Origin of the sequence: Rahnella woolbedingensis, from assembly GCF_003602095.1 — a bacterium.
Lineage (GTDB): Bacteria > Pseudomonadota > Gammaproteobacteria > Enterobacterales > Enterobacteriaceae > Rahnella > Rahnella woolbedingensis.
The window spans coordinates 1-46,325 of sequence record NZ_RAHH01000037.1; the positions used below are offsets into that span (position 1 = coordinate 1).

Genomic DNA, 46,325 nt, shown 5'->3' on the forward strand with positions numbered 1-46,325 from the left:
TCTTTCTGACATTGTCAGACATAAAGGTGACATTTTAACTTTGGAACTGAGGGTGACATTTTAAACTGGGATAGACATAGCATGTGAATCCCATTTGATAATGTCACTTTTTAGCTAGTTTATAATGTCACCCAGATACGGCGCATTTTCCACCTTTCTGGAAGATCTCTTCTGATGCTGGTAACCCTGTCCAATAAAGAACTTCACCGCTTGCCGGTGATCCAGGCCGTTGTTGAAAAGCGCCTGCGTCGCCGTGATGCCGCCTCTCAGTTGGATCTCACAGAACGTCATTTTGTTGAACTAGGTACTTTGGGACGAAATTCCATTTATAAATAAAAGTCCTCGCTTCAATCAAGCTCTCAAAAGATGTGTGGAACTAAAACGGGTGTGCTTACAAACTAAGGCAATTATATATATTTAATACTGATTTATTAGCGGCAATATATTTGAGTTTATTATGTAGTTAAAAAAATGGTAAATATTATAGGTCAGGGTGTTTTTTTTGATTAATTAATGTAGTAGTATTTTTTTCAGATAGTAGGATCAGAAGCAATATAACATGAAGTGATTATCTGATTTTATGGCGCAATACATCATTTAAAATGATGTGACTTATGAATATTATTCATGGAGAAAATTGACTCTAAATTTATTAATCCAATAGATGGTATCAAGCGAAATCAACTCCCTGCATCGTCTGGCCTTACTGCAACTTGCAATAGTGACTGTTAGCTATTTACACCTCTGGATATAACCCCCTGCTATTCTGGCATTAAAACTGATATCAGAAGGTTGCCGTGCGCGAATGGCGAACTTCTATCGCTTAGCTATGGAGTAGCTGGCTTAATTTTATTTTAGTAAGAGTGAAAACATGAGCAACACACAGCATAAATTAGACAAAGCAAGGCCTCCCCGCGTGCAGATTACCTATGACATTGACATTGGCAATGCACAAACTATCAAAGAATTACCATTAGTGATGGGGGTAATGGGGGACTTTGCTGATAGTGACAACGTTCTGCGTGAGCGTAAATTCCTTAATATTGATAAAGATAATTTCGGTGAAATCATGACATCCATGAGGCCGAATTCAGAGTTTTTAGTAAAAAGTGTTTTGCCTGAACAGGTTGGTAATCTCGCCGTTTCGCTTACATTCAAAAACATGGACGACTTTTCTCCGGACAGCATTGCCCGCCAGGTTGACCCTTTGCGCAAACTCATTGAATTGCGGGAGCAGCTTTGTGATTTACGTAACCGTGCAGCGAGCAATGAGCGTTTGAAAGAACAGCTTTCCGAGTTGCTTCAACAGCAAGGACTCTATACGTCCTCCTCTGATATAACGAAGGATGATGAAGAATGAGCATCGAGCAGAGCTTAAGCGCAACAGCGCCGCAGACTTCAGGCCAGGATTATCTTGATCAGATCATTGATAACACTAAGGCTATTCGCCGTGAATCCGACCGCGGACGCATGAAAAATCAACTGAATAATTTCCTCGCAGAAGTGACCTCAGGTGCTGTCATGATATCCAGTGATCTCATTGGGAGTATTGAGCAGCGTATTTCAGCCATTGATGAATTACTTTCTGCTCAGATCAGTTTGATCATGCATGCACCTGAGTTTCAAAAGAAAGAGTCCTCCTGGCGCGGTCTGCACAAACTTGTCCAGACCAGTGTGACTGAAAATACCCAGGTCCGCCTGTTGCAATGCACTAAGCAAGATTTAATCAAAGATTTCAAATCTGCTTCAGACTTTGACCAATCAATGTTGTTTAAATGTGTTTACGAAAGTGAATATGGAACCTTTGGTGGGGTACCTTTCTCAGCCTTCGTGGGTGACTTCCAGTTTGATAACACACCGCAAGATATTGAACTGCTGGAGCAAATATCTCATGTTGCCGCCGCCGCTCACGCTCCTTTTCTGAGTGCTATCGCCCCCGGTATGTTGTCAATGAGCGCTTTTTCGGAGATGCCGCGTCCACGTGACCTGGCAAAAATGTTTGACACCACTGACTACTCTCGCTGGCGCTCCTTCCGCCAGACTGATGATAGTCGTTATATCGGTTTAACTCTTCCGCGAGTGCTGGGCCGCATGCCCTACGGCGCCAAAACCATGCCTGTCGAAACTTTCGGTTTCGAAGAGCAGGTGCGCGAAAACGACATTGGCTCGGATTATCTATGGATCAACTCCGCCTTTGAATTAGCGGGGCGAGTCGTTGATTCCTTTGAAGAGTATGGCTGGTGCGCGTCTATTCGTGGCGTCGAAGGTGGCGGACTGGTTAATGCTTTACCTGCTTACAACTACATATCGGAAAGTGGTGAACGCGTCATGCAATGTCCCACTCAGGTCGCCATCTCCGATCGCCGCGAAAAAGAGTTGTCTGATCTTGGCTTTATTCCGTTAGTTCATTGCAAGGGCACCGATTACGCCGCATTTTTTGCCGTGCAATCCGTCAATCGCCCTCGCCTCTACAACTCAGATCAGGCGAACGCGAATGCACGGCTTTCCAGCCAATTGCAATACGTTCTTGCTACATCACGTTTCGCCCATTATTTAAAATCAATTGTACGCGACAAAGTCGGCAGCTTCATGTCACGCAATGAGTGTCAGGAGTACTTGCAAAAATGGATCATGCAATACGTCGTAGCCTCTGATAATGCAGGACCAGAGACCAAGGCACGCTATCCACTTCGTGAAGCAAGCGTTGAAGTCGTTGAAGTTCCAGGATCCCCTGGAACTTTCCGGGCTATTGCCTATTTAAAACCCCACTTCCAACTGGAAGGATTAACCATGTCGTTGCGCTTAGTTGCAGATTTACCTGCTGCAACGGCTTCATAAATAACCGCCATTGCAAAAAGGAAACACCACTATGGCAAAGTTACAAGACTGTCAGTTTATTCAAATCAACATTGATGGAAAAATAGTTGATGGTTCTTCTGAAGAAAAAACATACTTGAAATGGATGGAGGGTTTTTCACCTGCAGGATTATCCACTTATGCAGGTCCTGACGGCACTTACTTTGAAAGCTGTCACGCATCTATTCTGGTCACCAAAGAAACCAGTGGTCTTTATGAGCAATATTTAAAGCGCGGCTACAAAAGAATCATTATTACCATTGTTCATCGTGGGTCTGACCATTTAGACCAGAATTATGAAATTCAGCGCACCGTTTACAATGATTGCAAAATCAACAGCCTGAATTTTGCCATGCAAGATAAGTTATTCATGCATATCTCTTTCACTTTTGAAGGCATGGTAGAACTGACCTTAAATGTACCGAATGCCACAGATGAAGCGCTGGATAAGATTGGGCCAATAAAATACGACATCCCTAAAAAAGCCCTCGTATAACGAGATCAACATAGGCAGTGCGTGAGCACTGCTTTACTCACCATAATATGAGATCTTGACATGCCTTCATTATTGCTTCGACTGAGTGATAACCATCCGCGCATTGAAAAAGATAGTTATCGGACTGAAGACAAAAGCACCTGGCTCATCGATGAGCTAAAGATGCTTTTGTCTTCACGTTCACGTTTTTCATATATAGAAAATATTCCACAGGTGAATGCTTCAATTCTAAATTATGGCATCGACGAATCTGTCTCTCAAATCAGTGAACTGGATGAGCGAAAACAGATTATTGAAATGCGGATTAAAAAATCCTTACAACGTTTCGAACCTCGGCTAACCGAAGTGAGCATTATTACCAAAACGGATAGCCCTGAGCATGTCATATTCGAAATAACTGGGCTCTGTCATCTAATGCCAGTGAAAATTGAACTGGTTTGGGATGATTGCACGGGTAGATTTTACTTTCATGGATAGATTGTTGCCGTATTACCAGAAAGAACTGGCCTTTCTAAAACAGCATGGAAAAGCTTTTGCCAGCCGTTTCCCTAAGATTGCCAGGCGCTTGGGGATGATTGACGGTGAGTCTGAAGACCCACACGTTGAAAGAATCATTGAGTCCTTCGCCCTGCTTACTTCGCGTATTCATCAACGTTTAGACGATGACATGCCCGAAGTTACAGAAGCACTGCTAACCACGCTTGCTCCGCAGTTTTTGAGAGCCATGCCTTCAACTTGTATCGTTTCAATTGCGCCAAACCATCAGACCACCGGTATGACCTGTAAAAATACCCTTGCAGCAGGAACTCAACTCTTCTCCCGACATATTGATGAAGGAGTCTGTCAGTTTCAGACTGTTTATCCGATCGAACTTTTACCCCTGACGGTAAAAAATGCCAGCCTGAATTTTGAAAAAAATGACCTTAACTGGCATCTGGACCTCAGCTTTCAAGTTTGGTCGGGTGCGGCGATGGCTGGCGGACCACTCAGGCTGTTTCTGCACGGTCCAAATAATGCAGTGAATATCCTCTATACCTTGTTGTGTTCAGCGGTGGAGACTTTGACGCTATACCACGAGGATAGGGTTTATACGCTCAACAAGGGGGCGGTAAAATCGGTGGGTTTCCAGCAGCAAGAGAGTTTGATTAAGCAGGATCCGCGCGTCCTGCCGATCCATGTACTGTTACAAGATTATTTTTTCTTCCCGCAAAAATTCCATTTTCTGGATATCCAATTACCGGATGAATTCAATGGCAAATCCAACGACACATTCCGGTTGGCGTTTGTGTTTAGCCGTTCACACCTCAATCATTCACTTGAAAAGTTGGCAGGGATTATTGATGCCGATTTTTTTCAGCTCCACTGCTCACCGGCCATTAACCTGTTCACGCAGCGTGCAGAACCCATAACGTTGACGGAAAATACAGCGGAATACCCTGTTATTCCGGACATTCGTTATCAACAACAAGTTGACGTCTGGGCTATCAACCACGTCTTCGTCCAATGCAAACAAGACAACGATATCGCCGTATATCCTGTTCACCCACTGTTTGGTATCGATCACTCGAGACTTGAAGGAAGTGCGGAAATTTACTGGCAAAGCTTTGTGCGCGAAACCCTGACATCTAAAGGGACTGACAGCAAAGCTTTTATTGCTTTTGCCAACCGGAATATGAAACCGAGCACGCCCCAGGCCGATATCATCACTATCAGCCTGACCTGCACCAATCATAACATCCCCAACCAAATGAAAAACGGGCATCCTGAAGGGGATTTTGACTCAGACTTACCTCTGGCCGGATTAAAAATCAATGCGCTAAGCCGTCCGACACGGCCAGTGCCACCCCCGGCTAAAAGTGCTTTACGCTGGCAACTGATCTCCCAATTATCCCTCAATCATATGCTGTTAAGTGGTAGTCAGGGGGTGGATGTCCTGCGTGAAACATTGATGCTGTACAACTTTCACAATCAACCCGCTATCACTCACATTATCAATATGATCCTGCAACTTGAGGTTGAGCCCATAGTTGCCAGATTGGTGGCCCATGATCCATGTTCTTTGGCACGTGGTATCGCACTGACCCTGACTTTCAGCCATGAAGCGTTGAATGAACCAGAATATTATTTGTTGTGCTGTTTTCTGGAGCAATTCCTCGGGCTGTATAGTCCGGTGAACAGCTTCACTCGCGTGACAACCCTGATTGAGCACGAAGAACATACCCGCCATGTCTGGCCGATACGTGCGGGGAAGCTCTCATGGATCTAACGCGCATCACCAGCCGTTTTAATTTTTACCAACAGCTAAGAACCTTACTTCGCAAACTCAGGCGGAGCGAAACGTCTGCGGCGGAAACACTCAACAGTAAATTAAAGCTTATCTCCTCACTGTCGATGGAAACGACGAATGGCCAAATTGTCAGTATCCGGCAGGACACGCCTGAAGCGCCACTCAGCGTAACGCTGTCGCATAATGGGCTAACGGGAGCGATGGGCGCATTACCCACGGCTTACAGCGAATGGATGATCGAACGGCACTATCGTTACGGCGACCACGGTGCAAAAGATTTTCTGGATATATTTGGTCATCGCCTCTATTGCCTCGACTATCTTGCGTGGCAAAAAAACCATCTTTATGCGTATGCCGAGTCATCCAGGCAACTACCGTTGCAGCAGGCTACGCTGGCCATCAGCGGTCTGCTGACTTCCCCCTCAATGTTGGGTGGGGAAACTTACGCACATCTGTTTGCCGCCCCCGTTCGCTCTCTCGTCAATCTTGAAGTCTGGCTGAGCCATTATTACGGAGTGCCTGCACGCATCACTCCTTTTACCGGTTGCTGGAAAAGTATTGATGCCACCGAAATCTGCCAGTTGGGTCAAAGTAAACAAACGCTGGACACTGCGCCGATGATAGGCCTGACCCGCTGGGAAGTTCAGTCACACTTTGACGTGATCTTTGGTCCTGTGGAACAGGTCATGTCTCACCACTTTATCCCCGGTGGGAAGTTCTACCAAAGTATCTGGGCACGTATACGTGAATATGTTGGTCCAGGATTGGATTTCACGATTCATCTTGATATCAGCAACCGGAGTCACGCATTGGTAGCGCTCGGTACAGGACAGTTAGGATTGAATATGTGCATTGGCTATAACGACCCGACACAGATGCATCAAATCTGCTTGCCGATGTGCACCTCATACCAAGGAAGATAAGTATGTCATACGCATTTCAAAAAGATCACTTCTTGCACTGGAACGGCTCCGTAGCCGCTGATTTGTTACTCATGTCGCTGCAAGGCAATGAGTCTGTTTCTATGCCCTACTGCTATCAATTACGTTCTTTAACCGCATTGAAAGAAAAAGAGATCACCGCGCTACACGGTAAAGCGTTTTCTTGTCAGATAGGCGACGGGTTACACAACCGTCCACAGCGCTATCTGCATGGTATCGTTACCCATATCCAGTGTAGCCGGATGTCGGATGGCAACGCCATGTGTACATTCACACTGGAACCTGCTTTTGCCTTGCTGCGTATGGGGCGGTCGATGCGGGTTTGGCAAAATATCAGCGTACCCGATTTGGTAAAAAAACTGCTGGGCGAACACCATATCAATCAGCTCGATATCCAACTGCACAAAACTTATCAAAAACGCGAGTATTGCGTGCAATATCGCGAATCGGACTTTCATTTTCTCAGCCGCCTGCTTGAAGAAGAAGGCATATATTACTTCTTTAAGCACGAGGAAAATCTGCACACAATGGTGCTTGCAGATTCTTCTGCAGCGCATCCGATGGCGAAAGACTGCAACCTGCTCTGGCACCATCAGGGCGAGAATTTGACACCCGGTAACATTGATAACTGGTCCTCTTGCTCGAGTCTGATCCCTGGTGAAGCCGCTTTCTCCGGATTTAATTCTCAACAGGCGGCGGCCGTCGCCGACCAATACACTTCAAAGTCAGAACATAATAGTCTCGATCAGGTGAGCTTCACCGATGTAACCCCCTTCGAAGATCGCACCATGCTGGCCAGCAGAGCGAAAATCACCATGGAAGCCTGGGAAGCCAACACTCTGGGCTATGAAGCAGGCATTAATGCCTACTGGTTAAGCTGTGGTGAAGTCTTCACTCTCAAAGATCATCCGACAGATAGCGATAGCTATCGCATTCAGGCTCTGTCCCTGGAGGCCAGCAATAATGTTGAAGACGGTGTCGGAGACTACCACTGTAAAGTCAAGTCGCTGCGAAACAATGTCACCTGGCATCCTGTTGCTACTCTCGCGCCTGCGAATATTGCAGGTGTATTGATAGCTCAGGTTGTCGGTCCCTCATCTGAAGAGATTCATACCGACGAGTCAGGCCGAATCAAGATTCAATTCCCGTGGGATAAAGAAAACAAAAACGATGGCACCAGCTCCTGTTGGGTACGTGTCTCTCAACCCTGGACCGGCAGCCAATTTGGTGGGCAGTTTATTCCCCGTATCGGTAGTGAAGTGTTGGTCAGTTTTATTCAGGGGAATCCCGACTTTCCGATGGTCATAGGTTCAGTTTACAACGGGAAAAATAAGCTGCCGTTCCCGCTGCCAGATGAAAAAACCGAATCCGGTTTCGCATCCCGTAGTACCAGTAATGGTGGGATGGATGAAGGCCATCGCCTGAGTTTCAACGACAAAAAAGGCGAAGAAAAGCTAACCATCAGCGCACAGAAAGACCTTCTGCTTACAGTTAATCACGACGTGACAAGTGATATTAAACACGAAGTGAAAAGCAAAATTGGTGCAAACAGGGATACCGAAATTACTAAGGGCAACGACACTCTGGTGCTCAAGCAAGGCAGCCTGTACCTGACGCTCGATAAAGGTGACCTTGAAAATAAAGTCACGGGGAATATCAGCACAAGTCTGAGCAATGGTAACTATACCCTTACTGCCTCCGGGGGGAGTGGGAAAATTAAGACGGATAAAGCCTGTGTTATTGAATCCATTCAGTCCATCGAGCTGAAAGTGGGTTCCAATAAAATATCCCTCTCACCGAGCGGTATTACCATCAGCGGTACGATGATAAAAATCGAAGGTTCGGGTACCACTGAGATAAAAGGGGCTATGACCACGTTGCAGGGAAGCGGTATGACGCAGATTAAAGGCGGCATCATCAATATCGGTTAAGGAGTCATCATGTCTGATTCAAATTATCGCCTGGATGTACCGGAGTGGCAGCGTAATGCACTTCAGCTTGCTTCCACTGAACAATGGGAAAAATCACTCACGCTCTGGGTCGAGCATGTTAAATCCCACGAACTGAGCCTTTGGCTGCTCAAACGCATTGTCGCATTACAGCACGAAGGCAGCACATCGCTACTCGGCGAGATGCAACGCTGGTACGTCGAGCCTGAAGAGAAACTGCGTTGGAAAGTTTTTTATCACGCGGAAAAACTGGGATTTGATACACCGGCGGGGGCACTTGCTCTCTCTTTGTTCTGGTCACAAGGCAGCATGAGCCCGGAAGGGCTGGAGCCTGTTTATCCCGAACCCCATCTCAGCGGACTTATGCTTCGGTGCGTATTAGTCATGCTGGCCGCGCTGGACACTGACTCTCCTGCCAGGGGAGCTGCTGGTTTGCTGACGCAGTGGTTTCATCAGGAGATCGCTTAATGGCACAGCCTGCTGCACGAGTTTCAGATATGCACGTCTGCCCTATGGTGACGCCTGGCCTGCCCCCGATCCCACACGTGGGAGGGCCAATCTTGCCACCCGGAGTCCCTACCGTGCTGATAACGGGTTTACCCGCTGCCACAGTTGGCTCAATGGCGGTTTGCATTGGTCCGCCAGACAGCATTGTCATGGGCAGTGTTAAGGTTTTAATCGGCAATAAACCGGCAGCCAGGATGGGCGATAGCTGTGCCCACGGTGGCACTATTGTCGCCGGCTGCCCTAAAGTACTTATTGGATAATAATATGCAGGAAATTCAGCTAGATATATCATCGCTGTTGATGCCCATCAGCCCGGAGCATCCGGCCGGTATCAACCTTGAATATGAACAAATTTATGACGAGATACGCGAAGCTCGTGAAAGTGACCCGGATTATTTGCCGCAGGATGAGTGGATCATTTCTGAACCACGTAAGGCCGACTGGCACAAGGTACGTACTTTGTGTGAAAACGCGCTTAAACAGCAAAGCAAAGACTTGCAGTTGGTCTGCTGGCTGACCGAGGCCCTTACTCATTTACAGGGCCTTACCGGAACCCAAAATGGCCTTCAGTTGCTCTGTGAATTCATGACGCATTTTTGGTTGCAGTGCTGGCCCGCATTGGATGATGAAGGCACGACTTATCGCTATGGAAAACTTAACCGCCTCGATCGTGATATCAGTCGGGCGCTCTATTCATCCCCGCTCCTCAGTCAACCTGAGTCGGCGCTAGCCCACTGGCGCAAGGTTTTAGCATTCGAGCATAAAATTTGTACCTGGCCAGACTCCCGTAGCGACTTAATCCTCAAAGAGGGGGATATGACTATGGAGAGTTTTGACCGACTAGCTGCGAAATTTTCTTCGATTGAAATCAGCCGACAGGCAGCCACGCTGGAAAGACTGCAGGAACGGCTCGACAGCCTTGAAGCGACATATTTCTCACTGAGTCAGGAAGAACCGCACGCTCTGTTCGACCAGACACGGCAGACGCTAAGCGATACCGCTGACTTTCTGCAACGTCTTGCTGAGCGAGCCATCCCTGACGGCAACGACATGATGAGCCTGAGTTTTGCGGGCGGCCTGACAGAAGCGACTGATAGCGGGGCTGATGATATCCCGGTAAGAAATCAGGCAATGTCGCGGGATGTGGCGATTAGTCAAATGTTGGCCATTGCTCATTTTTTTCGTCAAACCGAACCCTCTTCCCCTGTGCCTTTTTTGATGGATCGTGCCGCAAGCTGGGCAACCATGACGCTTACAGAATGGTTGGAAGAAATGCTGAGTGATAGCGGTAGCTTGCGTGAAATAAACAACGTCCTTAAAGGACAGCATAAAGAATGAAAAATCTCATCATTTCTTCAATGCTGCTCATCATGAGTATGACGCTGTACGGCTGTTCATCCGGTAAGGCTGATAATTCATCCCGGCAAGCAGCAAGGGAACAGGTGACTGCGCCGTTTGCGCCAGGAGCAATCACGCTCAATTTGACCGCAGAACCGGGCCTGAACGCATGGAATGATATCGCTAATAGCTGCACGGTACTGATCATCCAGGCTCAGAACGCCAGCACACTCAACAAACTCATGTCCAGCCCTTTACAGCTGAAAAATCTGTTTAGCGGAGCCGGTACCGAGGATGGCATCTTAAAAGTCGATCGCTATCCCGCTATGCCGGGGCAACAGACCACTCTGCATATTGACCGCAGCGAAAATACACGTCAGATAGCCATCGTCGCGGGGTACTACCCCTTCCCCAAAAAACAGCACATGGCGTTGATTGCGATCCCTGTCTCTACACGTAGTGAAGGATGGTTAACAAAAGAATGGTTTGCAGAGCTGACACCGCTGTCACTAGACATCAAGCTTGGCAGTCAAAGTATCACTCAAATTGAAGGCGCACCTTCCGAACCCGTTGTTCTGGCACAAACGGAACTTGCTGCAAATCCTGCGCAATCAACGTCCTCACAATCGCCATCAGGTTTCCCTTCAGTGCCATCCAATATCTCATCAATACAGCCCGATATCTCGTCAATGGTGAAAGAGAAATAGTATGTATTCTGAACAGCAACAGATTTATTGGTACTCAGGGCTTTACCTGCAGCCTCAACATTTTCAGTCATTGGATCTGCATCATAGCCATATGCTGGCACAGCATCGCCAACGAGCGCAGCCGTGGAATTTCGGCGTGATCCAGTGTGAGATCCACCATGAGATTCTGGTCGATTTTTCTTTAAAAATCGGCCAGTTGCGCATGATCCTGCCTTCGGGGTACTACCTTGAATTCCCAGGAAATTGTCTGATAGAAACCTATCAGTTCCGTGACACCTGGAAGCAGCGTGAAAAACCATTGACGCTGTGGTTGGCATTACGCCGTTTTGACCCAAACCACGCGAATGTCAGTAAAGATACCGGGAGTCGGTGGATCAATCATATCGACGACGAAATGATGAACGATGTCTATCACAACGGACCCGCAAGTGCCGTACCGCGCATTGCCTACAATGTCCGCATCCTAAGCGAGGAAGAGAAAGAAACGGCAGTCGATTGCGAATGCCTGCCTCTTGTGCGGCTGCGTTACGAAAATGACCGAGTGATCCTGGATCCACACTTCAGCCCCCCGGCTATTACGCTTACAGGCTCACCTTCGTTAAATAACTTGCTCAACGGCGTGTACGCAGAACTCAGCAGCCGTGCTCATAAATTTGAAGAGTACAAACGTCCTGAGCATATGTCTCAGGAGGGGAAAAACGGGGAGGATATGACGTTACTGCTGACCATGCGGTCTCTAAATCGCACGCTGCCGCTGCTCAATCACTACTGTAAGACCCCGGATATCCACCCCTGGATTATCTACGGTTTGCTGGTGCAACTGGCCGGGGATCTTTCTTCATTTAATGATATGTGCTCGTTTACCGGCGAATGGCTGGACGGGGGCGCATCGTTAATGCCTTACGATCACTATCGTTTAATTGACTGCTTTATTAGCCTGAAAAGCCATTTGATTGCCTTACTAAACGGTTTGGTACTGGAAGATAGCACCTGGATACCCCTTAAACCCGATGAGCAGGGAGTTTATCTGGGTGACCTGCACCTCATGCAAACTCAGCAGCCTGGCACCATTCTTTTGTTACTACGTTCGGAAAAACTTGATGTATGGAGAAATCACGCACCGGACAGCACCGAGTTCAAAATTGCTACGCGTGAAGCCATAACCGGTTTGATCCAACACGCATTACCGGGGATTAACGCCAGGCTGGAGAACCCTTCTCCACGCGGTGTGCCTAACCGAAAAGACTCTTTCTACTTTTCGATAAATCAACATGAAGACTTGTGGAAAAACGTCGAGAAGCAGCAAAACGTGGCTTTCTACTGGGCCGGTGCACCGGATGACCTCCAGGTACAACTGGTTCTGATGGTGCCTTCATGATGCGACTTATCGATTGTTACTTGCCGGTATTCAAATTGGTAGCAGACTTCACGCACCATCAAGAAGATTTTGAAAATTATGATGATTTTCGCCAAAAATGTATCGTTTGTCTGCAACAGGCCAGGCACGAGGCTGAACATAAAGACATCAGTGACTACGAAAGGGAAATGGCGTTTCTTGCCACAGTCGTCTGGCTGGATGAAACCATTCTGTGCTCGACAAAACAATACCGGCAGCGCTGGCGGCTTGACCTGCTGCAACGCAGTTATTTTCAGACTTCCGTCGGCGGAGAACTTTTTTTTACTCATTTGAATGAGTTGAAAGAAGAGCATCAGCAGGCACGACAAGTGTTTCTTTTCTGCCTTCAAAGCGGGTTTCACGGAAAGTACAGCACACAACAGGATCGCCCTGCATTAGCTCAACTTATTGAGCAACAGCGTCGGCTCTGTTTGCCTGAAAACTGGCAAACATGGCCAAACAATGCCGAGATAACACCGGTTTACATAACAAAGCGTTTACTCAATGTATCGGTAAAAAGTCGATTCTGTCTGGCTTTGTTCGGTATTGCTTCACTCTACGGCTCACTACTATTTCTTCAGGCCTTCTATTTTTTATAAGACATTATGCTAAAAAAATTATTCGTTTTTTCAGGATGGCTGCTGCTTCTCTGCCTGGTGCTGATGTTTTCATTGACCATTGGGCTGTCTCTGGGCTGGGGCACGATCACTATTTTTGGTGTCTGGCTTGGGATCCTTGTGACGGCTGTCTTGCTGCGAACCCTATTATTATGGTTAACGGGATTTGTTAAAGAGAAGAATATTAAGCGTTTTTTCCAGAAATTTCGCCTTTCCCGTCATGAATATGTGCTGTTTGAACACTGGAAATCCGGAGCGGCAATAGTGAAGCGCCTTAAGCGCAACCGACCGGCAATCCCCTGGTACATTTTACTGGGCGATCGCTGTGGCAAAACGTCATTATTGGCAGGATCGGATCTGCCGATGTATTCAAACAATGTCGATGACCGGGATGTCGTGCCGACACAAACACTACGTTGGTGGTTCTTCCGTAATGTGTGCATCCTTGATGTCTCCAGTCATTTCCTCAACGGTAAAGCTATTTATCACCGGGCATGGGGTAAGTTGGTGGGTTGGATCGCGCGGACACCCGCCCCTTCAGGCATTGTCATTGCCATTTCCGTTGCTGACTTCCTGAATGAAGATTTCAGTATGCTGCATGATAAAGCGCGCAAAATTCGCGTGCAGCTTGAACCGCTCACGCGCAAGCTTAAACGCCGGCTTCCCCTTTATCTGATAGTCACACAGTGCGATCAGTTTCCGACATTTAGTCTGTGGCGACAGCAACTATCAGCGGATCAGCAGCAGCAGGCACTCGGCTATTACTGGCAAACCCCACCCGACGTCGATGGCAAAGATGCCTCCACATTATTGCCGTTATTTGCAGCACTGAAAAACGGACTGGATCTGTCGCGCATCAGCATGGGCGGTACTCCCATAGCAAATCATCCTGCCCTGCTGGAGTTTCCGGAGTCCTTTGCTTGCCTGCAAAATTCACTTCGGGTGTTTTTGGCATCACTTTGTGAACCCAACGCTTATTTCACGCCAGTAACACTCGGCGGAGTGTGGTTCACTGCCAGTGAAAAACTAGAAACAAACAAAAGCCGTCGCACCTCTTACTTTATTCATGATTTACTCACGCATCATCTGCCGGTATTCAGCACCTCGCGTGAAGTCGTGTGGCATCGCAATAATAGAGTGCAAGCCACTCTGGGCTACATGTTGCTGGTGGGGTGTGTATTGGGATTGGGTTACAGTGCGATAAAAAATGCGGCAGTGATGCAGCGTGACATTACACGCCTGCGTCCGGCGCAATTAGCACAATTGCTGGTAAGCAATGAAAGTCTTAGTCACACCCCGCTGACTTATTTGCCTTTTTCTCCAATATCTGACCGTCAACACCAGCAGGTTGAGCGGAAACTGGTGGCTGAACTTCCTCCTCGCCAGGTAACCGCAAGCCTTGTACTCACTGAGTTTCAAAACCAGTTCAATGTTGCCTCTGCACAAATGCAGCGTCAGATGATACTCGACCTTGCACAAACTATTCTCACCCATCAAAGCATGCGCGATGGTGCGACGCTCAAAGCGTTAAGTCAGCGGCCTGTGACACCGGCAGAGCTACGTTTGACCGCTAGCGCGCCAGCCGCTGCGCCACTCGTACAACTGACACTGGACCGTTACGTAGCTCAGCAACCCGCAGGAAAGGACCAGTTAATCGCCTTGCGGCAACTCCTCATCTCACTCATAAGGGGTAACTCTAATTTGAGCTGGCTGGTCGCGCCCGCTGATTCGCTGCCGCCATTGCAAAGCAGCGATTACTGGCCCCAGTCTGCTGAGACAACATCTCTTTCGGGTATTTGGACGCATCAAGGCGAAGTTCAGCTCAACGCATGGGTGACTCTTATCAACCAGGCGTTAGCCAGCCCGGAACCAGAACCGACACTGCAACATTTTATGCAAACGTTGCCGGTTCAGCGGCAGGATGCCTGGCATCAGTTTTTGCTAAGTTTGACTCCGTCACTGCAAACCGTCATCCCCCGGACTCTGACTCAGAGTCAGCTTATTTCACTGAGTATTGGGCAAAGCCCGTCCATGAAATTTGCTCAACTTATTCTCTCTGAACTGGACAATATTACGACAGATGATGCGCAGCCATGGCTAAAGGAACTCAGGAAAATTAACGAAATGCGCGTGTTATCCACGGCAAGCCCGACCCTGCAGAAAGTAAAATACGCGGATAATAAACTGCGAAGCATGCTTGGCAGATGGCTACCGGTTGCAAACGCACAAATCCCCAGCCAGGCCTATAGCCTGCACACTGATATATGGCGTAAATGGCAGACTGCACGTAACCAGTCAGCCAATAAAGCGCTGAATCAGGCAACGCTGAGCCCGGAATTAACGGCTGGGTTATTTACGCCGGTACCCGAAGCCAAAACCAGTAATCCGCTGGTGACGCTGTTCACCAGTTACGACCAACTGCGCAGAATCTCCGATCCCCAGGAGCAACAACCTGGCATAGATGCCGTGTGGTCACTGTACCAAAGTGATGCCAATACCCTGCTGGCTCATGCTTTGGCCCGCTCTGGCTGCTGGCTGAATACTGAGTGGCAAAGCAAAGTCATGTGGCCAATGCGCAAGAATGCTGCTACGCAGGATTATGATACCCAGCAAGCGCTCACCTGGCAGTATCTGGCCGATTTCATGCGTGGTCCGGCCAAGGGGCTATTAATAGTTAACGATCAGGGGCCACAAGCCGGTGAATTCCACGGCCAGTCATTACCGCTTACTCCCCAATTCTTAAGTATTGCCAGAAACATTCTGAACCCAGAAGACGTGATGGATATTCCCGTCCGTCAGAATGTTCAGGATGAGGATCGGCTTGCCACGGTCAATGACGAAATTGAAAAAACTTACCAAGAAGCAAAAAACACTTTCAGATCAGCCATATACAGTCAGTGTCATCAGCCAACCGGCAACGGTTCCGGAAGGTGCTCGTCTGATCCCGACAGGGGTACGTTTGTCGCTGGTCTGTCAGAGTGGCACTACCGTACTCGACAGTATGAACTTTGCCGAGACACAAACTTTCCTCTGGCACCCTGGCCAATGTAAGAGCGTAAAGCTGGAAGTGAAGTTTCCTGGTTTTAATGCCAGTTACAGTTATGAAGGAGCCAGTGCATGGCCTGACTTCCTCGATGCATTTTCACACTCGGAAGCCCTGCTAGATGTTCAGGATTTTGAAGAAAACGCAGACCTTCTTGAGCAACTCAATATTAAACACGTACTGGTGCGCTTTCAGATTAATGCTCCACGGTCCCTTCAGGAAGCCTGGCTTACATGGCAGAAGCAGAATGATCAGCTGGATCAACTCAGTGAGCGGCAACAATCGCTGACTGAACAGAGTCACAGCCAGCGGCCTGAATCTGCGTTGCGCGGAAAACTCGCCACACTGCCTGAAAATCCTGCGGAATGTCTTTAATTAACTGAAAGAGCAAATTATGAGCCACTATTTAAAACAAATAATCCAAAAACTCACAGCAGAGAGCCGGGCAAGTCTTGACGATGCAATCAACATGGCGGCTTCACGTACCCACCATGAAGTTGAAATAGAGCACCTGATTTTGTCGTTGATCACCCGTCATAGAACGTTGATGGAAGCCCTCAGTCTGGGAGCCGGCCTGGCACCCGATATCCTTTTAGGATCAGCTCAGCACGCATTGAACACTTTACGCAGTGGCAACAGTCGTGCGCCGATTTTTTCTACCGGTCTGGTCGAATGGCTTGAGATAGCCTGGCTTCATGCCAGCACTCAATGGGAACAAGTCGTGCTTACACCTCAAGCATTGCTTGCCGGTTTATTAGATGGAAGTCCCTTTCCTGATTTAGCCCCCGATGTTCTAAAAGCCCTTACCTGCGACCGAGATGCCGCTGAGCAGATCCTTTTGAATGCATGTAAAGCGCCTTCTAATACAAAGTCATCACATTTTGGGCAAGAAGGTAGTGCACTCAGTAAATTTACCCGAAATCTTAGTGCTCAGGCCCGTAAAGGAGAGCTTGACCCGGTTATCGGGCGGGAACCGGAAATTCGTCAGATGATCGACATTTTACTTCGGCGGCGTCAAAACAACCCAATTCTTACTGGCGACCCTGGCGTTGGAAAAACGGCATTGGTAGAAGGTTTGGCCCTGCGAATTGCTGCAGGTTACGTACCGGACTCTCTAAAATCTATGGAGGTGCTGACGCTGGATTTGGGACTGCTTCAGGCGGGAGCAAGCGTAAAAGGCGAGTTTGAAAATCGTCTTCAGGCGTTGATGAAAGAGATAGCCAGCGCCCCTCAGCCGATTATTTTATTTATCGACGAAGCTCCTACGCTGATTGGTGCCGGTGGTCAGGCAGGACAGAACGACGCGGCAAACCTGCTCAAACCCGCACTCGCCCGGGGGGAACTGCGCGTAGTTGCCGCCACGACATGGGTGGAATATAAGAAATATTTCGAAAAAGATGCCGCCCTGGCACGTCGATTTCAACGAGTACAGGTGGGTGAGCCTGGGGTCGAAAGTGCCACCGCCATGTTACGGTGCATTGCTCCCGCGATGTCACGCCACCACGGCGTGCAGATCCTGGAAAGTGCGATCCATGCTGCAGTCACGCTCTCGAGTCGTTACATCACAGGGCGGCAGCTACCGGATAAATCAGTCAGTTTGCTCGATACTGCCTGTGCACGGGTTGCGGTTTCCCAATCTCATAAACCCAAAGAGATTGAGGATATCGATGTCCTGCTCAACAACCTGTATACCGAGCGTCAGGCGCTTTTAAAAGAGGGTCAGCATGAAAAGCGCCTTGAACAGCTGTCACTGAGGGAAAGTGAATTCGTTGCGGACCTCGCCAGCCTTATGCCGCTATGGGAGGAACAAAAACATCAGGTACAACAAATCCTGCAAAGTAATGATGCTCAACTAACAGCCCGGTGTCGCAAGAAGCTTACGCAGCTCCATCAGACTAAAGCACTGGTATTTGACTGTGTTGATGCCACGTGTATTGCCGATGTTGTCTCAACCTGGACCGGTGTGCCACTTGGGCGCATCATTGAAAATGAACAGCAACAGCTCAGCGTGCTGCTTCAGCGCCTTGAACAGCGCGTGGTCGGTCAACGTCACGCTCTTTCCAGTATTGCGACACAAATTCGCATTAGCCGGGCCAATATGAGCGATCCGCTTAAACCCACCGGAGTCTACATGCTCGCTGGCCCTTCAGGGGTAGGCAAGACCGAAACGGCCCTGGCCCTGGCTGAACTACTTTGCGGCGGTGAACAAAGTCTGGTAACGGTCAATATGTCTGAATACCAGGAAGCCCACAGTGTATCGGGCCTGAAAGGATCCCCTCCAGGTTATGTGGGTTACGGTCAGGGTGGTACGCTGACTGAAGCGGTTAAACGTAACCCCTACAGCGTGGTGTTACTGGACGAAGTAGAAAAAGCACATCCCGACGTCATGGAGCTCTTTTACCAGGTATTCGACAAAGGGGTAATTGAAGATGCAGAAGGTCAGCTCATCAATTTTCGTAATACGCTGATCATTATGACCTCAAACCTCGCCAGCGGTCACATCACCGCGGCTTGCGCAGCAGGAGAAAACTCTCCGGAAAAACTCTGCGAACTTATCCGTCCCGAGTTTGAGCGTGTTTTCCGTCCGGCATTAATGGGACGTATCACACTCATTCCTTACCTCCCGTTACAGCCTGATACGCTGGCACAAATCATCAGATTAAAACTTGGGCATATTTGCCAGCGATATGACAGCGCTAGCCTGGGCGAAATTCAGCTCAGCTATAGCGAAAGCACTGTTGCCTGGGTAGCCGCAATGTGCAAAGTGAATCAGAGTGGTGCTCGTGATATCGACCAGGTGTTAAACCAGCATATGTTGCCGCTACTGGCAGACAATCTGCTCCAGGATAAGAAGAAACGCCGGGGAACTATGAAGATAGGTATCAGTAAAGACAAACAAGTGACGTTGAAAACTTATGACAAAAATTAATTACGGCACACAGCTCGATGAGCTGAAAATTAACTGCCATGATCCCCGTCATCGCAATGAATTTCTGCTGCTGAGCAACAGCGTCAACAGTTGGAAAATGCACGTTCATGACCGGTCGTGGTGGCTGTTGCAGGAAAACATGTGTCTGGAGCTCTTTCAGCGCTTTGGCTACGACTTGCAAAGTGGCGTATGGTTTTGCCTGATAAGCTGTCAGCGTCACGGTTGGGCAGGTATTGCTAATGCCACGCTATTGCTTGCCGAGGCTTTTACCAGGAAACAGCGCCAGTGCTGGCCCCCTCTGGCGGCAACAGATCTGCGCCAGCAAATCATCGAATGGTACTGCACCTACTCTGCTACCAGTATTTATGGTTTACCCGTGCGAAATGTCGACGCGACAGTCCTCCAGCAACTGGAAGATGCTGTGTCGGTATTACTTGCACAGGCGGTGAACCTGCAGTCTCGCAGCCAGACTACGCTACGCAGCCTCCAGGACTACCTGCATGCCAGCAGGCAATCGCTACAAAAACGCGCGTTGGTAACCCAACCTGTAACCCCTTCCCCCTCCGCTGTGACTGCCGTTCACCCATCGCAAGTGGAGCAAACAACATTTTCATCGCCACGTCCGTGGAAGGCGTTGATCCTAACTGGAGCCACCAGTGTTATCTTAACTCTTGCGGTCGTCAGTGCCATACAATGGCTGGGAAGTCCTTCTGCAGCCATCAGTTTAAATAAAATATGGCCAGGTAATTTCATATCAAGAAGCTGGCAAAATAAGCTGGCGGAACAAACTACCAGCTTGCCGACTATAAACAGTTGGGCACGGGTAAAGAGTCAGTTAGATAATTTAGAGCAACGTCTGCTAGACGCTGAGCAAAAACGCAAACCCTATATGACGATCTCTGAGCTAAAAACCGAGATTTATAATATGAGGCAAACCCTGCAACAAGGAGGAGAACCAGTACAAGCTCAGTTGGATGATTTGCAAATAAAAATTGATAACAAACAACCGGTGAGCGCTGCAGAGATAAATGTTGTATCACAACATCTTGATGCGTTAAATAGTCGTTTAGTCCAGCTTAGGAATAAATGATAAAGGTTTAATTCATATGGCGCATGAGGAGATTTACATAAAAAATCGCATGAAGAAATTACATGGCTTACTGATGCGAATCAATTCACGCGCATTTCGATACGGATAAAGCACTCGAAAAAAAACCTTAGAGCAGTGCCTGGTGTAATGGTGCGCTCTGGCATGAGTGTAATTAATGCGAATGTGAAAATTCCTGACGGTGATGGTCTCGCTTCAATATTAAGGTATTCTTCCGGGGGGGGTATTAAGTATGGTTAGGATTATGATTAATAATATGGGGTTATTTCACTTATTAATGATTTAGAATTGCGGATTTTACAGCAGCTCACCGTGGAGCTGTTGTAAAATACTCTTCTATGAAATAAAAATAATTAAAGCGAGTTAATTGTCACTGAAATCACTAAATTTGGAACTTCTACTATTATTGGATCCGAACGAGGAAAAACTAGAAAAATCAGATGCTCTGCGCGAATCTGCGGAGCCAGGGCCTATACTTAAACGTTCGAAGTCGTATTCCTGAAAAAGACTTTCTGGCAGAAGACGCTTTATATTAGGATATAAATTAGTCTGTCTTAAAGAAGGTGATGGTTGATAATGCCCGCTATTGTTTGCCCACGAAATTAAAGTACCAAAGCGAAAAAGCATGTCGCCTGCGAAAAGTACATCTTCACATTTTGTCAGAGACGTGTGCCCTTCCACTTCGAACCTATCACTCGAGTTAAATGCATTATCAGCGCCTGTGCAATTAACTCCAGACCGCCGGGAGTCATTACGACTTCCTGACAAAAACTGATTTATCGGGTCATAGGCTTTTCCGCAATAAATTTGAGAGGGGTTAGTGGCTAAGATAACAAATAAGAACCGCCCATTTAATTCTGGCTGGGGTTGTACGCCACCATTAACCGGAGATATGAAATAAAGACCACTATGTGCGCGCTGTAGAATGAATATTTTATTACTTGCCGCTGGGGTTTGTGGGGTCGTTAGTTTAAGCCCCAGGGGCAGTAAATTTCCTTTGGCAGCATTATGACGCTTTAATAATTCCAGATTTTCACGAGTTAGGTTACGTGAAAAATACACATCCAATAGTTTGAGTTCTTTTTGGCTTAACATGATTAAATCCATTTAAAATGTAACTAATTAAAATTATAACAGTAAAGTCATATCAAAATAAATACTAAAATTAAAAATTAATATATACATATCATGAATGTATGAGCTCCGATTCAAACGACAAACATACTGTCGCAAAGGGCATTGCCTTGCCAACTTTGTGCTTTCTCCAGCAAGGCGTTAGTCCGGCGAGGGCAAAGGGTCAAATTTTTTCCTGATTAACCCGCGCGGACAGTTCCCGAAGGCTTTCTTTCCTTTCGCTGTAGCGGTCTGCCAGATAAGCGGTGTGTCCTTTGAGGAGCAACGTGATTTTGAACAACTCTTCTGTCACGTCCACAATCCGGTCATACCAGGCCGATGGTTTCATGCGCCCGTCCTCGTCAAATTCCTGCCATGCTTTTGGCACGGATGACTGATTGGGAATAGTGAACATCCGCATCCAGCGACCAAGGATTCGCATCTGATTGACCGTATTAAAGGACTGCGACCCGCCGCTCACCTGCATCACTGCCAGCGTCTTGCCTTGCGAAGGACGCACCGCGCCTTCACTGAGCGGTATCCAGTCGATCTGCGCTTTCATCACTGAACTCATGGCGCCGTGTCTTTCCGGAGAACTCCAGACCATTCCGTCACACCACCGGACTAGCTCCCTTAATTCGAGCACTTTCGGATGAGTATGCGGCGCATCATCAGGCAACGGCAAACCGGAAGGGTTAAACATTTTCACTTCAGCGCCCATTTTTGTCAGCAACCGCCCCGCTTCTTCAGCGACGAAACGGCTGTAGGAACGCTCACGCACTGAACCGTAGAGGATGAGAATTCGGGGGCTGTCTTCGGGACTGCACTCAAGTTTGCTGGCAATGGCGTCGTCAAAACACGCCTGTTTGATTGCAGGTAAATGCGTCATAAAAATTTTCCGTTTCGTAAGTTATGCTTTAAAACCTAACATATATGTAATAACATATGTATAAATACTTCATATCGAGGTTTGCTATGTTACTCCCGGTTCAGCTTTTTAAACTCCTTGCCGATGAAACCCGCTCAACCATCGTGATGCTTCTGCGGGAATCGGGTGAGCTGTGTGTCTGTGATATTTGTGCAGCAACGGAAGAGTCTCAGCCCAAAATATCGCGTCATATGGCCATGTTACGTGAGGCCGGAATGGTTATTGATCGACGTGAAGGGAAATGGGTGCATTACCGTCTGTCACCTCATATACCTGCCTGGGCTGCGGCCATTATTGATTGTGCATGGAATTGTGAAAGAGAGAACGTGCGCAAAAAACTCGCCAGCGCGGCCTCAGTTTCTTGCTGAATATGAATAAACACATGTATTTATGTGAATGTATAAGGGGTCTCTGATGTTACTGGCGGGTGCCATTTTTGTATTCACCCTGATTCTGGTTATCTGGCAGCCCAGAGGGCTGGGGATTGGCTGGAGTGCTGCGCTGGGAGCCGGTCTGGCATTGCTGACAGGTGTAGTTCATCTGGCTGATATTCCGATTGTCTGGCAGATTGTCTGGAATGCGACCGCGACCTTTATCGCCGTGATCATCATCAGTCTGTTGCTCGATGAATCAGGTTTTTTTGAGTGGGCGGCACTGCATGTTGCCCGCCTCGGCAATGGCCGGGGGCGACTACTCTTTACCTTGATTGTTCTGCTTGGCGCGATGGTCGCTGCATTATTCGCTAATGATGGTGCCGCGCTTATTCTGACGCCCATCGTTATTGCGATGTTGCTGGCACTCGGATTCAGTCAGCGGGCAACGTTAGCTTTTGTTATGGCCGCAGGTTTTATTGCCGATGCTGCCAGTCTGCCGCTGATTGTCTCGAATCTGGTCAATATCGTGTCGGCGGATTTCTTTAAACTCGGATTTTCTGAATATGCCGCCGTAATGGTGCCGGTCAATCTGGCGGCTATCGCGGCAACATTGGTGATGTTGCACCTGTTTTTCCGCAAAGATATTCCTGCTTTTTACGATGTCGCGCTGTTGAAAGAGCCGAAAGCCGCTATCCGTGATATCGGAACCTTTAAAACCGGCTGGATAGTTCTGGTTTTACTGCTGGTGGGATTCTTTGCTCTGGAGCCACTGGGTGTGCCGGTCAGTCTGGTTGCCGCTGCGGGCGCCCTGCTTTTGCTGGCTGTTGCGAAGAAAGGGCATGCCATTAACACCGGCAAAGTGATACGTGGCGCGCCGTGGCAAATCGTGATTTTCTCGCTGGGCATGTATCTGGTGGTCTATGGATTACGCAACGCCGGGCTGACCCACTATCTTTCCTCACTGCTAAATGCTCTCTCGGATCAGGGGTTATGGGTAGCCACTCTGGGAACGGGTTTCCTCACGGCTTTTCTGTCATCCGTTATGAATAATATGCCCACTGTTCTTATCGGCGCACTGTCTGTTGATGGCAGCACAGCGACCGGCGTCATCAGGCAGGCACTGATTTACGCCAATGCGATAGGCAGCGATCTGGGGCCCAAAATCACACCGATTGGCAGTCTGGCAACTTTGCTGTGGCTGCATGTTTTGTCGCAGAAAAATATCAAAATCACCTGGGGATATTACTTTCGGGTGGGCGTGGTCATGACTGTTCCGGTGTTGTTCGTCACGCTTGCCGCGCTGGTGTTGCGGCTCTCTGTCACTTTCTAATGAGATACCGATATGAGCAAAATTACTATCTATCACAACCCGGCTTGCGGCACGTCCCGTAACACGCTGGAAATGATCCGCAACAGCGGCAATGAACCGAGTATTATTTACTATCTCGATACCCCTCCATTGCATGATGAACTGAAAAAACTGATTGCAGATATGGGCATTACGGTGCGTGCATTGCTGCGAAAGAACGTTGAGCCTTATGAGCATCTGGGGCTGGCAGAGGATGTTTTCACCGATGAACAGCTGATTAATTATATGTTGCAGCATCCCATTCTCATCAATCGTCCGATTGTGGTGACGCCCCTGGGAACCCGGCTATGTCGTCCGTCTGAGGAGGTGCTGGGCATTTTGCCTGATGCGCAACGCGGTGCGTTGACTAAAGAAGACGGCGAGCAGGTGGTGGATGGTGAGGGGAAACAAATCAGTAAGCACAGTTAAAATCTGGCAGTTCTAAAACGCTATCGTTTACGCTAATGTTATGAAATTGTATGGCTCCCCTGTTTCATCTATATTTAAAGCCAGAAGACGCTTCATATATCAGCACGTTGAGCTTCCCTGAAAACAAATAATGGGGGGGGAATGTTCACGGAGAATCTATGTTGAAATACCCGAATATCCGTGAACAAAACTGGCCAGCTGCCGGCCTGAGACACGTTGTTATTTTTCTGATTCTAGGGCTGCTTTTCTGCTGCAACCCCTTATCTGCCGCTCCGCTTGCGTTAACTCTTTTACCTCATACCTCCGCCAGCGCGGTCGAGCTGGAAAAAAATGCGGCCTACACCCACTGGCTGACACTGCATCCGGTTTTACGCGTCGGGGTTGTGGCACCTGCGCATCCTCCTTTTCAGGTCAATATTGATCCGAAAGATTTTGAGTGACTGACGGCAGATTATCTGGCCTTACTGGCATCCGCGCTCGGCGTGAAATTCCATATTTTACAATATCCCGACCGGCAGGCTGTCGTTGCGGCGTTAGGATCATCTGACGTTGATATGATTACCGGGGATCAGCCACTGGCGCAGGCCCATCCTTCGCTGATAGCGACGAACCCCTATCTTGAGGATCACGCTGTGCTCGCCAGCCAGATTCCGGTAGCAAAAAACGAGACATTGCGCGGGAAAACGCTGGTGTATGTTGGCGATGAAAAGCTGCGAACTGCCCTTGATAAAGCTTATCCGCAGGCAAAAAGGGTCGCGCAAACGGACTATTACACCGCGATGGCATCGGTCGCCAATAACGAAAATGTGGTGATGTGGGCTAACTATGTCACCGCTGAAGAGATAAACCGGCGTATTTACGATAACCGGTTAATTTTGTCGCCGGATGACGTGATGCCGGTTCAGGATCTGCACTTTATCACCCGGCAGGATTTACCGGAACTGGCGGCTGCCATTAATGCGGCGCTGGAAAATATCAGCACGCAAACGCGCAGTCGTATTGCCCAGACCTGGGGGCTGAGTCCGGTCACGACCGGGCAAGTCGAAACGCCGGTGCAAACCGCAGAGGAGCGTGACTGGATTGCCCGTCATCCGGTGGTGCAGGTGCTTGTCGTCAACACTCATATTCCGCTGACGTACATCAACGATGACGGAGAAGAAAGTGGTTATACCATCTCGTTGCTGAAAAAAATCGGGGAACAAAACGGCATCACATTTCGCTGGCAGGCTTTCCGCAATGTGACAGAAATGCGCGCACAGATCAAAAAGGCCCCTGACTCGCTGATTGCTGCTGCTGACGCTTCTGCCAATGAAGATGCTGACATCATTTTTTCCCGTCCATATCAGATTTCAAACTGGGTTCTGGTGACCCGAAAAAACTTTCCGGCGGTCACCTCTCTGGCTGAGATGCAGGGGAAGAAAGTGGCGGTGTTCACCGGCAGTTATTATCTGCCCGCACTGCGTGAACAGTTTCCGCAAGTTGAGTTCGTTGAAGATGATTTTTCGCTGGAAACCGCGCTTTCGCTTCTGACTCACCGGCTTGATGGCGCGATAGTGCCGCAAACCGCCGCCAATTTTGTGCTGAAAAGTTACCTTGAGGATCGTTTTCGCATAGCCCTCACCCTGCTCGTTCAGCCGCTGCGGCTGGCGATGGCCACCAGCGCCAGAAATAAGCCGCTGATCTCCGTTATTGATAAAGCGTTGCGCGAAGTACCGCCCCGCGCGATGGATGCACAACTGACCGGCTGGCAGATGCGCTATGCGCTGGAACGCTTTGAAATCTGGGGGCGCTACCGCACTGCTATTATTATCGCCTCGGCGGTGCTCATTGTGATTGCACTGCTGCTGGCATTTTATTTCTGGCGTAACCGCTTTCTGAAACGCAACCTCGCAATGCAGCAAAAACTACAAAATGAACTGGAAGCCGCTAAAAGACAGGTGGAAAAAGCCAGTGAATCCAAAAGCGTATTCCTTTCGCAAATGAGCCATGAAATCCGCACGCCGATGAGTGCTTTGACCGGCCTGCTGGAGCTGGAAAATATTGGCCAGTCCTCGCCGGAGCAGCGTCGAAATAACATCGCCGTCGCCTGGGAATCCTCAAAATCGTTACTGATGCTGGTGGGCGATATTCTTGATATGGCAAAAATCGAATCCGGGACTTTTACCGTACGCAGCGTGCCGGTTTCTCTGAAAGAAATGCTTAACAGTGTCAGCACGTTATTTCGTCACAGTGCGGAAGAAAAAGGGCTGACTTTGCAATCTCAGCTCGATGTGCAGGCTGACCGCATTCTTTTTGATCCGCTGATGCTTCAACAAATCGCCTCCAACTTGCTGAGTAACGCCATCAAATTCACCCCGCACGGCGAGGTGGAAATCATCATTTATCAGACCAAAACGGTCAGCGACAACCAAAATGAATATGTGCTGGAAGTCTGTGATTCCGGCCCCGGATTAACCGCAGAGCAGCAAACTGCCATCTTCGAGCCTTTCGTTCAGGTCGGATCCGCCCGGATGGCTCAGCACGGCACCGGGCTTGGGCTGAGCATTTGCCGCCAGCTTGCCGGATTACTCAGCGGTACGCTGGAAGTGGAAAGTACCTCTGGCGAAGGCACAACGTTTATTTTCCGCTTTTCTGCCCCGCCAGACCCGGGCACTCAGGCCTTGTCAGAGCAGATTGTCAGGCAGGAAACACATAATCCGCTCAATATTTTACTGGTGGACGATCACGCGCCCAACCGGCTGTTACTGGCGCAACAGCTTGAGTTTGCCGGTCATCACACTGTGGCGGCGGAAAATGGTGAACAGGCGCTGCGGTTATGGCTGGCTGAGGAGCCGCCTTTTGACATGGTGATCACTGACTGCAATATGCCGGGAATGAGTGGCTTTGAGCTGGTTCGCCAGCTGCGCGAACATGAGACGCTGGCCGGACGTCCGCCACAGCCGATGTTTGGATTAACAGCCATGGCGGAACAAAAGGTGGTTGCGCTGGCCACCCGCGCTGGAATGACCGACTGCCTGTTTAAGCCCGTCGATCTGGCCCGCCTGTTTGCGTGCATAAGTGGTGTCGAAAGCATTAAAACCGAGCCGCCTGTTTTTCTGACGTTACACAAGCTCGCACAATCACAACCCGAAACATTCCGCACGCTGATTTTGGCAGTTATTGAGAAGAATCAGCAGGACAAAGCGGCGTTAAAGCAGGCCATCACTGATGAAGATTTTGACGAAATACAGCGTATAGCCCACAGTCTGGTTGGCGGAGCACGGATAATAGATGCAACCGCGCTGGCGGACGAATGCCAGCAAATCGAGACAGCGGCTCAGGACAAAAATTTACCCCGTATTATCTCGCTGGCCTCCGCTTGTGAAGAGCGGATAGCACAGCTGGAAAATCAACTCAGACAGGTGCTGCATGACATTGAAAAGAACCAAGCCGTTGGGCAGTAAACGCAGGTTTGTGACATGAAAAAAATCTTTATTGTAGACGATCATCCCGTCTCTCAGCTTGCGGTAAAAGTCGTGGCAACGGGCAATGGTTATGAGGTGGCAGGAACATGCGATAACGGTCGTGATGCCCTCATGTCCCTGCGAACGCTCGCGGCAGATCTGGTGGTTGTCGACATTGACATTCCCCCGCCCAACGGACTTGAAGTGATTAAACGCCTGCGTGATGAGGGGTTTGCCGGCGGTATTCTGGTACTTACCGCGCATAACGATCAGCATTTTGTGGATCGTGCGCGCACCGCCGGGGCAAATGGCTTCATCAGTAAAAATAATCAACTTGATCAACTCGCCGATGCCTTCAGGGCGGTGATGAACGGTTATGAGTTCTTTCCGCAGCGTCAGAGCCCCGCGACTGCTGTTACACCTTTACAGTCCGAGCAGGAACTGTTGAGTCTGCTGTCTAACCGTGAAGTGCAGGTGCTGGGATATATTGCCCGGGGAGAAATGCTGGTGGACATCGCAGAAAAACTGCACGTCAGCAATAAATCGGTCAGCACCTATAAACGACGGATTATGAGTAAGCTGGGCTTTAGCAAAACGCTTGAGATGATTGAATTCGCCAAACGCAATCATCTTGCCTGATGGTCAGATTTCAGCGGATTGCCGCAAAGCGATCCGCTGAACACGCTACTGATAGGTGGTGGTAAAGGTAGCGCTGGCGTCGGCTTTACCCGGCGTGATGGCGGACGATGTCTGGAAATAGCGCGCCCGGAGGTCGATGGCAAACATACCTTCGCTGGCGGTGGTGGCAATTTTGAGCATTTCACCCAATGCGACGGGTGTCTCATTGTAGAGCACCTGCACGCCGACGCCGGTTGCTGTCTGGCCAGCCCCTCCTGCATCTATATTCAGAACGCCCCGGCTGGCATCTGCCGCGCCCGCGCTGCCCGGCTCGAGGGTCAGATTCACATTGGTCGCCTCGTCGCAGTTCAGATCAATAGTGAAAGGCACCTCGACGCTGGTACTGCCTGTGCCGGAAAAGTCGGTGTTTTTCGTCCTTCCCATGTTCACCGTAATATTGCTGTTAGTCACGGTGCACGCCACCGTTTGCACCTGTCCGCCTGACAGCGTGTAATTGAGCACATTCAATTCGCCTGAGACCAGCGCCTGCGCAAATGAGCCGGTCGTGATCGGACCTGAACCTGTCACCGGCGCGATTTTTACCAGCTGAAGCTGGAAACTCCCCCAGGTACCCCCGCACAGACGCCACCAGTTATCAGCGTTACGGCAAGACACGCCAGAAATACGACGTGGCAACGGACCGGTGCCGTAGCGCCCGGCCGTCGAACCTGCGCCAGAGGTTACGATGCGAAATGCCAGCCCGGCAACACCAGACTGATACAAGGCTTGCGCGTTATAACTTACCGGGGCGAAAGCGCCGCCGCCTGCCGCCCATTGGGTGACAAATCCTGACGTCGTGCACTGGATAAAATCATTGCGGCTGCCAAGCGCGTTATTGGTCACGGTGGCGACCACACTCCCCACCGGCGCATCACGCTGAACCACCACGTGGCCGAGATTAAGCGCCACGGAGTCACTGGTGGCAAAACGATTATCCATAAAACTGCATGACGCCAGCGCGCCCTTCGCTGCCAGCATCAGCACGCAGCCGGTTATCCATTGCATCGGCATTTTTCTCATTCTGGACCTGTTCATTATTGATAAGTCATCGTAAAGGTGGCGTTGGCATCAGCTTTACCGGGTGTGACCGCCGGCAGCGTCTGGTAATAACGGGCTTTAAGCGGCACGGCATAAGCCCCGTCGGCGGTGGTACGGGCCACTGTCACCCGCGTACCCAATGCAACCGGTGCGTTGTTAAACAGAATCTGAACGCCGACCCCGCTGGCGCTATCTGCGGCCCCGGCGTTGTCGAGATTCAGCACGCCTTTGGTGGCGTCAGCGGCACCGGAACTGCCGGCTGCGAGTGTCATATTGATATTGGTGGACGCATCGCAGTTTAGCGCAATCGAAAAATCCGCTTCGCCGCTGGTGCTGCCCGGCCCGCTGAAATCAGTATTTTTGGCTTTACCCATATTCACGGTGATATTGCTGTTAGTCACCGAACAGGCCACCGTTTGCACCGTACCGCTGGCAATGGCGTATTCGAGAATGTTGGTTTCCCCGACGACAAGAGCCTGGGTGATGGTCCCGGTGGTCAGCGGGCCGGAACCCGTGACCTGTGCGATTTTCACCAGCTGAAGCTGATAGTTTCCCCAAGTGCCACCGCATAAACGCCACCAGCCGCTGCCCGTTGTACAGGCGGTGCTGGTGACCTGACGCGGCAACGGGCCGGTGCCGTAACGTCCGGCGGTGGTGCCGGCCCCCGGTGTCACAATCCTGAATGCCAGCCCTTCGATACCGGACTGATAAAGCGTCTGGCCGCCATAAGTCACCGGTGCATAGCCTGCGCCCGCCGCCCATTGGGACCGAAAACCGGTAGCGTTACATTCGATAAAGTTATTGCGCCCGCCGAGCACCGTGTTGGTGGTGCTCCAGACGACGGTTCCTACCGGCGTATCGCGCTGCACAATGATCGACCCAAGACTGAGCTGAACGGAGTCATTGGGGGTAAACCGGCTGTCCATAAATCCGCAGGATGCCAGCGCGCCTTTTGAAATCATCAGCAGCAAGGCGCAGGAAAGCACGCGGTTGTGGACGATTTTTTTGATTAACATTTTCATTTTCATACCTTATTCGTCAGGTGCTCAGCGGCACTGACCGTTGATCGCAGGAATTCCTTCGCCGCTGGTGTTCTGGCTGAGACGATAACTCACCCGGCACTGACGATCGGCTTCTTTGCCCCACTGAACATGCAACGTGCCCTGGTTTTTAAGACCGGCGAGATACACCTGTCCGCCGTCACCCACGATGCTGCTGCCTGCATCCGGGTCGGCTTCATTCACCACGGTTGCGCCAAACGGCACGGCTTTTCCGTCCATGCGGATAAGGGTCATCAGTGCCCGTTGTCCCACCTGGGCACGGTAATCCGCCCGAACCACGGCACCACGGGTTGGTACCACGGTGCGGCTGGTTTGTTTGAGGTCTACGTTATCCGCCAGCGTTTCAGTGCTCAGCGTGACGTCATTACGACGGTAAGGCATCAGGTTCGGCACCAGCGCATAGCCACGATAGTCGGTACTCACGCCGGTCTGGTTATTGACATCCACCCCTGACGCGCACGGTACTTTGACCAGACCAAAGGTTTCGCCCATGGTCTGACCGGCAGTCACGCCATCGGCGTGCGCTACAATGGCGCCCTGAACGCCGTAGTTCATCGTGCGCTGCCCATCGCTGTAGCTATAGCCGCCGTTGACTTCGCCGTACGTGCCGCGATAGTTCGCGCTGGCATAACCGGTATTGCCCTGTCCTTTCGAGGCATAGCCCTGCGTGACGTTCCAGTTAAGGTTGTTGTCTTCCAGCGCCGTGCCGTTAAGCCCGGCGGTATTCACCGTGCCGCGTGATTTGCTGCTGCTCACGTTGTAACTGGCGTAGGTTTTGCTCAGCCAGCGATCCAGCGGAATGCTCAGGTTCAGCGAAACCACGTCATCGCGTTCAAACGTTTTGCCGTAGCTGTTTTCACCGGCACCGGAAGAAGTGGTGTTACGGTTCATTGCATAATTGAGGCTATAGCTGATGCCGTCCCAGCTGTTGTTGTAACCCAGATTCCAGGAGGATGTTTTACGGCCAGTACCCCAGTAATCCTCGCTGATCGCCCCGACGGACAAATAGCCCCGTTCGTCGCCCAGATCCTGACTTAGCGTCAGTTCGGCGCGGTTACGTTTGCGTTCGTTACGCAGCGCATAAGGATTATCGCTGTAGGTTTCCAGCACATCCGCCAGCGTATAAAACCCGGAAGTGGAATAGCGGTATCCGGCAATGGCGATATGGGTACCGGTTTCAGCCAGACTTTTGCTATAACGGATCCGCCAGGACTGGCCCTGACGGGTAGTCTCATCTTTCGGCTCGCCCCAGGATTGCGTGACATCGGCAGAGACAGCACCGAGGGCACCGAGGTTCTGGCCGATACCGCCGGCCACCGAGCGGTAATGTTCCGCGGTCTGCGCGCCGGTGTATAAGGTCATGCCTTTGCCGACGCCGTAAATTGCCGTCCCCTGAGCAAAAGGTGTTTTCTCAACGCTGGTGTCATAGGCGCGGTACTGACCGCCGGTCAGGCTAAAACGCAGTCGCCCTTCCCGCTGTAATACCGGCAGAGACGCAAACGGCACCACCATATTTTGCTCGCTGCCATCGGCTTCTTTCACCGTGACGTACAGGTCGCCGCTGCCCCCGGTCGGGAACATATCGGTAATCTCAAATGCTCCGGCGGGTACGGTAGTCTGATAAATCACGTAGCCGTTCTGGCGGACAATCACCTGCGCGCTGTTACTGCGGGCAATACCCCGCACCACCGGCGCATAGCCGCGTAAACTTTCCGGCAACATTTCGTCATCGGAAGCCAGCTGCACACCACGAAACGGCACGCTGTCAAACACGTCCGACGGTGCCAGGCTTTCACCCAGCGTCAGCTGACTTTTGAACGGCACGATGCTGCGCTGTGCGTAGCTGTACACCGTGTTCCACTTATCGCCTTCGCCACCGCCGTTGCGTGACCAGGTGGAATAGTTACGAAAACGCCACGCTCCGAGATTCAGCCCCGGCCGCAGGTTGACGTACTGGCTGTTGCCGGACCCGCCCTGCGCATTGTCGAGTTCACTGACGCCGCTGAAGCTGTAGTTGAGCAGTGCCGCATTGATGCCTTCATCCCACTGTGACGGCGGAACATAACCGCGAATGCGCGGATTGACGGACGCCTGTGGAATGGAAATGTCCAGACGCTGGGCACTGAACACAAATTCTGCCGAGCCATCCGGAATGGCGGAGAGCGTGACACAGCGCGCCCCAGCAGGCTGGAGATCGGGGAATAAATCGACCCGCACGCCGTACGCGGCCAGTTCGGCGGCATCCAGGCAAGGCTGCAAGCCTTTATCTGGCGTCTGAAAAAAGGTCACTTCCCGGCTGTCTACCTTGTCGTTATTGAGGTAAATGTCGACGGGATAACGCCCCGGCAGCTGTCCTCCGTTTTCGAATGCGGACAAATCAGGCGCGGTGCCTTCTTCGCCGGTCTGCTGCAACAGCGCCGGATTAAAATAATCCCTGGCCTGTGCGGTCAGTGAAGGCAGGAGCAGCGCGACGGCGATCGCCAGAGAGGTCGGACGAAAGCCAGGACGGCTTTTTTCAGCTTGAGTTAAAAGGCGCATTATTTTTTCCAGCGGGTCGGTTTCCAATACTTAAAGAGACGATTTATGCACTGCGCCAATGGCGCCGTAATCACTAATAACTTTCCATTCGATCTGATTGCCGCGGGCATCCGGCGGCAGCGAAAACAAGGCGGTGGCATGAGGTGCCACGTAAGTCACTTTTTCAAGCGGGCGGCCATTGACGCTCACAGACTGGAAATTGATGTAATAAGGCGTCGGGTTATTCACCGCTAATGTCTGCCCCTGACGGGTCCATTTCAGACCGCTGCTGGCTTTTTCCGGGCTTGAGTTTTTCAATGCCTGCGGACGGTAAATCAGCTTGATCCGCGTGTTGATCGCCAGTTGCAGCGTGTTTTCTGAACGAGAAGGATCCGCTGTGGGGATCGACTTGATGTTCAGCCAGTACAGGGTTTCGCGGTCGGCGGCGAGGCGCGGCGCAGTTTGCATAATGCGCAAGGTATTTTTTTGATTACCGTCCAGACGGAACAATGGTGGCGTCACGATAAAGCTGCTTTTATCGCTTTGCCCTGCTTCGTTTTCCACCCATGACTGGATGAGGTAAGGCGCGCTGTCCGGGTTTTCTAAACTGATGGAGGCTTCTTTTTTGCCACCGTCATAAATGACCCGCGTTCCGCCGACAATCACACCGGCGTGAGCGATTCCGCTGCCTGCAAGAAAGCCGGCTAACAAGAGTGCTGAAATTTTGGTCTTCACCATGAAAACTCCTGGGTTAAAAAAGCCGGCCAACTGGCCGGCTCAGAAGAAAATGGCAGAACGTTCTGCCGCGCTGAATCAGTTGTAAACAACACTGAATGTGGCGGTAGCATTAGCCGGACCTGCCGTGACCGTCGCCGCTTTAGAGATGTACGCCGCGATGAATTTCAACGTGTTAGTACCGGTCTGGGACAGCGTGACGCTTTGAGAATCGGTGAACAGCGGCAGAACTGAGTTATCTGCGTTACGCAGTTGGATCCCAACGCCGGTGGCTACACCACTCACCTGGCTAAGTTCCAGCGTGTCGTTGTCACCCTGGTAAGGCGTGCCGTCGAATTTCACCGAAGCAGAGGTGACGCTGGCCGGGCAGCTGGTCAGGTCGATCTGAAATGCGGTGGCACCGGCAGAGACGCCTGCGGCTGAGAACGCTTTGTCGCTGATCTGACCTAAAGTCACGGTCTGGTTAGCGCTGGAAGGAGAAACAGTACAGGCGGCGTCAATGATTTCGCCGTTGAACTGGATTGTGCCGTCAGCTGCATTTGCTGCTGAAACAGATGCACCACAAATTACTGAAACTAACGCCAGAGCGTGAAGTTGCTTTTTCATAAAACAAATTTCCTGTAAGTAAATGAAGGTCAACGCCGGGCATCGAATTAATCCAGTTAAACGTGAGTAAGAAATGAAAGACGCGCATTCAAATTCATTAGTCATTAATTGGATTGCTGCAAGGTTCCGGTTATTGCTGATATATCCACAAAGCGTAATTGGTTTTTAGGTGATAACCATCTTGTCCGGAATATAGTCTTAATGCCGAAGCGAGAATTTGTCACTACCTTTAGAAATCCTGACTCCTTTGCTCATCCGGAGCGTTCGGTGTCATTGAAATAATCGTCCGTGTTTATTTCTGCTTTGTGGGAATCACTATACCCCGACCAAATAATTAAACATTCAGAATAAGGACTGATGCATGTCATCAAAGACGACAACTGTTGTCATCCAAAGACTACAAAGGGCAAAAGTAAGAGTTAGGGAAACAGGTGTTAAAGCAGTTAACGCATTTTTTATGATAACGACTATGACAATAATAATGTTTTATTTCATATGGTTACTTTATTTCTTTTATGGGGGTTAATCCGGGGTAAGGCTATGGAGCAAAAATCAGGCTGTCGTCGGCGACCCGCGCGGTCCTGTCATCCTCTTCTGCTTTGAGTAAGGAAAGTCATCGTTATAAATGCGTTTTCCACATTTTGATAATTTTGTTGATATAAATTAAACCTCAAATTTTATATTGATTTCGACAATGCTTTCGTGGCAGCCTTTAAAAAGAAAATAATTAAGGAATTCTTATGGCAAGTATTTTAATCATTGACGACCATCCGATGGTCCGTCTGGCTATTCGTATGTTACTTGAAAAAGACCTGCATCATATCGTGGCAGAATGTGGTGACGGAATGGAGGCGTTTAAATTAACGCAAAGACTCCAGCCTGAAATAGTGGTGGTAGATTTAGATATTCCAAGCCTCAGCGGTGTGGAATTAATTGATAAACTTCGTAAGTCAGGATTCAACGGCAGAATGCTGGTACTCACCGGCCGCGACGATGAACATTATTTGAGTCGCTGTATTCATACCGGTGCTGACGGATTTGTCGGCAAGGGTAATAATCTTGATGAACTCCGTGATGCGATTAAAGCGGTGGAACGCGGTTACGGTTATTTCCCTATTCGCAGACAGGCGAAAAATATACGCAATCTGCCCGCCGGTGAAACCGACGTGGTAAAAATGCTTTCTAACCGCGAGCTGCAGGTACTGCGATATCTGACACAGGGGATGAAAGTTAATGATATTGCTGAAAAAATGTTCATCAGCAATAAAACAGTGAGTACCTACAAAACCCGGTTGCTGAGTAAACTTCAGATCACCAGCACTGTGGGGCTGGTTGATTTTGCCCGCCGTCACAACCTGGACTGACCTGTGAATATTCGTAATTTGCTGCTATCCGGCCTGCTCCTGTTTACCCTGGGTTTGGCGCAATCCACGCTTGCTGCTGAGCATATGTCTCTTATCAGCCGGGAAAGTTACGACCCCAGGGTATTTACGCTGGACGACAGTGACTGGCGCTGGCTGGGAAATAAACGCTCGCTGGTGGTGGCCGTCTGGCAACCTGAAATCCCCCCGCTTTATCTCTACAGCGGCGAAGGTCGGTATGAAGGCATGATCGCCGATTATATTAGTCTGCTGGGGGAATATCTCGGCTTGCGGGTGGAAGTTAAAGCCTTTGCGAGCAGAGAGGCGGCACTCTCTGCGCTGGCACAAAAACACGTCGATATCGTGGCCGACCCCTCTGCAAAAGATTTGCCATTCAGTCACTCGCTGGTCTCTTCTCCCAATTTCATCAGCGATCATCCGGTTCTTGTTCATCGCAAAAAAACCAGGAATGCCCCGTTTCGCTATGAGGAAGGCATGCGGCTGGCGATTGCCCGCTGGTATGTTGATGACAGCTGGATTGAGCAAAATTTTCCAGGTGCGGCAATCAGCCATTTTGATACCGACGATCAGGCGATGGCCTCCGTGGCATTCGATGAAAATGATTTTTACATCGGCAATCTGGTCACCGCTTCCTATCTGCTTGAGCGAAATTATCCCCATTATCTGATGTTTCAGCAGGTGTACCCTGAAAGGGATACGGGCAGCCATTTCGTCATGAGAAAAGAGGACGAGGTGCTGACTCGCTCCGTGGGTCGCGTATTAACCGCCATTCCACGCACGCAGAACCAGGTGATTTTACAACAGTGGAGCGAGCGGGCGAATCTGTGGAAAGTCAGCAAGAAAGTGGAATTTACCGCCGCCGAGAAGAAATGGCTGGCGGCTAATCCCACGGCCAAAGTCTCTGTCAATGCGTTCTATGCCCCTTTCACCATGATCGATGCCAGCGGGGGTTTTTATGGCGTCACTGCCGATATCTTGCGGATGATACGTCTGCGTACCGGTTTACATTTCGATCCGGTTTCTGCCGATTCAGTCAACACCATGGAAGGTCAGATCCTCAGTAAAAAGGCGCTATTTATCGGCGCAGTCAGTGAGAGTGAAGAACGCAATCAGAATCTGCTGTTCTCCCGCCCCTACTTCAGCTCGCCTTTTGTGCTGATTGAAGCGCTGGACAAAAACTACTCCGGCACGCTTCCCGCCGGAACCCGGGTGGCGGTGGTGAGTAAAAATATCCTGATCCCGGAACTGCAACGCCAAAATCCGGGGATCCAAATTATTGAAACCGCCAATGCCAGTATCGCCATGCAAAAAGTAGAAGACGGCAAAGCGGACGTGGCGGTTCATACCCTTTTCGGCGCCAGCTATATGATAGATCGCTATTTTCGCGACCGGCTCAAGATTGGCGGCCGGGTGGGAGATCAGACGGCAAAAATCGCGTTTGCTGTTTCCCGTGATCAACCGGAACTGCTGAGTATTATCAATAAGTCGCTGGAGAATATTTCTCCGGCGGATATCAGCAGCATCATCGATAAATGGCAGACGCGCCCGGATGTTCGCCTCGATACCTGGGAACTGTATAAAACCCGTTTCTGGCTGGTGTTTGCCGTGGCGGGGATTATGATCCTGACATCCCTTATCTGGATATATTATCTGCGCCGCGAAATCGGTGCCCGTCAGCTTGCGCAGCAAAAATTACAGTCGCAACTGGCGTACAACGAAACGCTCACCCGCGCATTGTCGGAAGAAACTGAACGTGCCGAGCAGGCAAACCGCGCCAAAAGCACCTTTCTGGCGACGATGAGTCATGAAATCCGCACGCCCGTTAGTGCGATTATTGGTCTGCTTGAGCTCACCGTAAACACCACCGGTAAACAGCTTGAGGATGAGGATCCTGTGCGGGTCGCGTGGGAATCTGCCCGTTCATTAATGGGGCTGATCGGCGATATTCTTGATATGGCACGCATTGAGTCGGGTCGTCTGGAGCTGGCGCCGGAATGGGTCAGAACTTCAGAACTTTTACCGCCTGTCGTGCGGGTCTTTGAGGGGCTGGCGCGTCAAAAAAGTCTGCGGCTGCACTGTACTTTGCCTCAACAACTCCCTTATCAGGTCTTTATCGATCCGCTGCGTTTTCGTCAGGTGCTTTCAAACCTGATCAGTAATGCGATCAAATTCACCGATCAGGGCAGTATTACTGTCGAAATAGCCATCCGGGAGGGGACAATATCTGAAAGCACCCTGCTGCAGGTATGCGTGGCAGATACCGGGAAAGGGATTTCCCACGAGGAGCAGAAAGATATTTTTGATCCCTGGGTACAGGCAAAGAATGGCACGACTCAGAGCGGGTCTGGACTGGGACTGGCGATTTGCTCGCAGCTGGTCCACATGATGGACGGCACGATTGATATGACAAGCGAAACCGACAAAGGGACGAAGGTCAGCTATACGGTTCCGGTTCAAACACGGGGTAAACAGCCGGAAAGAGCGCTGAGTGCCACAATCAATGAAGCCCCGGTGCCGCATCTTGCCCTGAGGATCCTCGCAGTGGACGATCATCCGGCAAACCTGATGTTGCTCCGGCGTCAGTTAACGCATCTCGGACATCATGTTACCGAGGCCCGCAACGGTGTGGAGGCCTGGGATCTCTGGCACAAGGAGCCTTTTGATATGGTAATCACTGATTGCAGCATGCCGGGTATGGATGGCCTGACTCTGACACGTTTGATCCGTGATCTTGCCGGGGATTCCGTTATGATCCTCGGGCTGACAGCCAATGCCTGGCCGGAAGAGCGCACCCGTTGTCAGGCTGCAGGAATGAATGATTGCTTGTTCAAGCCTCTGCAACTGGCGCAGCTGAAAACCATCCTTACTCATGTCGCAAAAACCTTACCGGAAAAGGCTGATAACATAAATCCACTCAAAAATCTGGTTGATTATCAGAAGCTTCAGCAGCTAAGTGATTTTGATGACGACATGCTGCGGGAGTTGCTGAGTCTCACCTTAAACAGCAACCGGGATGATCTGATACAGGCAAAAGACCTGCTCGAATTACAGGACTGGCCCGAGCTTGCAAAATGTATTCATCGTATATCCGGTGCAGCGAAAATTTGCGGTGCCGGGCGGGTGGAGCTCGCTTGCCGAAAACTGGAATCTGCCTGTCTCCTGCACGATCATGATGATGCCGAGATCGGGGAATTATGGCCTGATGTCAGTGCCAGCCTGGGAGAGTTCAATCTGGCGATTGAATCATGGCTGAAGAATAACGATCTGACGGCCTCCCGCAGTTTACGTTGAGGACTCTGTCTTAAACGCCATTTGCCATAGACGACGCTGCCATTGCCAGATAAGCGCTGACCGCGTTACCCGGCTCCTGCATCCGGCTGATCATGACCAGATTGGCTGTCAGTTCCTGCGCATTGAGGTTGCGGTAAACGAGCCCTGGAATATTCACCTGTTGCAGGGGCGCGGGGATCAGCGCCAGCCCGAGCCCGGCGGCGGCAATCGCCAACACGCTCAGTGTGCTGTTTGAACGATGTGCCACGTGAAAACGCTCTCCCAGTCGCCGCGCCAGTACCACGGTCAGATTTTCATGGGTATCATGCGCGTCGTACAAAACCAGCGGCTCATCGGCGAGCATTTCAACGGTGAGGTGCGGATGCGCGGCTAAGGGATGATCGTCGCACAGCGCAATCATGATTTCCCAGTTTCCCGCCTGCTGCACTCTGATTTGCGGATCAGTCGTGGTGCTGTTATCCGGTGTGTAACCGATATCGATGCGTCCGGCGAGGATCGCTTCTACCTGCTGCTGCGGCGCAATTTCCTGAATAATAATTTCTGCATCCGGATGGGTTTTTCGGAAACGGCGTAAATCAGCAATCATTTTGCCGCTGAAAATGGCGTTTCCGGCAAATCCGACGCGCACGCGACCGGTCTCGCCACGCATTGCACGTTCTACCGCCAGCCGGGTGTGTTCCACCTGTTCCAGCGTCAGCCGGGCTTCTGCCAGTAAAAGTATTCCCGCTTCGGTGAGCTCGACACGGCGACTGGTGCGGATAAACAACGGGCCGCCCAGCTCAGTTTCCAGCGCTTTAATCTGCATACTCAGTGCCGGCTGCACAATGTTGAGACGCTCCGCGGCGCGGCCAAAGTGCCCTTCTTCTGCCACGGCCACAAAATAACGTAAATGTCGGAGTTCCATCGTCGCCTCATTCATCATTAAAAATGATTGTTCAGTAATATCTATATATTTGAGTTTAACGCTATTCTTGTCCAAACTGAACACATCAACATAAAAGGAACCCAACAATGCAAACTCAACAACTGCAAGACCGTCAGGCTTTGAACGACCTTATGAACGGCTGGATGCACCGTGATCTGGGCGAATGGGAGCAACTGCGTAACCTGTTCCATCCGGACGGCACCATTGAAATCACCTGGTATGAGGGGCTGGCGAGCGGTTTTGTCGATGGTTCCATGCGCATGGGCGCTTCTGATTTGCGCACGAAACATATGATTGGCGCACCCGTCGTGACCTTTAACGACCGTGGTGACAAAGCGATTCTTGAAACCAATGCGATGATCATCGCTGAAAATGTAAAACTCAATATCGGCTGTGAATGCCACAACCGTTTTTACGATCTGGCCGAAAAAAGAGACGGCCAGTGGAAGCTTTTCCATCGTCAGAGCGTCTACGATATGGGCACGTTCACCTTCCCGCTGGGGCCGGTTGAAATTGATTCAACAGTTGCTGCCAAATACCCACGTGAATATGCCGCGCTGGCTTATCTGCTGGAACAAAGCGGTTTCCCGCTCAGCCGCGTATTTGCCACCCGTGGCAGCGAACTGGAAGCGAAAATGAAAGTGGATGCTAAAAAGTGGTTAGCGGTCTGACAGTTTGAGCGTGAGGCGGGTTTGTGCCGGATAACGTCATGTTGAGGGGAGGCCATTGCCTCCCCTTTCTTTCAGGCCTTCACCAGCGCACGTGTTTTATCGAGTAAAAACGGACGCAGATAACCCACGGTATTTGAAAGCACAATCACATCGTCAGAAAGGCGGATTTTCAGAAATTCAGCCAGATATTTCTTGCGCGCAACCATCCTTTGCCACACCTGCGGATACTGACTTTCCAGCTCACTGCGTAACGCCTCATCCGCCAGCGCCACCGTATCTTCTACGCTGCTGCCACCGTAACCGGGCAACGAAGGAATAATATCTATCTGCAACAGCATTCCGCTCGCCAGCCGAACGGGAGAATCCGGATAAACCGGTGAGCACAGCCATTCCTCATCGGCCACCAGATGCCCCGGATTGAGATGCCAGTTCCAGGTTTTCTGCTCCAGCGTTTCTTGCACTAAGCGGTATAAATCGCCGCCGCGCATGCCGATATGCAGGTTTTCCAGCCATGTGACGACGGTATGATAATAAGGGATCGCCAGACGCGGCAGCCAGTCCGCGACGCCGGTCGGCAATTCCTCCTCACTGGCAACCACATACGCGGCGCGGCTGGATAATCCCCCTTTATAGCCGACGGTCAGTGAAAATTTATCCCCGTGGCGGATGATTTTGTCCGAGGGATAAAGGTTCGCGTGAGCAAACCTGTCGCCGGTCGCGGCAATCATAATTACATTGCTCTGCTGACCGTCACCCGCCAGTAAATGACCGATTTCCTTCTCAGATTTTCCCGGCGCTATCGCGTCCAGTGCGCCCAACAGACCGGACGATGCCAGATTTGCGCCGTACTCATAAAACGCCACTTCATTGGCATTATTAATGCAGCGCGAGCCCTGTTCCGGCGCGATAAACAGACCGGTGGCATTTACCACGTTTTCGTTTCCACCGGCTGCGCTGCGCACGGCATCCAGAATAAAAGCCGGAACATCAAAGCTGTATTTATCGGTTTCAGGATCAATGCGGAACAACTTCCAGCCTGCGACGCCGGTGGTCTGCGCGGCGTTCACCCCCGCCGCTGCCAGCAGCTCTTGCAGCGGCTGATGGTGTTTCATCGGCTGATTGGGCAGGGAAAACACCGGCGCGTGCAGACAGGTTCCGCCATTGCGGGCATAGGGCACCAGCTTCAGGTTTTCGTTGCCCATAATGTAGGTCAGTTCGCCGCTCCGGTTGACTACCAGCAGAGCTTCTTCAAAACGCGGGATAAAACCCGAAAGATATTCGAAATTACCGCCGTGTTCTTTATCGGCATAAATCACCAGCGACGATAAACCCTCGCGCTCCATGGCGCTCAGAATAGTGTTCAGGCGGGATTTCATGGTTTCGTCGGACAGCACCGGCGTGGGCACATGCCGGTAAATGGCCGGTGCCGGGACAGAGGTCAGTACGTAGGTCGTTTCAGAATTCATTGCGTTTCCTTATGCGTCAGAAATCATTATCAGGCTTTGGGTTTGTCAGGAAGGGGTTCATAACACACATATCCCGCCACGCCGCCCTTCCCGCCGTCTTTTGGATGGTTGATACCATCGCTGACCGGTACGGGTGAGAAATCGAAGGGTGAGACGCCTTCGATACAGGCGACATTGACGCCGTAAAATTGGGGATTCGAGCGGCGCTGATGAAAGGTGTAAATGCCGCAAACGGAACAGAAGAAATGTGCGGCCTCGCCGCTGTTAAAGCGATATTCCGTCAGCTTATCTTTGCCCTGAGTGATTTCAATTTCACCCGCGGTGGCGACTACTGCGCCGCGCATACGGCAAAATGAGCAATTGCAGCGCAGTACGCCGTTAAATCCGTCGGTCAGTGCGACCTTAAACGCGACGGCGCCACAATGGCATTGAGCGGATAATTTTTCTGGCATGGCAATCTCCCTTTATCAGATGAACGGAAGGATGAACGGAAGGATGAATGGAGAAAATGTTGTACCAAATTTCCTCACGTATTACAGCATTCCGTCACAAAGCCCGTTTTTTAACCGTAAAGCCTTCATGTTTGCTATCAATTTCCCATTTTGAGATCTGATACCAACTTTCTGTCACATATTTTGTTTTACTACCAAACGTTTGGAAATGTTACGAAAGTGATTTCGTAATGAAAATAAAATAGCTGCACGTAAGGAAGCTGACATGAAAAGATTAACCACTTTTTGCCTCGCGGGACTTGTTTCATTTAATGCGTTTGCCCTGACCGGCAACGATGCCACCACCAAACCGGATCTCTACTATTTAAAGAATGATCAGGCCATCAACAGCCTGACCTTGCTGCCGCCGCCCCCGGCTGTAGGCAGCATTGCCTTCCTCAATGACCAGGCCATGTACGAACAGGGTCGTCTGTTGCGTTCAACCGAACGCGGCAAACAGGCTGCTGAAGATGCGAACCTGAGCGGAGGCGGCGTGGCCAATGCTTTCTCCGGTGCATTTGGGTCACCGATCACCGCTAAAGACACCCCGGAACTGCACAAACTGCTGACCAACATGATTGAAGATGCCGGAGATCTGGCCACTCGCGGCGCGAAAGAGAAATACATGCGCATCCGCCCGTTTGCTTTCTACGGCGTTCCGACCTGTAACACCACCGAGCAGGATAAGCTTTCGAAGAACGGATCTTATCCTTCCGGTCATACCTCTATTGGCTGGGCGACGGCGTTAGTGCTGACTGAAATTAACCCGCAGCGTCAGGATCAGATCCTTCAGCGCGGTTATGATTTAGGCCAGAGCCGAGTGATTTGCGGATACCACTGGCAGAGTGACGTGGATGCTGCCCGTATCGTCGGTTCTGCGGTTGTCGCAACGCTGCACACCAACGACGCTTTCCAGCAGCAACTGAAAAAAGCCAAAGAAGAGTTCGCTAAACAACACAAATAAACACCCTGTGGCGGCGCCGGAAGTCCCTGCGCCGCAAACCAAGCATTAGTAATGTTAATGCATTGATTTTCACTTCCCTCCAGAATCTGTTGAAAAGCCACTATGGTTTATTGCTTAAATATCAATGCGTAATTGCCGACGCCCTGAAGTCTGCGTTTTGACTCCCCTTCAAAAACGTATACCGCTGAACGTGCATAGTTGTAATTCATGATTTGAATAGTGATTTTCGTTAACATTTAGTGATTAATTCTGAAGTGATGCAGTTTTGTCGCGTAATGGTTTTTGTAATTGAATTTATTTAGCACTCAATACTTTATTAAAACTTAACCTTGCTTAAAGCGAAGCTGCAAACCATATTTAAGAACATTCTTAATTTGCGCAGCCGGAAATATGAGTACCTACGGCGCGCCTGAAACAATCAGTGTAGAAAATATTAACTTATAAATCAGAGTAGAACTTTTTTATATTCTGCGGCCAGACTCTTGCCATTATAATTAATGGCCATGCTCTTTGCGCCATTCTTTGCACCAAAAAAACCAGATGAAATTTTGTGAAAGACATTTTTTGCGATGGATTTAAATATCATTCATTGCAGTCTGTTTTTAATTTGGGTTCTCTCCTGAAGAGATATTCCTGTAATAATTAATTTATTAGCTCAATGTTTTTTAAAATATGGAGCCAGAAACCATTTAAAATCTGGGGCGCACTCCGAAAAGCCATATGAGTAGGAACATTATTAATTAATCATTCGAGGTATTGTTATGTCAAATCATGAACTGCTGGTTGGCGGCTGGACACCTTACCACTCCCTTACTGAAAAGGACTCGCTGGTATTTAAAGAAGCACTGGCGGGCCATGTAGGCGTTCACTACGTTCCGCAGGCGGTGTCCACGCAAGTGGTAGCGGGAACCAACTATCGTTATAAATGCGCCGCATCGATCCCCCCTTCTGATGCCGTCTGGGAAGCTGTTATTGATATTTTTCAGCCCTTGAAAGGGAAGCCTTATATTACTGGCATCATCAGAATATAAAGTATTTCGTATTTTAATATCGGGAAATACAACCGTTGCAAATTTAACGTGGTCAGGATTACATCTCTAAATAACCGGAGGTGAAATTTCTAACAAAGTAGCTTACTGATGTGTACGCTTTTAAATTGAATCTACATTACACTATCTTATGAAGGATATCGAAATGGCGAGTACAGATTTAATTACCTATCTCAATTACATGTCTACCTGGGATACAGAAAGTGATGCAAACATTGACCAACTTATTACTGAACAAACTTTGTTTATTGGTCTGCAAGATTTTGAATCAGACTCTGTGGTTGATTCAGAATTCAATACCCTGAATGATTTAGCCTGCGAGGTCCGGGATCTGACGATTGCAGCCGATGCGATACAGATGGCCGCAGATGCTGCGGCGGTGGCCTCAATCTGGTCTTTCGGGCTGGGTATGGCGGCCTTCGTTGCGCTGGAAGCGGCGGAGCAAATTGATAAAGCGGTGATTTCATCGAAATCCGGCAAGCTCAATGAAAAGCTCACCTCTGCGGACAGCGATATCTCATCACAAATTAGTCCTAACGTAGCCAGTTACGTCAGTAAATATAAAGAAAACAATAATTTAATTATTTCTAAAGCCCCTAAAGGGCTGGATACAACGACGTGTCGCTCGAACCTGATGCAATTTATGGCGGAGATACAGCGCAAAAGCGGCAAGCTGGATGCAGCAACATTCAGACAGTATGCTGAGTCGGCACGCATTGTTTATAACAGCGACGAAATTAATAAAGTTTATGATGCTCTGGACCAGCTGAACTTCAGTGCCAAATCAGACGCTGATGTTAAAAAGTTCATGGATGTTCTTGTCGGCCTGCAACTTCCTTCACAGGCTAAATTCGGCCTGACGCTGGTCACCAGCATGTCGATTGCGATTATGTTCTATAAGCTCAAAATCGCGAATACCGCCATCAAAGCGCAGGCAGAAGCAGCGGGCATCCCGGTGGAAGAAGTGAATACCAGTGCCTTTGAAGCGATGGATGCTGTCGGTAAATTCGCGGCTGTCGTGACCGTGGTCATGTCCGTCGTGGATGTTGTGTTAAATATCATCGACATCGTGGATGTGGTAGCCCAGTGCAAGAAGATGTGCGATCAGCTCAACGGCCCCATCAAGGCAAGTTACAAAACGTACTTTAATGGCATTAAAACGGCTGCGCAGCAGTATCGGGAAGCTATCGGCGCCCCGACACCGCCACCGCAACCTCCGGTCACCGGGAACAGTGCCGGAAAGGATATCGACCAGATGCATGCTCAGATCGCGCAATATGGTTCGATTACCCAGTTTGGTGTCCGTATCTCAACCATTTCAGGGACTGCCAATACGCCGTCACAAAGCACAGGTCTGGCCTCGAAAACAGATCACGGTTTTGGCGGGTATAACGGAACCTGGCAGGTGGGAAACTGGGGCGATACGTTAAGATTCACTCAGTAACCGGTCATCAGTGATTTGTAAAAAAGTAAAAACAAAAAAAACCGGCCTGATAAGCCGGTTTTATTATAAAGCGCAGAAAAAAAATCAGGCCGCTTTCACTGCACGTGTCTTTTTAGGGGCGTTGTTGAATAAATCGGATTTAGATAAAAGCTCCCCTCGTCGCTGACTCCCTCAGGCAATCCGTACACTTTCTGGCAT

At 50.0% G+C, this 46,325-nt stretch carries 40 protein-coding genes; 30 read left to right on the plus strand and 10 right to left on the minus strand.

Annotation, left to right across the window (positions count from 1 at the left end; all coding sequences use genetic code 11):
- Positions 1 to 174: 174 nt before the first annotated feature.
- The 18 genes from D6C13_RS25695 (at position 175) to D6C13_RS22605 (ending at position 20,156) form a co-directional block, all read left to right on the plus strand.
- The gene (locus D6C13_RS25695) at positions 175 to 336 is read left to right on the plus strand and encodes a hypothetical protein (protein ID WP_167458065.1); all 162 of its coding nucleotides are present in this window, start codon (positions 175 to 177) and stop codon (positions 334 to 336) included.
- A gap of 535 nt (positions 337 to 871) precedes the next feature.
- Positions 872 to 1,360 (plus strand): type VI secretion system contractile sheath small subunit, encoded by a 489-nt coding sequence (tssB, locus tag D6C13_RS22525; protein ID WP_120134906.1) that lies wholly within the window; start codon positions 872 to 874, stop codon positions 1,358 to 1,360.
- Positions 1,357 to 2,838 (plus strand): type VI secretion system contractile sheath large subunit, encoded by a 1,482-nt coding sequence (gene tssC, locus D6C13_RS22530; RefSeq protein WP_120134907.1) that lies wholly within the window; start codon positions 1,357 to 1,359, stop codon positions 2,836 to 2,838. Before tssB ends, tssC begins: the two co-directional genes overlap by 4 nt.
- Positions 2,839 to 2,869: 31 nt before the next feature.
- Positions 2,870 to 3,352, plus strand: coding sequence for a hypothetical protein (locus D6C13_RS22535; RefSeq protein ID WP_120134908.1), 483 nt, complete (start codon positions 2,870 to 2,872; stop codon positions 3,350 to 3,352).
- Positions 3,353 to 3,412: 60 nt separating this feature from the next.
- Positions 3,413 to 3,829, plus strand: coding sequence for a GPW/gp25 family protein (locus D6C13_RS22540; protein WP_120134909.1), 417 nt, complete (start codon positions 3,413 to 3,415; stop codon positions 3,827 to 3,829).
- On the plus strand, positions 3,822 to 5,618 hold the full coding sequence (tssF, locus tag D6C13_RS22545) for a type VI secretion system baseplate subunit TssF (protein WP_120134910.1): 1,797 nt from the start codon (positions 3,822 to 3,824) through the stop codon (positions 5,616 to 5,618). The genes D6C13_RS22540 and tssF overlap by 8 nt, the downstream gene beginning before the upstream one ends.
- Positions 5,609 to 6,562: a type VI secretion system baseplate subunit TssG gene (gene tssG, locus D6C13_RS22550; protein WP_120134911.1), complete on the plus strand. Its 954-nt coding sequence runs from the start codon at positions 5,609 to 5,611 to the stop codon at positions 6,560 to 6,562. The genes tssF and tssG overlap by 10 nt, the downstream gene beginning before the upstream one ends.
- 2 nt (positions 6,563 to 6,564) lie before the next feature.
- The gene (locus tag D6C13_RS22555) at positions 6,565 to 8,511 is read left to right on the plus strand and encodes a type VI secretion system Vgr family protein (RefSeq protein ID WP_120134912.1); all 1,947 of its coding nucleotides are present in this window, start codon (positions 6,565 to 6,567) and stop codon (positions 8,509 to 8,511) included.
- A 9-nt stretch (positions 8,512 to 8,520) separates the two neighbouring features.
- Entirely contained in the window at positions 8,521 to 8,997 is a 477-nt protein-coding gene (locus D6C13_RS22560; protein WP_120134913.1) for a DUF6931 family protein, read from the plus strand.
- Positions 8,997 to 9,296, plus strand: coding sequence for a PAAR domain-containing protein (locus D6C13_RS22565; protein WP_120134914.1), 300 nt, complete (start codon positions 8,997 to 8,999; stop codon positions 9,294 to 9,296). The genes D6C13_RS22560 and D6C13_RS22565 overlap by 1 nt, the downstream gene beginning before the upstream one ends.
- A gap of 4 nt (positions 9,297 to 9,300) precedes the next feature.
- Complete coding sequence (gene tssA, locus D6C13_RS22570) at positions 9,301 to 10,374, plus strand: type VI secretion system protein TssA (protein ID WP_120134915.1); 1,074 nt, start codon at positions 9,301 to 9,303, stop codon at positions 10,372 to 10,374.
- Positions 10,371 to 11,081 (plus strand): type VI secretion lipoprotein TssJ, encoded by a 711-nt coding sequence (locus tag D6C13_RS22575; RefSeq protein ID WP_120134916.1) that lies wholly within the window; start codon positions 10,371 to 10,373, stop codon positions 11,079 to 11,081. Before tssA ends, D6C13_RS22575 begins: the two co-directional genes overlap by 4 nt.
- A 1-nt stretch (position 11,082) precedes the next feature.
- Positions 11,083 to 12,459: a type VI secretion system baseplate subunit TssK gene (gene tssK, locus D6C13_RS22580; protein WP_120134917.1), complete on the plus strand. Its 1,377-nt coding sequence runs from the start codon at positions 11,083 to 11,085 to the stop codon at positions 12,457 to 12,459.
- Positions 12,456 to 13,076, plus strand: coding sequence for a DotU family type IV/VI secretion system protein (locus D6C13_RS22585; RefSeq protein WP_120134918.1), 621 nt, complete (start codon positions 12,456 to 12,458; stop codon positions 13,074 to 13,076). The genes tssK and D6C13_RS22585 overlap by 4 nt, the downstream gene beginning before the upstream one ends.
- A gap of 6 nt (positions 13,077 to 13,082) precedes the next feature.
- Entirely contained in the window at positions 13,083 to 16,145 is a 3,063-nt protein-coding gene (locus D6C13_RS22590) for a type VI secretion protein IcmF/TssM N-terminal domain-containing protein (protein ID WP_120134919.1), read from the plus strand.
- Positions 16,096 to 16,512, plus strand: coding sequence for a hypothetical protein (locus D6C13_RS22595; RefSeq protein WP_147408196.1), 417 nt, complete (start codon positions 16,096 to 16,098; stop codon positions 16,510 to 16,512). The genes D6C13_RS22590 and D6C13_RS22595 overlap by 50 nt, the downstream gene beginning before the upstream one ends.
- A 19-nt stretch (positions 16,513 to 16,531) precedes the next feature.
- Entirely contained in the window at positions 16,532 to 19,066 is a 2,535-nt protein-coding gene (tssH, locus tag D6C13_RS22600) for a type VI secretion system ATPase TssH (RefSeq protein WP_120134921.1), read from the plus strand.
- Complete coding sequence (locus tag D6C13_RS22605; RefSeq protein ID WP_120134922.1) at positions 19,053 to 20,156, plus strand: VasL domain-containing protein; 1,104 nt, start codon at positions 19,053 to 19,055, stop codon at positions 20,154 to 20,156. The genes tssH and D6C13_RS22605 overlap by 14 nt, the downstream gene beginning before the upstream one ends.
- A 381-nt stretch (positions 20,157 to 20,537) precedes the next feature.
- On the opposite strand, the gene D6C13_RS25505 is transcribed toward D6C13_RS22605, so the two are convergent.
- Positions 20,538 to 21,269: a hypothetical protein gene (locus D6C13_RS25505; RefSeq protein WP_147408197.1), complete on the minus strand. Its 732-nt coding sequence runs from the start codon at positions 21,267 to 21,269 to the stop codon at positions 20,538 to 20,540.
- A 202-nt stretch (positions 21,270 to 21,471) separates the two neighbouring features.
- A complete protein-coding gene (arsH, locus tag D6C13_RS22610; RefSeq protein ID WP_120134923.1) occupies positions 21,472 to 22,176 on the minus strand; it encodes an arsenical resistance protein ArsH in 705 nt (234 codons plus the stop codon).
- Between the two features lie 86 nt (positions 22,177 to 22,262).
- Between arsH and D6C13_RS22615 the strand changes: the two genes are divergently transcribed.
- From D6C13_RS22615 to D6C13_RS22640, 6 genes are all read left to right on the plus strand, one after another.
- Positions 22,263 to 22,583: a metalloregulator ArsR/SmtB family transcription factor gene (locus tag D6C13_RS22615; protein ID WP_120134924.1), complete on the plus strand. Its 321-nt coding sequence runs from the start codon at positions 22,263 to 22,265 to the stop codon at positions 22,581 to 22,583.
- 46 nt (positions 22,584 to 22,629) lie between these two features.
- Positions 22,630 to 23,919, plus strand: a complete 1,290-nt coding sequence (locus D6C13_RS22620; RefSeq protein ID WP_120134925.1) for an arsenic transporter — start codon at positions 22,630 to 22,632, stop codon at positions 23,917 to 23,919.
- A gap of 12 nt (positions 23,920 to 23,931) precedes the next feature.
- Positions 23,932 to 24,366 carry a glutaredoxin-dependent arsenate reductase gene (arsC, locus tag D6C13_RS22625; RefSeq protein WP_120134926.1) on the plus strand — a complete coding sequence of 145 codons (435 nt, stop codon included), beginning with the start codon at positions 23,932 to 23,934 and terminating at the stop codon, positions 24,364 to 24,366.
- A 161-nt stretch (positions 24,367 to 24,527) separates the two neighbouring features.
- Positions 24,528 to 24,806 carry a hypothetical protein gene (locus tag D6C13_RS22630; protein ID WP_147408198.1) on the plus strand — a complete coding sequence of 93 codons (279 nt, stop codon included), beginning with the start codon at positions 24,528 to 24,530 and terminating at the stop codon, positions 24,804 to 24,806.
- Between the two features lie 42 nt (positions 24,807 to 24,848).
- Complete coding sequence (locus D6C13_RS22635; protein WP_120134928.1) at positions 24,849 to 27,809, plus strand: ATP-binding protein; 2,961 nt, start codon at positions 24,849 to 24,851, stop codon at positions 27,807 to 27,809.
- A gap of 15 nt (positions 27,810 to 27,824) precedes the next feature.
- A complete protein-coding gene (locus D6C13_RS22640; RefSeq protein ID WP_120134929.1) occupies positions 27,825 to 28,448 on the plus strand; it encodes a response regulator in 624 nt (207 codons plus the stop codon).
- Between the two features lie 45 nt (positions 28,449 to 28,493).
- Here the strand turns inward: D6C13_RS22640 and D6C13_RS22645 are convergent, their stop codons facing one another.
- From D6C13_RS22645 to D6C13_RS22665, 5 genes are all read right to left on the minus strand, one after another.
- Entirely contained in the window at positions 28,494 to 29,492 is a 999-nt protein-coding gene (locus D6C13_RS22645; RefSeq protein WP_244212749.1) for a fimbrial protein, read from the minus strand.
- A gap of 29 nt (positions 29,493 to 29,521) precedes the next feature.
- Positions 29,522 to 30,547 carry a fimbrial protein gene (locus D6C13_RS22650; protein WP_120134931.1) on the minus strand — a complete coding sequence of 342 codons (1,026 nt, stop codon included), beginning with the start codon at positions 30,545 to 30,547 and terminating at the stop codon, positions 29,522 to 29,524.
- Between the two features lie 24 nt (positions 30,548 to 30,571).
- Positions 30,572 to 33,124, minus strand: coding sequence for a fimbria/pilus outer membrane usher protein (locus D6C13_RS22655; RefSeq protein WP_120134932.1), 2,553 nt, complete (start codon positions 33,122 to 33,124; stop codon positions 30,572 to 30,574).
- 30 nt (positions 33,125 to 33,154) lie between these two features.
- Positions 33,155 to 33,841: a fimbrial biogenesis chaperone gene (locus D6C13_RS22660; protein WP_167458066.1), complete on the minus strand. Its 687-nt coding sequence runs from the start codon at positions 33,839 to 33,841 to the stop codon at positions 33,155 to 33,157.
- A gap of 75 nt (positions 33,842 to 33,916) precedes the next feature.
- Positions 33,917 to 34,444 carry a fimbrial protein gene (locus tag D6C13_RS22665; RefSeq protein ID WP_120134933.1) on the minus strand — a complete coding sequence of 176 codons (528 nt, stop codon included), beginning with the start codon at positions 34,442 to 34,444 and terminating at the stop codon, positions 33,917 to 33,919.
- Positions 34,445 to 35,184: 740 nt separating this feature from the next.
- Here D6C13_RS22665 and D6C13_RS22670 point away from each other — a divergent pair.
- Both D6C13_RS22670 and D6C13_RS22675 read left to right on the plus strand, forming a co-directional pair.
- Positions 35,185 to 35,808, plus strand: coding sequence for a response regulator transcription factor (locus D6C13_RS22670; protein ID WP_120134934.1), 624 nt, complete (start codon positions 35,185 to 35,187; stop codon positions 35,806 to 35,808).
- Between the two features lie 3 nt (positions 35,809 to 35,811).
- Complete coding sequence (locus D6C13_RS22675; protein ID WP_244212750.1) at positions 35,812 to 39,117, plus strand: response regulator; 3,306 nt, start codon at positions 35,812 to 35,814, stop codon at positions 39,115 to 39,117.
- A 10-nt stretch (positions 39,118 to 39,127) separates the two neighbouring features.
- On the opposite strand, the gene D6C13_RS22680 is transcribed toward D6C13_RS22675, so the two are convergent.
- Positions 39,128 to 40,021 (minus strand): LysR substrate-binding domain-containing protein, encoded by an 894-nt coding sequence (locus D6C13_RS22680; RefSeq protein ID WP_120134935.1) that lies wholly within the window; start codon positions 40,019 to 40,021, stop codon positions 39,128 to 39,130.
- Positions 40,022 to 40,128: 107 nt separating this feature from the next.
- Between D6C13_RS22680 and D6C13_RS22685 the strand changes: the two genes are divergently transcribed.
- A complete protein-coding gene (locus tag D6C13_RS22685) occupies positions 40,129 to 40,713 on the plus strand; it encodes a nuclear transport factor 2 family protein (RefSeq protein WP_120134936.1) in 585 nt (194 codons plus the stop codon).
- 71 nt (positions 40,714 to 40,784) lie between these two features.
- On the opposite strand, the gene D6C13_RS22690 is transcribed toward D6C13_RS22685, so the two are convergent.
- Both D6C13_RS22690 and D6C13_RS22695 read right to left on the minus strand, forming a co-directional pair.
- Positions 40,785 to 42,179, minus strand: a complete 1,395-nt coding sequence (locus D6C13_RS22690) for a M24 family metallopeptidase (protein ID WP_120134937.1) — start codon at positions 42,177 to 42,179, stop codon at positions 40,785 to 40,787.
- A gap of 29 nt (positions 42,180 to 42,208) precedes the next feature.
- Positions 42,209 to 42,631 carry a GFA family protein gene (locus tag D6C13_RS22695; protein WP_120134938.1) on the minus strand — a complete coding sequence of 141 codons (423 nt, stop codon included), beginning with the start codon at positions 42,629 to 42,631 and terminating at the stop codon, positions 42,209 to 42,211.
- 265 nt (positions 42,632 to 42,896) lie between these two features.
- On the opposite strand from D6C13_RS22695, the gene phoC reads away from it, so the two are divergent.
- From phoC to D6C13_RS22710, 3 genes are all read left to right on the plus strand, one after another.
- On the plus strand, positions 42,897 to 43,634 hold the full coding sequence (gene phoC / locus D6C13_RS22700; RefSeq protein ID WP_112286645.1) for an acid phosphatase PhoC: 738 nt from the start codon (positions 42,897 to 42,899) through the stop codon (positions 43,632 to 43,634).
- Positions 43,635 to 44,395: 761 nt separating this feature from the next.
- Positions 44,396 to 44,665 carry a hypothetical protein gene (locus tag D6C13_RS22705; protein ID WP_120134939.1) on the plus strand — a complete coding sequence of 90 codons (270 nt, stop codon included), beginning with the start codon at positions 44,396 to 44,398 and terminating at the stop codon, positions 44,663 to 44,665.
- 163 nt (positions 44,666 to 44,828) lie between these two features.
- Entirely contained in the window at positions 44,829 to 46,127 is a 1,299-nt protein-coding gene (locus D6C13_RS22710; RefSeq protein ID WP_120134940.1) for a hypothetical protein, read from the plus strand.
- Positions 46,128 to 46,325 lie beyond the last annotated feature (198 nt).

What these genes read in the sequence shown, in the direction of transcription:
- D6C13_RS22595 (WP_147408196.1), top strand. Translation starts at nt 16,096, where the DNA reads ATGAACTTTGCCGAGACACAAACTTTCCTCTGGCACCCTGGCCAATGT.
- D6C13_RS22680 (WP_120134935.1), bottom strand. Translation starts at nt 40,021, where the DNA reads ATGGAACTCCGACATTTACGTTATTTTGTGGCCGTGGCAGAAGAAGGG.
- D6C13_RS25505 (WP_147408197.1), bottom strand. Translation starts at nt 21,269, where the DNA reads ATGTTAAGCCAAAAAGAACTCAAACTATTGGATGTGTATTTTTCACGT.
- D6C13_RS22640 (WP_120134929.1), top strand. Translation starts at nt 27,825, where the DNA reads ATGAAAAAAATCTTTATTGTAGACGATCATCCCGTCTCTCAGCTTGCG.
- D6C13_RS22710 (WP_120134940.1), top strand. Translation starts at nt 44,829, where the DNA reads ATGGCGAGTACAGATTTAATTACCTATCTCAATTACATGTCTACCTGG.
- D6C13_RS25695 (WP_167458065.1), top strand. Translation starts at nt 175, where the DNA reads ATGCTGGTAACCCTGTCCAATAAAGAACTTCACCGCTTGCCGGTGATC.
- tssG (WP_120134911.1), top strand. Translation starts at nt 5,609, where the DNA reads ATGGATCTAACGCGCATCACCAGCCGTTTTAATTTTTACCAACAGCTA.
- D6C13_RS22685 (WP_120134936.1), top strand. Translation starts at nt 40,129, where the DNA reads ATGCAAACTCAACAACTGCAAGACCGTCAGGCTTTGAACGACCTTATG.
- D6C13_RS22535 (WP_120134908.1), top strand. Translation starts at nt 2,870, where the DNA reads ATGGCAAAGTTACAAGACTGTCAGTTTATTCAAATCAACATTGATGGA.
- D6C13_RS22615 (WP_120134924.1), top strand. Translation starts at nt 22,263, where the DNA reads ATGTTACTCCCGGTTCAGCTTTTTAAACTCCTTGCCGATGAAACCCGC.
- D6C13_RS22540 (WP_120134909.1), top strand. Translation starts at nt 3,413, where the DNA reads ATGCCTTCATTATTGCTTCGACTGAGTGATAACCATCCGCGCATTGAA.
- D6C13_RS22605 (WP_120134922.1), top strand. Translation starts at nt 19,053, where the DNA reads ATGACAAAAATTAATTACGGCACACAGCTCGATGAGCTGAAAATTAAC.
- D6C13_RS22650 (WP_120134931.1), bottom strand. Translation starts at nt 30,547, where the DNA reads ATGAAAATGTTAATCAAAAAAATCGTCCACAACCGCGTGCTTTCCTGC.
- D6C13_RS22665 (WP_120134933.1), bottom strand. Translation starts at nt 34,444, where the DNA reads ATGAAAAAGCAACTTCACGCTCTGGCGTTAGTTTCAGTAATTTGTGGT.
- tssB (WP_120134906.1), top strand. Translation starts at nt 872, where the DNA reads ATGAGCAACACACAGCATAAATTAGACAAAGCAAGGCCTCCCCGCGTG.
- D6C13_RS22560 (WP_120134913.1), top strand. Translation starts at nt 8,521, where the DNA reads ATGTCTGATTCAAATTATCGCCTGGATGTACCGGAGTGGCAGCGTAAT.
- D6C13_RS22645 (WP_244212749.1), bottom strand. Translation starts at nt 29,492, where the DNA reads ATGCAATGGATAACCGGCTGCGTGCTGATGCTGGCAGCGAAGGGCGCG.
- tssH (WP_120134921.1), top strand. Translation starts at nt 16,532, where the DNA reads ATGAGCCACTATTTAAAACAAATAATCCAAAAACTCACAGCAGAGAGC.
- tssA (WP_120134915.1), top strand. Translation starts at nt 9,301, where the DNA reads ATGCAGGAAATTCAGCTAGATATATCATCGCTGTTGATGCCCATCAGC.
- D6C13_RS22575 (WP_120134916.1), top strand. Translation starts at nt 10,371, where the DNA reads ATGAAAAATCTCATCATTTCTTCAATGCTGCTCATCATGAGTATGACG.
- D6C13_RS22705 (WP_120134939.1), top strand. Translation starts at nt 44,396, where the DNA reads ATGTCAAATCATGAACTGCTGGTTGGCGGCTGGACACCTTACCACTCC.
- D6C13_RS22670 (WP_120134934.1), top strand. Translation starts at nt 35,185, where the DNA reads ATGGCAAGTATTTTAATCATTGACGACCATCCGATGGTCCGTCTGGCT.
- arsH (WP_120134923.1), bottom strand. Translation starts at nt 22,176, where the DNA reads ATGACGCATTTACCTGCAATCAAACAGGCGTGTTTTGACGACGCCATT.
- D6C13_RS22620 (WP_120134925.1), top strand. Translation starts at nt 22,630, where the DNA reads ATGTTACTGGCGGGTGCCATTTTTGTATTCACCCTGATTCTGGTTATC.
- D6C13_RS22695 (WP_120134938.1), bottom strand. Translation starts at nt 42,631, where the DNA reads ATGCCAGAAAAATTATCCGCTCAATGCCATTGTGGCGCCGTCGCGTTT.
- D6C13_RS22565 (WP_120134914.1), top strand. Translation starts at nt 8,997, where the DNA reads ATGGCACAGCCTGCTGCACGAGTTTCAGATATGCACGTCTGCCCTATG.
- D6C13_RS22555 (WP_120134912.1), top strand. Translation starts at nt 6,565, where the DNA reads ATGTCATACGCATTTCAAAAAGATCACTTCTTGCACTGGAACGGCTCC.
- arsC (WP_120134926.1), top strand. Translation starts at nt 23,932, where the DNA reads ATGAGCAAAATTACTATCTATCACAACCCGGCTTGCGGCACGTCCCGT.
- D6C13_RS22585 (WP_120134918.1), top strand. Translation starts at nt 12,456, where the DNA reads ATGATGCGACTTATCGATTGTTACTTGCCGGTATTCAAATTGGTAGCA.
- D6C13_RS22590 (WP_120134919.1), top strand. Translation starts at nt 13,083, where the DNA reads ATGCTAAAAAAATTATTCGTTTTTTCAGGATGGCTGCTGCTTCTCTGC.
- D6C13_RS22690 (WP_120134937.1), bottom strand. Translation starts at nt 42,179, where the DNA reads ATGAATTCTGAAACGACCTACGTACTGACCTCTGTCCCGGCACCGGCC.
- phoC (WP_112286645.1), top strand. Translation starts at nt 42,897, where the DNA reads ATGAAAAGATTAACCACTTTTTGCCTCGCGGGACTTGTTTCATTTAAT.
- D6C13_RS22655 (WP_120134932.1), bottom strand. Translation starts at nt 33,124, where the DNA reads ATGCGCCTTTTAACTCAAGCTGAAAAAAGCCGTCCTGGCTTTCGTCCG.
- tssC (WP_120134907.1), top strand. Translation starts at nt 1,357, where the DNA reads ATGAGCATCGAGCAGAGCTTAAGCGCAACAGCGCCGCAGACTTCAGGC.
- tssF (WP_120134910.1), top strand. Translation starts at nt 3,822, where the DNA reads ATGGATAGATTGTTGCCGTATTACCAGAAAGAACTGGCCTTTCTAAAA.
- tssK (WP_120134917.1), top strand. Translation starts at nt 11,083, where the DNA reads ATGTATTCTGAACAGCAACAGATTTATTGGTACTCAGGGCTTTACCTG.
- D6C13_RS22660 (WP_167458066.1), bottom strand. Translation starts at nt 33,841, where the DNA reads ATGGTGAAGACCAAAATTTCAGCACTCTTGTTAGCCGGCTTTCTTGCA.